We start from the raw sequence: 57,671 nt of genomic DNA, 5'->3' as shown, positions 1-57,671 counted from the left end.
TTGCTACAAGGGGTGAAGAGATGAAAAGTCACGTGAACAGGATCGTCGTGCTGGGATTCGCCGGATTGCTCGCAACCACGGTTCCGGCATTGGCTCATGTCGGCACCGGCGTCCATGACGGATTCGCGCACGGCTTCATGCATCCGTTCAATGGGCTGGATCATCTGCTTGCGATGGTCGGCGTGGGACTGTTTGCAGCACAGCTTGGTGGCCGGGCGCTGTGGTTGGTGCCATTGGCTTTCGTGTCAATGATGGTTGCCGGAGGTGTCTTGGGCTTCAACGGAATTGGGTTGCCATTCGTTGAACTGGGCATCGTTGCTTCGGTAATTGCTATCGGCGTGCTGCTGGCCTTTGACGTGCGGTTGCCAGTTGCGATCGCCATGGCATTGATCGGTGTCTTTGCCGTGTTTCATGGGTACGCCCACGGGGCTGAGCTTCCTCCGGGCAACGATGCCATGACCTATGTCGGCGGGTTCGTTCTCGCAACCGCGCTATTGCATGTATTCGGCGTCGGTATTGGACTGGCGTTTCACAAATTGCCATCCGCATCGCGCGTATTGGCAGGCCGGGCTATGGGTGGAGCCATGACCGTTGTTGGTTTAGTCCTCCTGTCATAGGGAGCAACAGATTGGCACAGAATGAAAACGGCCGGGTCCTGCATGTTGCAGCCCGGCCGTTTTGCTGTTCGTGAGTGCTAGCAAGCTAGAGAGCATTCTCAGGCTTGCGCAGATCGTCCGACAATCAAGTCATCCTCCGATGTCGTAGGCTCAGCCGTTTCCCGAGATCGCCGCGTATCTTGCGTTGTCAACAACGGAGCCTGACGGGTCTGGTTCAAGGAAACAGAAAAGACATCGAGCCTATTATAGTAGCCCGCCATGTCGTGATGTTGCTTGAGCTCCGTGAGATGCGACATGTCAAGGTCGGCGACGACGAGCCCCTCTTCGTCGTCGCGAGATTCAGCGAGCGATGTCCCGGCGGGGGTGACAATCATGGATGCTGGCCGAGACGACCGCCGAAGGAGATCGGCGGATTGCTCGTCCTCCCCGCAAATCGCCGTCACAGTGGCGTCATCGAGAACGCCCGCCGAGACGATGGTGTAGACCTTAGCCTCGAAACAGTGGGCAGCAGCACGGATGCGAATGGCTTCGCGCAAGTCATACGGTGGCGCGGCTGGATCGTCACGGAACGGCCAAACGGTTGGATAGTTGGCGCAATGGATCTGCTCACCTTGCGCCATCAGCACATACCGAGCGAGTGGATTGCCGTTCTCGCCGCAGATCAAGCCGCCAACCTTGCCGAACCCCAAATCGACGACCTTGAGACCAGCACCATCGCCGCGATTCCAGGTCAGCTTTTCATAGAACGTCGGCACGAGTTTACGGTGGTGGTTGACGATGTTGCCGTCGCGATTGATCAGGACCGTGCTGTTCCACAAACAACCGGCACTGTAGTTGGCTACCTCGGAGAAGCCGAGCGAGACGGCCACGCCGTGCTTGGCGGCAGAAGCTGCTATGGCGGCGATAGCAGGCCCATCGACTTCCAGCGAGGAGGCCGCAAACCGACGAAAAAGCGCGTGGCCATCAATAGGGCGAAGGAAAGCGTTCCAGATCGGAAAGCCGGGAATGAAGCTTTCCGGGAAGACGAGGAGCTCAACTCCGCGCGATCCTGCTTCCGCGATGAACTTACAGGCCTTCGCGACCCCTGCTTCAGGATCGAACATGACGGAAGCCACGTTCGCTGCGGCCACCTTGACCGAAGTAGCCGACCTGCCGTTGAGGACGTGGGAATTCATTGATGTCTCCATATTGAATGAGGCGCGCGATGCTACAGGTGTCAGCCTGTTTCGACGGCCGTGCGTTCGGAGCTGGCCAAGCGGCGGCGATAGGCAATCCAGAAGATGAGGACTGCGATGCATCCGAGCCCGATCGGCATTAGATGCGTGATGAGGTAAGCAAGGAAGAGCGCCGGTCCACAGATGACGAAAATCGCGCGTTCGATTCGGCTCAGCGAATATCCGAGATCCCCGTAGATCGCGCCGGCCAACATCGCCGTGGCAGCCAGATAAGAGAAAATTGCGACGACGGCTTCAGCTCGGATCTGTTCGGGATCGAGCATGGTCGGCAAGGACACAAAGAGGAAGGGCACGAGCACACATATGCCTCCGAGCTTGATCGACTCTTTGACCGTGCCAGCAAACGACCCGCCGGAAATTCTCACGGCCACGAGTATGCCAACGGCGACCGGTGGCGTGAGAGAGGAAAAGATCGCGAAGTAGAATCCATACATATTCGCAACCAGCGGCGACAGGCCGGCATCGATGAGACCTGGCACCACGACAATCGCGATGAGAGCGTAGGCGGCGGGTGTGGGCAGCCCCATACCGATGATCAAGCAAACCACCATCCCTATCATCAGGGATAGGAATAGAGAGCCATCTGAATAGAGCGTAACGAGGCGGCCCGCCGAAACGCCGAGCCCCGTGGTGCTCAACGATTGGACCGCGAGGCCGATGGCCGAAAGAACGACCGCGAGTTGAACGGCTGTTGCCAGTCCTGTAAGGCCACCGGAGAAAATCTCGGATAGGTTCGGGCGGAAACGCTTCGGCCGGAGTAGTGAAAAGCCAACAACGATGACACACGCCCAGAACCCGGCGAGCGCAGGCGAATAGCGCAAGACGAGCAGGACAATGAGCGTGAGAAATGAGAGTGCGAACGCAGGCAGGGTCCACCACACCATGTCCCAGTTCACGGCCATCCGATCCGTTTTGGGTCGTTCGCACTGACCCACCATGGCATAGACGCCGATGGCGACGGCAGCCATGTAAAGCAACCCGGGAATGAAGCCGGCGATGACGATATCAACGTAGGAAACGCCGAGGTTCACCGCCATGAGAAACGCACCCAGACCCATGATGGGGGGCAGCAACTGACTGCCGGTCGATGCAAGAACCTCAACGGACCCAGCTTCTTCCTTCGTGAAGCCGTTGCGCGCCATCGTCGGTATCGTCATGACGCCGGACAACGCGATGTTACTTACCGCCTGCCCCGTGACCATTCCGATCAACGCGCTCGCCACGATCGCTGAAAACGCCACCCCGCCCCGCAGTAGGTTGCCGAATGCGGTGCCGATTTCAGCGAACATGTCTATGACACGTGTGCCGTGAAGTAGCCCGCCATAGATCAGCAGAAGAAAGATCATGTCTGCGGATAATGGCATGTACGTCAGGACGCCGCGCGGCCCCCCGATACCGGACAGGAACGTAATGACGACGTTAAGCGGCTGGCGCTGAATTCCAAATGGACTAGGCAACAGGTGACCAGCCAGGAAATAGAGCGACGCCAACAAACAGACGAGCGCAATGATGGCACCCCACCATCTCCAAGCAGCGAGTAGAACGGCGACGATCAGCAGGCTTCCCATAACGAGCGGCACGGCGCCGACGAAGGGTTGCATGATTTCGAGCATCTCAGCGTTGAGATAGAGGTAGCTGCCGGCGCTGACGGCAAAAATCCCGCAGACGATCCCAGATAGAACATCGGCCCAGTTGATCTGTCCTGACTCAGAATGGAGGCCGCGCCGCGCAATCATAAAAGCAGCCAGAACCAGCACGCCGACGAGATGCGACATGTAGTGCTGCATAGCGCCGTGGACGCTCCACCATACGGTGATCATTTGGTAGAGGACGAAGACCGATCCGAACACGGCAATGGCGAAATCGATCGGCACTTTCCTTGCGGTATGGCTTTCTGATTGCGACATTGTGAAGGCCTCGTTCTGAAGGGCACGACTGTGAAAGAAAAAGCTCTTCAACGGCTCTGCGGAACGCGATGCGCCTGATAGGCGTAGACCCGAGCAAACAGGCGCATCGCATGACGAAGAACTTCTAAGAGAGATGATCCAAGTCCAGGGAGCTCGGTCTCACTTCTTGACCAAGCCGGCCTCGACGTATGCCCGCATGGCACCAGGATGGATGCGTTCCGGAGATGTCCGAGCCATGATTGAAATCGTCTCCGGGTCCCAGATTTTGGCGATGGCGCTATATTTGCCGAGGCTCGGACCGGAAGAAATCCAAAGCTTGGCCATTTCATATGCGAGATCGTCGGGAAACGATTTGTGCGCTGTCAGGAGTGTGTAGTTTCCAAAGCTGGTGAACTCGCCAGTCTGGCCCGATAACGTTTTCGCTGGAACTTTGCGAATGGCGAACGGAGCTCCCTTTGAAGAATTGTATTCCTCAATCTTTTCTGCGGGAATGTTGATGTAATGCCATGGCCGGCCAGCGCTCTCCAACGTCTTGAACGGAGCCGCTTCGAGGTTTGATCCGAAATTCAAGCTCGAGTGCACGACGAGCGTACCGATGTCGGAACGTCCATCGAGCATCGCATCTATATTCTGGCCCGGCCCCAAGGCATCGAACGAACGAAGCTTGGGTGTGATCCCCCAGGCGTCGAGCAGCATCCGCTGATGCATGCCCCACTCATTTTGCGTCAGGAGACCTACGGCGACACGTTTGCCAGCCATGTCATCGATCGTCTTGATCTTGTCGTCCAGTGTGACGAACACGTTTGTGCTTTGGCTCATGACGCCAATGACGCGGAAATCTTCAACAACCTTGAGCGGTTCTGGAAAAAATGGCTTTACGCGGTTGGCTGCTGCCCATTCGACCACTTCGCCGGAACCGATGAGCGTGTTCTTCCAAAGCTCGGGAGAGGACGCAAGAAAGCGGACGTTATAAGTGAATCCTGGCGTCTCGACCGCAATCGGTTGGATAGCTTTTGAATAGTCCGGTGCATAATTTTGCATGGTCGCCCAGGCCAAATACGGGCCCGAACCTGCTGGAGACACAAGTATATCAACCTTTGCGGGGTCAGCTTGAGCGGTAGCTACAGTCATAAAGGAAAAAGCAGCAGCGATTGCCGAGCATACCGAGATTCTATTCATAAGCTTTTCCTTAAGATGATTTCAGTTCAACTCGAAAAAAGCGGTAACGCCTAATTTATAAGTCAATTGCTCGCCAGTTGTGCACAGCAACAAGCAAGACAAGTCTTGAATTAGACTACCTGTTCGTGGTCAATTGGGTAAATATTGTTTTACGTTCTAGTGGATAGGAAAAAGCTATGGATGTCTCCATTCGCTTCCTTCGCTATTTCGTTGCGACGGCGGAATGCGGCAGCGTCACGAGCGCCGCCACCAAGCTGAACATCTCCCAGCCGAGTGTGTCAGCTGCCATAGCCCAGCTTGAAGCTGACCTGGACATGCAGCTCCTTGTCAGGCGGCCATCACGGGGCGTCATGCTGACGCCGCAAGGCTCGGAAGTTTTGCGCGCCGCACGGGAGCTCATAGAGCGCGTAGAACAATTCAGGGCGGCCACCGGCGCCGTAAACGTCGAGATGCGAGGCGAACTTTCGATCGCCTGTTTCATCAATTTGGGCGCCACCTATCTTGGCCAGCTCATACGATCCTTCGGAGAAAAGTATCCCAACGTCGACATCCTGTTTCAGGACATCGATCAGCAGGACATTTTCTCAGCTCTGACGAGTGGAAGGGTCGAGCTGGCATTGACATTCGATCTCGATCTGCCGTCAGGTCTCGACGCAACGATCGTTGCGCAGCGACCCGCCATGGCCATTCTGGCAGAGAACGACCCGCTGACGCGTCGCAAGACAGTGACCATGGAAGCTCTGTCGGAACGCCCGTTCGTTTTGATGGATCTGCCGCACACGCGTGACTATTTTCTCTCGCTCTTCACGGCCAAAGGTTTGAGCCCGAATATTCGACATAGGACGCGATCCTTCGAAACGGTCCGCAGTCTCGTCGGAAATGGTCTTGGGGTGTCGATCCTGAATTTGGAGCCGAAAACGCCTATCACCTACGACGGCTGCGCGATTGTCACGCGGCCAATCACGGGATCGCCGAAGCCGTTGCAGGTCGTCATTCTTACGCCTCAGCGCCTGCGTCAGAGACGACTAGCCCAGGCCTTCACCGAGCATATTAGCGATTATTTCTCCGCTCCGTCAGGTAGCCCCGTCCACTGATCATTCTCATCGACTTGCGGCGATGGAACGTCGGAACAGCAAGAGGCTGGTGCCCAGGAATGCTGAACCCAAGATGACGACGGCCAGAAACTGAGGCCAGACTGTTTCGAAGCCTGCCCCGCGAAATATGATGGCCTGCGCATAGGCCATGTAGTGCCGCGAAGGTAGAAGCAACGTCAAAGGCTGCAGCCACTCGGGCTGGCTCTCGATGGGCGTCACGCCACCTGACAGCATCATCATCGGCATGACGGTCATCAGCAGCAGGAGTGAGAATTGCGCCATGGTGCGCGCGACAGTGCCGAGGAATATGCCGATCGCCGCGGCGGAAAACAGATAGATCGTCGTCCCGAGCAAAAGCAGCGCGCGAGAGCCAGCGATCGGCACGCCAAGGATGTACTCGACAACAACGGCCATCGAAATGGCAAAGGCGATCAGGATCACCAAGCCGTTGGCGAGAACCTTTGCCATTGCGATTTCGAAAGCCGTAAGCGGCATGACGAGCAGGTGTTCAATGGTGCCATGTTCTCGTTCGCGTAACAGGGCAGCCCCCACGAGTGCGATCGTGAGAATCGAGAGTTGGTCGAGGAGCGCGACGACGGACTGAAACCAGATCTGCTCACCGTTGGGGTTGAATGCCCGCCGAGACACAAGGTCGATCATTGATATGCTCGCGGCATCGGAGCGTTGTGCGAAGTTCGCAATTTCCTGAAGAAGGATTGCATAGAGATACGACGCACCGGTCGCTGCCTGCATAACAGCGGTCGCGTCGATGTTGAGTTGGAGTTCAGGCTCCAATCCTTTCGCAATGTCGGCCTCAAATCTTGGTGGGATGACAATCACGAAGGTATAGAGGCTCTCGTCCATGCCTCTATCGATCTCGGCGGCGGAAATGATCTTCGGCGTCTGGAAATAGGGAGGCGTGATTGCGTTGCGCAACTTGCGGGAAAGTGCGGAGTGATCTTCGTCGACGATGGCCACACTCGCGTTGTTGACGGGCTCTTTAAAGCCGCGCGCCCGTTCGATGATGCTCGGGCCAAGCGCCCACACGATTAGTACGATCATGAGGACGTCACGCATAAGACTGCGTATCTCCTTCGTCCCAAGCCAGAAAATGTTGGAGAGCATCTGCACGCGGTCACTTCTCCTGCTTGCGGAGGCCGACGACCGCGATCGCAAGGAACACGGGAACGAACAAAGTGAGTGTCAGGATGTCCGGCAGAAGTTCATGCCACCCCAGGCCCTTCGTGAAGGCGCCGACACTCATGTGCATGTAGTACGTGGTAGGCCAAAGCGTGCCCATGATCCGCGCGCCACCTTCGAGAGAGGAGACCGGCTGCAGAAAACCTGAAAACTGCATCGTCGGCATCATGGTGAGGATTGCCGCAGCAAACACAGCCGCCACTTGGCTTGAGGTGAATGTTGCAATGAGCAAACCGTAGCCAGTCGCTGCAGCGGCATAGATGAGCGCGCCGGCGGCTAGAGCGAAAAAGCTGCCGTGGAGTGGCACATTGAAGATGAAGATCACAACAAACGTCATGATGAGAAAGTTCGCCATCGCAAGCCCGATATAGGGAAGTTGCTTGCCGAGCAGGAATTCCAGCCGCGATGTGGGTGTCACATAGAAATTTGTGATTGTGCCGATCTCTTTCTCTCGCACCACGCTAACGGCCATGAGAATTGCAGGAAACAGAATGAGCAGCATCGCCGGCACCGCGGGGGCTATCGCGTAAATGCTCTCGAACGTGGGATTGTACAAATAGCGCATCTCAATTTCCGCAGGTAAGGCGGCAGTGGCCATTCCCGTCTCATTGATCCTTTGCTTGATGAAAAGGTCATTCACGCTGCTGACGTAGCCGGACATTGTTGACGCGCGAATCGTATTGGCGCCATCGATCCATGCGGACACCTTTGGTCGGCTGCCTCGCTTCAGGTTGCGTCCGAACTGCGGGGGGATTTCGAGCGCAAGGGAGATGGCGTTGCCTGTGAGCCGGGCCTCTAGGTCCTGAATGTTTCGCAAAGGCTTAGCTTCGCGAAAGTAGCGCGATCCCCGAAATTCCTCGATGTAGGCGCGGCTTTCGGGGCTTCGGTCGTGGTCCAATACAGCAAACGTCACGCGATCGACGTCGGTCGTGATGCCATAGCTGAATATGAAAAGAAGAATGGTGCTGCCGATGAAAGCAAACGCCAGCCGCACGGGATCGCGCAAAACCTCCTTAGTTTCGCGCAGACTGTAAGCAAAGAGCCGGCCGAGGCTGAGTGAATGATGGGATGCTGATTGTTCCGTGCCTTGAGGCTCAATAACAGGAAGAGAAGTATCTTGCACCTTCTCGGAAGCCACGCTTTCCTCCGTTGCTCCTTCGCGAAGTGCGCCTTCCATGTAACTGATAAATGCATCTTCCAGGGAAGACGCGCCGCGCATATCGATGAGTTCTTGCGGCGTACCCACAGCAAGGACTTTGCCCGCATGCATGAGCGAGATGCGATCGCACCGCATCGCTTCGTTCATGAAGTGAGTGGAGATGAAAATCGTGACATTGTCCTTCCGGGACAGATCAATCAGGAATTTCCAGAATTCGTCGCGAGCGATCGGGTCAACGCCTGAGGTTGGCTCGTCGAGAATAAGAAGTTCGGGCTCGTGGAGCACAGCAACCGCAAGCGATAGCCGCTGACGAAGGCCGAGGGGAAGACCGCCCGCCAAGTCGTCGATATGCTCGGCCAGGCCGAAGCGGGAAACGAGGTCGCTGATCCGTGCGTTCGCCTTCTCCGTACCGAGATGAAAAAGCCGAGCATGGAGGTCGAGGTTCTGGCGCACGGTCAATTCGCCATAGAGCGAGAACGATTGCGACATGTACCCCACGCGTTTGCGCATGCTGAGACTGCTTGCGTCCATGGGTTCGCCGAACATGAAGGCCGTCCCCGAACTCGGAGGAAGCAACCCCGTCAGCATTTTCATGGTCGTGGTCTTTCCGCAGCCATTTGAGCCGAGAAAGCCAAAGATCTCACCACGGAAAATAGTGAAATCCACGTTGTCTACGGCGACGAAGTTGCCAAATTTTCGCGTAAGACCCTCAGCGCGAATTGCCGGTTCACCATCGTCCACAGTCCGCGGTGGAATGACGATCTTGCCCGTTTCCCGGTTAAGCGATTCCGGAAGAAGACCGACGTAAGCGCCTTCCAAATTATCGCTGCCGGTTCTCTCCATGAGCTGTTGGGGTGTGCCGGAGCCGATCTCGCGCCCATCGTTGATGGCAATAAGCCAGTCGAAAGCCTCTGCTTCGTCCATATAGGCCGTCGAAACCAGCAAACTCATGCTGGTTCGCTCCGCCTTGATGGAAGCAATGAGTTCCCAGAATTGACGGCGCGACAAGGGGTCGACGCCCGTCGTTGGCTCATCGAGGATCATAAAGTCGGGCTCATGGATCAGCGCGCAACACAGCCCGAGCTTCTGTTTCATCCCGCCCGAAAGCTTGCTAGCTGGACGGTCAAGAAAGGGATGCAGTCCGGTCGCACGCGTGACCCGGTCAATGCGTGCTTTGCGCTCTGCCGCCGACAAGTCAAAAAGCCTTCCAAAGAAATGAAGGTTCTCCGCAATGGAAAGATCGCCATAAAGGTTCTTTCCCAGGCCTTGGGGCATGTACGCAATACGGGGGCAAACGGCGTTGCGGTGGGCAGCCTCAGCCATGTTGCCGCTGAGCACGTCCAGATCACCTAGCTGTAATTTCCGCGCGCCGGCAATCAGTCCCATCAGCGTCGACTTGCCGACCCCGTCTGGACCGATAAGACCCACGGTAGCTCCTGCCGGCACGTCAATATCCATGTTATCGAGCGCCAACGTCTTTTTGTAACGGTGCGATAAAGCCCGCGCCCGGGCCACGAGCTCAGGCCCAGTGTCCATGATTACGATCCGCTGACCTTTGGTTCGGGGGGCACAAAGCGCTTTTCAAGCCAAGCGGGCCACGGCGGCGGATTAATCCCGGGCCGGACATATGCAACGCCACGAATGCCCGTTTTCACGACATTAATATGCTCTTCGATGAGCTCCGGCGGGATGCGCACCTTAACTCGAAACATGAGTTTTTCGCGCTCGCTGGACGTCTCAACCTGCTTCGGTGTGAATTGCGCTTCGGGCGATACGAAGGTGACCTTCGCAGGAACCGCGAAGTCGGTGCCATCAACGATGATACGGGCCTCCGAACCGATAGAGAGCCGATAGGCGTCCTCCGCCGGAATAAAGATCTCCATGTAAACGTCGGCGAGATTTACAAGTGTCAGCACCTTGCCGCCAGCCGCCATAACTTCCCCTGGTTCGGCAAGCCGATAGAGCACGCGGCCAAGCGTTGGCGCGACGAGGACGCAGTCATCAATCTGCGTTTTCACCTCTTTCTTGACGGCCACTGCAGCGTCAACTCCACGCTGTTTGGAGACGAGCGTTGCTTGGGCCGCTGTAAGATTGGCTTGCGCAACGTCGCGCGTATTTTTGCGCGTGTCGTAGGCCTCCTGGCTTGCATGCCCTTGCTCCAGCAGTCGGCTGGTGCGGCCGAGCTCCGTCTCTGCAAGTTGGAGCTGCGCCTTCGCTTGGGTGATTTGCGCTTCAGCCTGAGCGACTTGGCTTTGAGCGCTTGCAATATCAGCTTCCGATCGCGCGAGCTGAGCCTGAAGTTGTGAGTCGTCGATCTTTGCGAGGACATCCCCGGGCTTTACGAGGTCTCCCTCTTGCGCCTGAATGCTTTCCACGCGTCCTGGTATTTTCGTGGAAATATCGACCTGGACAGCTTCGATCCGTCCATTTCCGGAGACGATGCCGGACGGCAGTTGATTACTCCCGCCATGGAAGAACACAAGATATCCAAATAGCCCGGCGAGCCCGAGCACAGCAGCCAAAACTTTAATGTTGAAGCTCATCGGCTCCTCGTAGCTATCCAGCAATAAATAGCCTGACATCGCGGAAACGCAGCATAGTCTATATCGCAAGGGGAGACGCAATCGACCTGTCAAAAGGCGTATGCGGTGTCTTAGTCGGCTCACGCAGTAACGTAGACGGATATTCTCGGTCCGTTATAGCGTCAAAGCTATCTGGCTAAATAGGAGATCCCGATGTTTTAGGGATAAATTCTGGACATCGTAATGTCCAACAAGATATATCGAATGAGGTGGCGGAGCTTCTATGCATCTGCGGGAGAATGCCGGGAGTTGAGCTGACGATGAGCCCTCAAAGGCGAAAGTGCTCAGTTTGTAAAGGAAGAGGCTACCTGGACGGTCCATCGCTCATTGCTGGAATCGGGACCGATCCGGACTTCTGTCTCCAATGCAAAGACGTGGCTCCCTTTGAGGGAAGTCGTATTCTGAAACTGCCCGGTAATCACATCGGACGGCCTATTCTTCGGATCGCGGCAGGCGCCTATCTGGCTGCTGCGTTGCCACGCTCGCGGGGCTAGCGTGGAAGCAGTGATGGCCGCTCTTCCAGTCAGACAGGAACTGAACGCCTACGTTGACGGGGAACTTCCACCCGAGCGAGCGGCTGAGATTGCTAAAATCGCTGAACGTAACGCCGATATCGCACAAGCCATCGCCGTGATCGCAAGCCTGAAAGTAGCATTACACCAGATGTTTGAGCATGAGGTGCGCGCGACGAGCGCCAGCCCTCTGCTCATCGATCCGGAACGTTCATTCTGAAAGGAAAGGGCTTAGGGTGACTAAGCAATTTCAAATCTGGTGGAGCCGAGGGGAATCGAACCCCTGACCTCTACAATGCCATTGTAGCGCTCTCCCAACTGAGCTACGGCCCCGACCGGTATTGGGAATGTACTCTTACGAGTAAGCCAAACGGAGCTAGATGACCGAGTCTCCGTTTAGAGGGCGTTCAATAGGGCGAGCCGACGTAAACATCAAGCCAAAATTGAATGCCTTGCACTTTCCAGGGCAAGAGCGGTTTTTCCGCGCCTCGCCCTGGGTGGTTTCTGGCCCCGCCTAGCCACGTCGCAGGCTTAGGTTTCGTCCTCGTCCCCATCGTGGGCGCCGCCAATAATATTGGAGACATCACCGCCGTCGGTTTCCTCATCTTCAAGGAAAGTATCATCGTCGGCATCGGCGAGATCATCGTCGGCTTCGACATCGACGAGATCTTCCTCCTCGTCCTTCTCATCCGCTTCACCATCGGCGCTGGCGAACTCGGACTTCTTGGTCTTACGTGCAGACGCTTCGTCGACTTTGTCGATCACCGCGCCCGGAGGGGCATGCGCGATTTCGTAGATCGTGCCGCAAATCGGACAAACGATCGGATCGCGATTGAGATCATAAAATCGGGAACCGCATTCGCTGCTCTGGCAGGTGCGTTTTATCCCGCGCGCGTCCTTGGCCATGGGGTGTTGTGCCTTTGTCGTCTGGAAAAAGAGCGTGCCCTCTGCCATACCACCGTCGCTCTGTCAAAACTAACCTTCGGTGACAGCGAAAGTTCTCTAATATAGATGCGAACGCAAAAGGGCGATCCGTTCGCGTTCAGGGGTGAAAAAAGATCCCTGAGCAACGCCGATTGACATGAGCATGGCCGGCTTGCTCTAAGACGCCAAGATTTGCGCGCTTCCCGATTATAGAGCCCGGGCTGCTGCGTCCCCAATCCCGGCAATCCCAGCATAACCGGTGCCAAGCCGATGTCTTACGTTCCGAAGCCGCTTTCGTCTACTCGATCCGGACCATTGTCCGGCCAACTCACTGTTCCCGGCGACAAATCGATTTCCCATCGTGCGCTGCTCTTCGGTGCGCTCAGTCTGGGAACGACACGGATCACGGGATTGCTCGAGTCGGAAGATGTGCTCAACACGGCCAAGGTCGTCAGCGCATTGGGCGCGCCTGCAACTAAGACAAAGGACGTATGGCAGGTGCAGGGCCGCGGGCTCGGTGGGTTCCAGCAGCCTGATGTTCCGCTCGATTTCGGCAATTCGGGAACTGGAGCACGTTTGGCCATGGGCGTCGTCGCCGGCCAGGCGGTTAGCGTCGAAATGATTGGGGACGAGTCTCTTTCCCGTCGTCCCATGAGCCGCGTCCTGAACCCACTCAAGCAAATGGGGCTCCAGGTCGAGAACAAGGATCGCGAGACGCTGCCACTCAAATTGCGCGGTACCGTCGATCTCGTACCGATTGAATACGAACTCCCCGTTCCCTCCGCGCAAGTCAAATCTGCGGTTCTGATCGCGGGCTTGCAGGCGACAGGCACGACGACGGTCATAGAGACCGAACCGACCCGCGACCATACGGAGCGCATGCTCCGCTTCTTCGGAGCCGAAATTACAACAGCGGCCGGGGGCGATGGGAAAACGCGGATCTCAGTAACGGGCGGTCAGCAGATGCAGGGCCGCGAGGTTGCGGTGCCAGCTGATCCCTCTTCAGCAGCCTTTCTCGCCGCCGCTGCGGTTTTGGTGCCGGGATCAGACGTCACGATCGAAGGCGTCCTTATCAACGATACACGCATTGGCTTCTACAAGACCCTCCAGGAAATGGGGGCCGACCTCACGTACGCGAATAAGCGTGAGGAGGGTGGCGAACAGATTGCCGACATCCGTGTGCGCCATTCCGCGCTGATGGGCGTTCGGGTGCCGCCGGAACGTGCTCCGTCTATGATTGACGAATATCCGATCCTGGCCGTGGTGGCAGCTTTCGCTGAGGGCGAGACCGTCATGGAAGGCTTGGCCGAGTTGAAGGTCAAGGAAAGCGACCGGTTGGCGGCAACTGCGGCGGGCCTTGAAGTCAACGGCGTTAACGCGCGCGTTGAAGGAGATGCTTTGATCGTGGTTGGGTCGGACCGCGTTTCAGGGGGCGGGGTGGTCGCCACGCATCTCGATCACCGTATCGCAATGGCGTTCCTGGTCATGGGCTTCGCGTCCGAAAAGCCGGTCAAGGTGGACGATACATCCATGATCGCCACCAGTTTCCCGGAGTTCATTGGTCTTTTAGAGAAGCTGGGAGCGCGGTTCGACGCGGTTGCGGAGTGACCGTTATGATCATCGCGATAGACGGGCCAGCGGCATCGGGAAAAGGAACTCTTGCCCGGCGTCTCGCCGCCTATTTCGGTTACCACTATCTTGATACGGGCCTTCTTTATCGCGCTGTCGCCCGCGATTGTCTGGAGCTCGGCCACGATCTTAACGATACGCGCGCAGTTACCACGCTAGCCTGTTCGTTGGACCCGGTGCGGCTGGACGATGCAGGGCTGCGCGCCCCCGGTATCGGCGAGGCAGCTTCAATTGTCGCGAAAATCCCCGAAGTTCGGGCGGCGCTGCTGGAATATCAACGCAGTTTTGCGAACCGGCTGCCGGGGGCCATACTTGATGGACGGGACATAGGCACCGTGGTTTGCCCGGATGCGGACGCCAAGATCTTCGTCACCGCGTCTGTCGAAGAACGTGCCAAGCGCCGGTTCCGCGAGTATGAGGCGGCGGGCGAGAGCCCGGATATGGAGAAAATGCTGGAGTTAATCCGCGCGCGCGATGCGCGCGATGCTGGGCGCGGAGCGGCCCCGATGCGCCGCGCCGAAGACGCGGACTTGCTCGATACCACCGAAATGGATATAGAAACGGCATTCGACGCCGCCGTCGGATTGATCAAGAGGAAGATCGGCCAATAGGGTGTATGCAAGACGTACGCCCCAAATCTTATTGGCAGGGTGCGATACTCATCGCGGCGGCAACAAAATTCACCAATCGTATGATCGAGCCGGACGTGCTTGTTGCGGCGGCGGGAACGCTCCCGCTGGGCCAGCATTAATCCGTTGGGATCATTGACTAAAGCAACCGATGCCACGACCCGGATTTTATCTGCGGGGCGGCATCAAACCCCTATTACTCAGGAGCGCAACTGCGTATGTCGCAAACCGAATTTTCAAAAGATCTTAACCCCACTCAGGACGAGTTTGCCGCCCTTCTGGCCGAAAGCCTAGCCAAGGACGACATTTATGAAGGTGCCGTCGTCACGGGTAAGGTGGTCGGCATCGAGAAGGATCTAGCTGTAATTGACGTTGGTCTGAAGATGGAAGGCCGCGTTCCTCTGCGCGAGTTCTCCACCAGCGGCAGTTCCGAAATCAAGATCGGCGATGAGGTCGAAGTCTACCTTGAGCGCATCGAAAATGCGCTCGGTGAAGCAGTTCTGTCCCGCGAGAAGGCCCGCCGCGAGGAAAGCTGGAACCGTCTTGAAAAACAGTTCGAGGCTGGCGAAAAGGTGACGGGCGTCATCTTCAACAAGGTCAAGGGCGGCTTCACGGTCGACCTCGATGGTGCCGTGGCCTTCCTGCCGGGCAGCCAGGTCGACATTCGCCCCGTCCGCGACATTGGCCCGCTGATGCACCAGCAACAGCCTTTCCAAATTCTTAAAATGGACCGTCGCCGTGGCAACATCGTCGTGTCGCGCCGCTCCGTTCTCGAAGAAACGCGTGCCGAACAGCGCGCCGACATCGTCGCCCGCCTGGAAGAAGGTCAGGTTATCGACGGTCTGGTCAAGAACATCACCGACTACGGTGCGTTCATCGACCTCGGTGGTATTGATGGTCTCCTTCACGTCACCGACATGGCTTGGCGCCGCGTCAACCATCCTTCCGAGATCCTCAACGTCGGCGATACCGTGAAGGTGCAGATCATCCGCATCAACCCGGAAACGCAGCGCATCAGCCTCGGCATGAAGCAGTTGCTGTCCGATCCGTGGGAAGGCATCGAAGCCAAGTACCCCGTCGGCGGTCGCTTCACCGGAACCGTAACGAACATTGCCGATTACGGTGCCTTTGTTGAGCTGGAGCCAGGTGTTGAGGGCTTGATCCACGTCTCCGAAATGAGCTGGACCAAGAAGAACATCCATCCAGGCAAGATCGTTTCCACGAGCCAGGAAGTGGAAGTTCAGATCCTTGAGGTCGATTCCAACAAGCGTCGTATCTCGCTGGGTCTCAAGCAGACGCAAGATAATCCTTGGGAAGTCTTCCTGGCTCAGCACCCGCGCGGTACGGAAGTCGAAGGCCCGATCCGCAACATCACAGAATTCGGTCTGTTCATCGGTCTCGAAGGTGGTGTCGACGGTATGGTCCACCTCTCCGACCTCGACTGGAACCGCGCTGGCGACGAAGCCATCAAGGACTTCAAGAAGGGCGACAATGTCAGGGCTGTGGTTCTCGATGTTGACAGCCAGAAAGAACGCATTTCGCTCGGTATCAAGCAGTTGGGCGGCGATCCGGCCGAAACCATTGGCGGATTCAAGAAGAGCGAGATCGTAACCTGCGAAGTGATCGGCGTTCAGGAGAACGGCATCGAAGTCAAGCTGGCCGATACCGACCTGACCACGTTCATCAAGCGTTCGGACTTGTCGCGTGACCGCTCCGAACAGCGCCCTGAGCGTTTCAGCGTAGGCGACAAGCTTGATGCTGCCGTTATCAGCCTCGACAAGGCGGCGCGCCGGATCAACGTTTCCATCAAAGCGCTGGAGATCGCCGAAGAGAAGAAGGCTGTTGCTCAGTACGGTTCGTCCGATTCAGGCGCATCACTCGGCGACATCTTGGGCGCTGCGATCAAGAAGAGCCAGAGCGACGACGACTCCGACGAGGAAGAGCAGGACTGAACGCACAATGCATGAACGTCGGGGTGTCTTAAACCGCCGTTCTGTGATGTGAATAAAGTTCGCAAGACAACTTTGGAAGGCGCACGATAGGGCTAGCCTATCGTGCGCCTTAATTGTAAGATTCCGGTTTCAGTGACCCGAATAACGATTATTGAAGACGGCCCGATACTTGCCTAACGTGAAAGGCAATCAGAAACAGCGCGTAAGTCCACCTAGCGGGCGACACGTGCGCACCGGAGTCTATCAATGAGCGTTGAGACCGAAGTCGTCCTTGATCGCCGCCGTTTGCGCCGCAAGATGGCTTCCTGGCGTATTCTGGCCGTACTCGCCCTATTGCTGGCAGTCGGCGCGCTACTTATGAGCGACAAGAGCCTATCGGGCTTCTTGAATAAGCCCCAAATTGCACGGGTTTCCATAGTTGGCACAATCCTCGAGGATCGCCGCCAGCTTCAATTGCTACGCGAAATCGCTAAAGCCGACCATGTCGCCGGCGTCTTGCTGTTCGTGAACAGCCCTGGTGGGACGACTACTGGCGGAGAAGCGCTTTACACGGCCTTGCGCGACGTGGCCGAAAAAAAGCCAGTGGTGGCCCAATTCGGTACAGTTGCCGCGTCTGCAGGCTACATCGTTGGGTTGGCAACCGATCACATCGTTTCCCGCGGCAATACGATCACGGGGTCCGTCGGCGTCCTGATGCAGTGGCCTGAGGTGACCGAACTCCTGGGCAAGATCGGCGTGAAGATGAACGAGGTCAAGAGCGGTGCGCTGAAGGCTGAGCCCTCTCCCTTTAAGGTAGCGGATCAGGAAGCTCTCAACGTCACGGCCGAGATGATCGATGACGGCTTTAAGTGGTTCTTGTCTCTTGTCGAAGCCAGGCGCGGTATTACCGCTGCAGAGGTGCCAGGATTGAAGGAAGGCCGCATCTTTTCGGGGCGTCAGGCTCAAGATTACAAACTCGTTGATGAGATCGGCGGAGAAGACGAGGCGGTTCGCTGGCTGAAAGAGAAACGCGGCGTTCCGGCGAATGTTGAAGTCGTCGACTGGAAAGTGAAAGACGACTCGGGTTGGGGGCTGTCCGCTTCTCTCTCTAATTTGGCGGCCGGATTGGTCGGTGCGGGCGTGGCGGGACTGACCCAATTCGCCAGCCGTGACGGAAACCTTTCTTCACTAAGTCTTGACGGTCTTGTTTCTGTTTGGCAACCTGCCAAAAATTGAATAATTACAACAACTTTCCTCATGGGAGGCAGCCGGTGATAAAGTCCGAACTGATCCAGCGGATTTCCGCTGCAAACCCTCATCTCTATCATCGCGATGTCGAGCGCATCGTGAACGTGATTTTCGATGAAATCGTTGATGCTCTGGCACGCGGGGACCGGGTCGAACTGCGTGGCTTTGGCGCGTTCACCGTCAAGCACCGTCCGGCACGTGAAGGCCGGAACCCACGTACTGGAGAGCCTGTACCAGTCGAGGAAAAATTCGTTCCGTTCTTCAAGACTGGCAAAGAGCTGCGTGACCGCCTTAATGTGCCAAAGAAAAAGGGTCACTAACCTTCTCTCACGCGGGCTGCCGTCGCCGGAAAAAAAGTCGTATAGATTACCGCAAAGGAAGGTTCACTTGCTGTGTCGGTTCGCAGGATGTGGGCCGTTATGGGAATCTACAACGGCCAGGGCACTCCGAATTATGATCCGGGGGCGCTGGTAGTTATCCGGGGCGCTGACCGTGCTGCAACGAATATTTACGATCGTAATCGCCTTCCCAATGGCGCTGGTCTTGATTGCACTAGCCGTGGCTAACCGCCATGATGTGCGTCTCGTGCTCGATCCATTTCGACCAGACACTCCGGCACTATCTCTGGTGCTTCCCTTTTATGCCTATCTCTTCGGTGTCCTGGCGTTGGGTATCATCGCGGGGGGGCTGGCTGTATGGTTCGGACAAGGCCACTGGCGTCACGCAGCGCGCGTGCGAACCCAAGAAGCGCGACGCTGGCAGGCTGAAGCCGACCGGCTGACCCGTGAACGCGATGCCAACGCAACCGGTGGCAGCCGACAGCTTATTGCCAAATCGCGATAAGTGTTCCTCGGCGTCCGTTATCTCAACGGATGGCATGGACCTAAGCCAATGCAACCAAAAGTAAAAATCTGCGGCTTGACCACGCAGGAAGCCCTCGAAGCTGCGATTGCCGCTGCTGCCGACTTCGTTGGTTTCGTGATTTTTCCGAAAAGTCCACGCCACGTAGATATCGCCGGTGCGAAGGCGCTCGCGAATACGGCGCGGAATCGTGCGCGCTCGGTTGTTTTGCTTGTTGACCCGGATGATGAGCTGTTTGATTGGGTGTGTGCAGAAGTGGCCCCCGACCTTATACAGCTGCACGGGCATGAAAGCCCTGAACGCGTCGCCAAGTTACGGGCGCGTGGCGATACAGCCATTATAAAAGCGATCGGCATCAAAGCTCCAGGCGATGCGGAAAAGGCAGAGCCCTATCGGCGGCCTGGTCGCGCCGACTTGATATTGTTCGATGCTGCTCCGCCCCCGGATGCAGGCGATGCCCTGCCAGGTGGCAACGGCCTCAGTTTCGACTGGAAAATTCTAGACGGCGTTGCGCGCCGATTTGACTTCGCGTTAGCCGGCGGGTTGAACGCTGAAAACGTCCGCGAAGCAATCCGCCTGACCGGAGCCGCGATCGTTGATGTGTCCTCCGGCGTCGAAAAGGCGCCAGGCATCAAAGACCCGCAACGTATTGTGCGGTTCCTTGAAACGGCAAAATCGACTAGCGTCGCGGCAAGATAGCGAGGCCATCGGGAAGATCTGTCGGCCGGCATGATGAAAAAGCGAACGGAGAGGTTCGCTTGGAGCGTCGCCGGGAATAGGCTACCCATCGCCGGCACCGGCAGTGTGAACCGCGACGGCAGGCACGACCAACAAGGAGCGTATACCAACGATATGGCGACCACCAACCAGCCTAACAAACTCAATAGCTACGTGACCGGTCCAGACGAGCGCGGACACTTTGGTCTCTTCGGCGGTCGCTTTGTAGCCGAAACCTTGATGCCGCTAATCCTGGAGCTGGAGAACGCGTATAACGCTGCCAAAGCAGACCCGGCATTCGCGGAAGAGCTTACCTACTTGATGACCTATTACGGCGGCCGTCCGAGCCCGCTGTACTTTGCCGAACGATTGACCGAGCATTTGCGCGGTGTAGCAGGCGGCGACAAGGGCGCGAAAATTTACTTCAAGCGCGATGAGCTGAACCACACAGGGTCCCATAAAATCAATAATTGCCTTGGCCAGATCCTTTTGGCCAAACGCATGGGCAAAACCCGCATCATCGCTGAGACAGGCGCTGGCCAGCACGGCGTCGCAGTCGCAACCGTCTGTGCGCGTTTCGGCCTGCCTTGTGAAGTCTACATGGGCAAGACCGACGTCGAACGGCAAAAGCCTAACGTCGTGCGTATGCACATGCTGGGGGCGAAGGTGAACCCCGTGACCAGCGGTGCCGGCACTCTGAAGGACGCGATGAACGAGGCGTTGCGCGATTGGGTCACCAACGTCCATGATACCTACTACATCATTGGTACCGCAGCAGGACCGCATCCCTACCCGGCAATGGTTCGCGACTTTCAATCCATCATCGGCCGCGAGGTGCGCGAGCAGATGATGGCAGCAGAAGGTCGTCTGCCGGATACGCTTGTCGCTTGTATTGGCGGCGGCTCCAATGCCATTGGCCTGTTCCATCCATTCCTGGATGATGAAGGCGTCAAGATTTATGGCGTCGAAGCCGGAGGATACGGTCTTGAGGTGTCAAATGGCCATGCTGCTTCGATGAATGGAGGGCGCCCTGGCGTACTTCATGGCAACCGCACGTATCTCTTGCAGGACGGCGACGGCCAGATTCTCGAAGGGCACTCGATCTCTGCCGGACTCGATTATCCCGGAGTAGGGCCAGAGCATTCCTGGTTGAAGGATACAGGGCGGGTCAAATACGTCTCGGTAACGGACAAGGAGGCGTTGGACGCATTCCAGCTTTGCACGCGTCTGGAAGGCATCATTCCGGCTTTGGAGCCATCGCATGCCCTTGCACACGTGGCCAAGCTTGCGCCGACGCTTCCTCAAAATGATCTATTGGTCATGAATATGTGCGGACGCGGCGATAAGGATGTTTTCACTGTCGCTGGCCATCTCGGCATGGACATCTGAACCTTGCCTCAGAAAGGCATTCGCTAAAAAGATTCGAAGACACGATCCTTGATGCAAAAAATTGAGCTCGGGTTGCTGAAAATGCAACTCGAGCTTAATATTTTTTGAGTATCTGATTGTTTATTCCCCGCAATAGGGAGGAAGATTGGCGGATTTGATTTTTGGTTTCCGAATAGCAGTCGGTAAAAATTTATAAAAATGAATTTCTAAATATTGTATTTTAAGTTTTGGCGTTGAGTGGTGCCCATGAAACGACGAACGTTCTTAGCCGGTTCCGCCGTCGGATTGGCGACAGCCTCCGTAGCCGGGTTTGTTGGCGGATCGAGTTCTCGCGGAGCCAAGCAAGATAGGGTTGCCAACATCAAGGCCCCCGCGGTGGTTTCAGGTAGAGAAGTTGGCACCACGTGGCGGGTCCAGACGTCATGGCCGGCCGGCATCGGTCTTCAGATCTTCGAGGACTGGTGTAACGGCATCGTCGAAAAGACGGGCGGTGAGCTTGCATTCCATCCCTTTGCGGCGGAAGAACTCGTCGGCGGCTTCCAGCTCTTCGACGCACTCAGGGACGGCACTTTGGATGCGATGAACTCGTTCACGCTCTATTGGGCTGGGCGCATGCCGACGGCTGTCTTTCTCTGTTCGTACCCGTTGGCCATGCGACACGCTAACGAGTGGGATGTCTTCTTCTATGGGCTTGGAGGGCTGGAACTGGCCCGCGAAGCCTTCGCCGAGCACGGGATGTTTTATGTCGGGCCCATCCAACATGGCCCCAACATCATCCACTCCCGGGTCCCCATCAGATCGATTGATGATTTCCGCGGTCGCAAGATACGCATGCCCGGTGGCATTGTAGCCGAGGTATTTCAGGCGGCGGGAGCTGCAACGACAATGATACCGGGTAGCGAGATCGTTGAAGCGCTGCGTTCCGGCGTCATCGACGCAGCGGACTACGTCGGACCTTCCGTCAACTACGCGCTGGGCCTGCAGGATGTGACGAAATACATATCCATGGGGCCACCCGGTTACCCATCAATCTACCAGTCGGTGGACCTTATGGATCTCACTGTGAGCATGAAGCGCTGGAATGAGCTGCCTGACCATTTGAAGAAATTCATCGAGTCAGAGCTGCGCTGCTATTCGGACTTCCATCACGCAACGATCCAGGCGGCTGATGTCGCGGCGTGGAAAAAATTTGCAGAAGCGGGGTCGACAATCAATCGGCTTGGCCAGGAGGATGTCGAGAGGTTTACGAGACTCGCGATACCTCGATGGTTTGCCTGGGCCAATAAGGGGCCGAAAGCGGCGCACATATTCAAAATTCAATTGGATTATATGATGTCTAATAGCCTCGGATATGTAACCCCAGACATGATCAAAGGCCTGCGCCTGAATTACAGCTAATGTGAAATTTAATCGAATTTCAATAAAAGTGGCTCATTGAAAGTTTCCTTTGAGATGTTCATGCATCGGTACAAGTGTATTGGATTTTGGGATCAAGGAAATAAATAATAATTTGACCGTAGGCTGCACGCCATGAGGTTGAGCCAAGACGCCAAACTACTCCTGTCTACGTTGATTGTGATTGTCGCGGCAGTCGCAGCAAGCTGGGTTGCGCTGGGCAAAGCCCGTCATTTCATCCTCAAGAAGGAGGGGCGGTATACGGCTGTACACTGGGCGCAATACCTGGAGAATAATCTTCGAGGGCTGGATGGCCTCCTATCGGCGGGCCTCATCACCAACGAAGACCGGATGACGTTTGATTTTGCGACGGCAACCGGCAATGTCCTCAATTATCAAATCCTCGATGAACGCGGTGCGGTTGCATTCTCCTCATGGTCAGGAGATTTCCGCCTGAGCATTCCAACGGATCACGTGCAAGCCGCCATCCGTAATGACAAGAGCTACACCGAACTCATTGAATACGAGGGTGGCGAATCCAGGCCCCGCCTTGTCGCTGAGGCCTACGTTCCCATCGAAAGCACCGCGGGTTACAAAGGGGCCGTCAACGTCAAAATTGACCTAACCGAACGTGCTGTGGAACTCGAACGGCGCAGCATGTTCGCCTTCCTCGGGCTCTTGGGTTTCGTAACGTTGATTAGTACGTTTTGCGGCGCGCTCGTGTGGCGCAACATCCGAAATAGGCAATGGGCTGAAGATCTCCAAAATAGCCGGAGCGTCGTACTTGAGCAGCTTGCGACAGGAATGCCGCTCAAGCAGGTGCTTCTGACACTCGTCCAATCTGTTGAGCGATTGAAGCCGGATACCGTCTGCTCCATCTTGCTACTGGATGAATCCGGCACCCGCTTTAAGGACGGTGTCTCCCCCAGCCTTCCCGAGTTTTTTAGGAACTCAATTAACGGAGTTCAGATCGGGCACGGCGTGGGGTCATGCGGAACCGCTGCTTACACGCGAGAACTTGTGATCGTATCGGATGTGTTAACTCATCCGTATTGGGCCGGTATCCGTGACCTCGTGGCGCGAACCGGCCTTCGCGCATGTTGGTCGCTGCCGGTAATCTCTTCCGACGATGAGGTTCTGGGCACAATTGCCCTTTACTACCGCGAGCCGCGTGAACCGACCGATGCCGAACTCGAATTCTTTCGGACGATATCGCATCTCGTTGGGATCGCCGTGGAGCAACGCCGTTTTCAGGCGCGTATCGCGCATCTAGCACATTACGATACCCTCACGGGGCTCCCCAACCGCCGAAAACTTCAGGCGCGTCTCCAGCAGTATGTGAGTGAAGCGCGAATCGCCAATGGAACCATGGCGCTCGCGATCCTCGACATCGATAAGTTCAAGACGATCAACGACACCTATGGGCATCCTGTCGGGGACTCCGTAATTCGCGAGGCGGCGCGGAGAATTGCTGCATGCGTGCGCGAGGATGACATCGTCGGCCGGTTGGGCGGCGACGAATTAGCGATCGTATTCCGGAAGGTCTCGGATGTGCGTGAAATCGCTGAGGTCTCCGATCGTATCGCGGAGGCCGTTCGGCTCCCGATGTATATCGATGGCAAGAGCATCGCCACCTCTTCGAGTATTGGCGTGAGCTGCTTCCCTCAGCACGCATCCGACTCGGATGAGCTTTTCATCAAGGCAGATCATGCGCTGTATCAAGCGAAGCAATCCGGTCGCGCGACGTGTGAAATATATGACGAAGAATTGCACGAGTTGATCCGCGAAAAACAAATTCTGGAACGAGACGCGGCTCTCGGTATCCAGAAGGACGAATTCTCGTTGGTCTATCAGCCACAGATCGACCTCAAGAGCGGCGCACTGATTGGCCTTGAAGCACTGGCGCGTTGGGAGCATCCGGTTTTAGGCCAGGTGCCGCCGAATAAATTCATTCCGATCGCCGAAACTTCGCCGATTATCATTGAGCTTGGAGAACGTTTGCTGCGCCAGGCCTGCACGCAAGCTGCGCGTTGGCGGCAGGGCGGGCTGACCAACGTCAAAATCGCCGTAAACGTCGCTGCGAGGCAATTTAAGGACCCGCTGTTTGTCGAAAAAATAAAAAACATACTTGAGCAAACAGACTTGAAGCCTTGCGCGCTGGAACTTGAGATTACTGAGACAATGCTCATTGACGACTTCGATGTTGTCGAGAAGACGTTGGGCGAGCTCAATGCGTTAGGCACCTCGGTTTCGATCGATGATTTTGGTACGGGCTATTCTTCGTTGTTGTATCTATCGAAGCTGCCGTTCCAAAATCTCAAGATTGACCGTTCTTTCGTGCATAACTTGCCCTCTGACTCCAACAGCGTGGCGATTGTGACATCCATCATTGCGATGGCGCGGCAGCTAAATCTCTCCGTTATTGCTGAAGGAATTGAGACCTGCGAGCAGGCGGAATTTCTGCGTATGAACGAGTGCGTCGGAGGCCAAGGATATCTCTTTGCGCAGCCGATGGACGCGCTGCAGCTCGAAACGTGGCTGCGCGATGATTTCGTGAATACGTTTCACGGTCGGCTAGGTGCGATGAACGGACAAATGGAAGCTGCGCGCGTCGCGTCTCTGAAGCACAGTGAGCTACGTTCGGCCTGAGATTTGTGGCCGGAGGTACGGTCCGCGCACTTCTTTCTACCACTAACCTTCCGGGAGTGCTAAGGGAGGGAAACGACGGTCGCGAATTGGCCGCATGCCCCCGAATTTCGGGTTGCTTTTCCCGCAAATCGACGCCGCGCCGCTGCAATCCCGCAGTATCGTCCCGCCATAATTGATATACACGAAACATGACCGAAACACGCATCGACAAACGCTTTGCAGCGCTGAATCAGGAAGGCCGAGCAGCACTCGTAACCTTCGTAAGCGCAGGCGATCCCGACCTGGAAACCGCACGTCGCATCCTGTCAGGTCTTCCTGAAGCAGGTGCTGACATCATCGAGTTGGGTATGCCATTTTCTGACCCAATGGCCGATGGCCCTGCAATTCAGGCCTCTTCACTACGTGCGCTGAAATCTGGCCAGACCATGAAGAAGACGCTTGAATTGGTCGCAGACTTCCGCAAGCAGGATGCCGATACGCCAATCGTTTTGATGGGATACTACAACCCTATTTACGTCTATCCTGCGGAAAGCTTCCTCGATGACGCGAAGGCCGCTGGCGTGGATGGACTGATTGTCGTCGATGTTCCACCCGAAGCTGACGAAGAGCTTTGTCTGCCGGCCATCCAGCGGGGACTGAACTTCATCCGTCTGGCGACCCCCACAACAGATGAACACCGTTTGCCCGCGGTCCTCGCCAATACATCAGGTTTCGTCTATTATGTGTCCATTACCGGCATTACCGGCGCCGCCGCGCCAGTTGTTGACGAAGTGCACGCACAGGTAGCGCGCATTAAAGCTTCAACGAAATTGCCGGTCGCGGTGGGCTTCGGAGTTCGCACGGGCGAACAAGCCAAAGCCTTGGCGAAGGGGGCCGATGCCGTCGTGGTCGGTTCAGCACTTGTCACGGCCATCGCGCAGAGCCTTGACGATAAGGGTGGAGCAACTGACGGGACGGTACCAGCCGTCTTGAATCTTGTGAGGGATCTAAGCGCTGCTCTGCGTAACTGAGTTTGGTCGCGACAATCTGGCAATATATTGCAGCTTGTGACCTAGAGGCCGTAAACCGGCCAGGCGACGATGTCGCACTTGCGTTACCTTATCTAGAGGGATCGGCTAAGAGTCAGGATAAAGCCGTGCTAGGATTTGAAAGACCGTCAACCCATATGCTCCAATAAGCGAGGAGCCGTTTAGCGTGAACTGGATTAACAACGTCGTCCGCCCCAAAATCCGCAGCTTCTTAACCACGAAGCGCGAGGTGCCGGACAACCTGTGGCGCACATGCCCGGTAACGGGGAACATGGTGTTCCATAAGGATCTGGAAGCCAATCAGTTCGTCTTTCCTGGGTCGGACTATCATGAGCGTGTGAGCGCCGTCGATCGCATGAAAATGCTATTCGACGCGGGCGTTTATGAAAAAGTGCCGGTTCCCGGTGCGGCGACTGATCCGCTCAAATTCCGTGATGGCCGACGCTACCCGGACCGTTTGCGGGATGCCAAGTCCGCGACGGAGTTGGATGATGCTGTTGTCGTCGGCGAAGGCCTGCTCGACGGCCAGAATGTTGTGGCCGCTGCACAAGATTTCCGATTCATGGCAGGCTCTCTCGGCATGGCAGCTGGTGAGGCCATCATCGCCGGTATGTTGCGTGCCGTAGAGCGAAAAACGCCCTTCATTCTGTTCGCAGCATCGGGTGGCGCGCGCATGCAGGAAGGCATCATGTCGTTGATGCAAATGCCGCGCACGACCATTGCCGTTCAGGCGCTGCGAGACGCCAAACTGCCTTACATAGTCGTCCTGACCGACCCCACGACAGGGGGTGTAACCGCGTCCTATGCGATGCTGGGCGACGTTCATATTGCTGAGCCGGGCGCATTGATTTGCTTCGCTGGGCCGCGCGTGATCCAGCAAACGATCCGCGAACAGCTTCCGGAAGGCTTCCAACGCTCCGAATATCTACTTGAGCATGGCATGATCGACATGGTCGTGCATCGTCACAAATTGCGAGCAACCATCGCCCGCGTTTGCAGGCTCCTGATGAAGCCCGCCTTGGACAAGGCAGAGCGAGAGAAAGCCCCAGCTGCCCCTAAGCGTATGAATGGGAAAGCATATGCCAAGGCTGACGCTGTAGCGCCTAATGAGCGCATTGAGGATCCTGCCGCTTCCCAAAATGAAGCCGAGAGTGTGGTCGAAGCCGAACCGGTGACGGAGGCTGAGCGTTTCGAGCCGAAACGTACGGGCACCAAGGCGCAAAAGTCAGAGAAAGCAGCCGAGCAAACACAGGCTCAGCCTCCGAAATCGGACGCTTGATAGAGGGAATGCTCATCGTCGCATCGCGGAGACAAGCCTAGCCTTCTCACAAATAGATTTTTTCGATTGGCACTATTTCACTATGCGAGCGCATATAGATGTGGCAGGTGAAAGTGCGATCTCACCTTGAGAAGGCCACAGGACGAAAGTCATAACAAGGCGGTTCAGCCGCAGCTCGGAAACTCCAGCGCGCAAGAAAACCGGCGTGGGCACCAGATGAGCGAGAACTCCAGAAGCACGCAACTCCTTGCCGAGTTGAAGTCTCTGCACCCAAAACTGATCGATCTGTCCTTGGGGCGGATTGAACGCCTTTTGGCCAAGCTCGGAGATCCCCACAAGCGATTGCCTCCCGTCGTCCATGTTGCCGGCACCAACGGCAAGGGATCTACGACGGCGTTCCTGAGGTCCATCTTCGAGGCAGCGGGCCTGCGCGCTCACGTCTACACGTCACCGCACCTTGTTCGGTTCCATGAGCGCATCACGTTGGCTGGGCGTTCTGGTGAACCGGCGCAGGCGATCTCTGAAGCCGATCTCGTGGACGTTCTGAGCCGGACACAGGCCGTTAACAATGGCGATGACATCACGCAATTTGAGATCACGACCGCTGCTGCGTTCCTCGCATATGCTGAGAATCCAGCGGACGTTCTCCTTTTGGAAGTAGGCCTTGGCGGTCGGCTCGACGCCACCAATGTGATCGCCAAACCCGAAATCTCTGTCATCACGCCGATTTCGCTGGATCACGCTGACAAGCTGGGCGACACGCTGGCTCAGATCGCGACCGAAAAGGCAGGTATTATCAAACCAGGTGTTCCGGTTGTCGTCTCCATGCAGCCCGACGAGGCTCTGTCCGCAATTGGGGAAACGGCCGAGCGTGTAGGCAGCCGGATGATCGCGTGGGGACGTGATTTCGATGCCTACGAACAGCGTGGCCGGCTGGTGGTGCAGCGTCATGAACAGCTTTTGGACCTGCAGATGCCGAGCCTGATCGGCCCGCACCAGATCGTCAATGCCGCGACGGCCGTGACAGCCGCGCTGGAAATGCCGCGCTTCGCGCTGTCAGAGGAAGCCATCGAGCAGGGGGTGATGAACGCCGTTTGGCCGGCCCGCATGCAACGGCTCCATGATGGTCCGCTCCCGGATATGCTGCACAGAGGATCGGAACTCTGGCTGGATGGCGGCCATAATCCAGCTGCTGGGGCAATGATCGCTCAGGCTCTGGCCGATCTGGAGGAGCGCAGTCCACGCCCACTCTATCTCGTATTGGGAATGATGGGTTTGAAGGACGTGACCGGCTTCGTCGCGAATTTCCGCGGCCTTGCGCGCCAGATTTACTCGGTTCCTATTCCCGGCGCCCATGAGGCACCGCATACGCCTCAGGCCGTTGCCGAATCAGCACGTTCTGCGGGGATCTCGGCGGAAGAGCAAAGCTCTGTCCCTGCCGCGCTCGCAACCATCGAGCGCCTGCATCCCGGTCCCAAACGCGTGTTGATTTGTGGATCCTTGTATCTTGCGGGCCAAGTTCTGGCCTTGCAGGAGGGCGTCGAAGCCCAATCAAACTAATCCTCGAATGAAAAAGCCGCGCACTTATCGTACGCGGCCTTTTCAAGGTAACGCCGGATGTAACTTACGCGGCGATTGACGCGTTCAGCCACTTCTCGAGAGAAGCGCGCTGCGTAAGCGCCCCAACGTGCTGCGCCGCAACTTCTCCACCCCGGAACAACATCAGTGTCGGCATGGCGCGAATGCCGTACTTCTGCGTGATGCCGGGGCTTTGGTCGACGTCAACCTTCACCACGGTAACGCTGTCCTTCAGGGCTTCGGCGACCTGCTCGAGCGCGGGTGCCATTGCCTTGCAAGGGCCGCACCATTCGGCGAAGAAGTCGACGAGTACCGGCTTATCGGACTTCAGAACAACCTCGTCGAACGTGGTGTCGGAAACGGTCACGGCCATGTATCGATTCTCCAGTTGGATTAATTGCGCGGGCGTAGGACACGCCCCCACGGCGCCAGAAAAGACGCAAGACTTCAGTTCGTCGATAAGTAGGTGTCTGGCCCTGAGGCGTCAAGATGAGGTCGCAGACAGTTCCCAAAGTCGTAATTCAGCCTGTGCAACCTGAGCGTCCGGAATCTCGAGGATGCGCGGGCCGAATGTCCACAGGAGGGCCACCCTAAGCTTTTTTCCAGGATAAATAGATGTGAGCGCCAGACGGTAGGCAGCAAGCTGCAAAAGATAGGTTTCAGCCACGTCCGTGACATCGTCGGGAGCCGTCCGGTTGGACTTGTAGTCGACGATCATAAGATCGTCGCCAACCTCCGCGAGCCTATCGATCTTGCCCGTCAGTCGCAACGTTGGGCCCTTGCCATCGGGGCGCGGAATATCTGCCGCAATCGCGACTTCTGCCCGGCTGCGGGGGCCGAACAACGGTGCAAAGCGTGCATCATTCAAAATGGCCAGCGTCTCTGAAATGATGCTGTTTTGCACGCCAGGCGGCAAATCTGCCCCACGCAAAGTGAGATAGCGCTCCGCCATTTCCGGTCGTCTGTATTCCGGCACCAGGGGGAGATGCTCTAAGAGCGCATGCGTCAGCGTACCTCGCAAGAACCGGTAATCCGGCTGCGCAATGAGTGGCGTTGGCGTTGGAGGATCATCGGGCACCTCGTCCAGAGATACGGCTGGCTTTCCCGGCTCTGGATCGCCAGCCTCGTCGACATCATAGGGGGTGAGTTTTGAGGGTGCCAGGGGCAGGCTGACGACAGTATCGCGAGCGGGGGCACGGTGCGCCCATTCGGGCATCGGGACATTTGCTACGGCCCCGGAGCTTTCTGTCTTCGCTTTCTCAACCGGAGCTGCCTGAGATGACGACACGCGCCGAATAAGACGCCCTTCGGCATCGTTGAACTCCTCACTTAGCTCCGCGAGCCCATCACAGATGATATCGTACCAGCAGTTATCGTGACGCCCGTTCTTGCCCTCAAAACCCGCGATGTAGAGACGGTCTCGCGCCCGCGTCATTGCGACGTAAAGAAGCCTATTCTGCTCTTCCAAATCGGCTCTTGCCTTGGCTGTCCTCGCAGATTGGACGGCCTCGATTTGACTGGCGCCCTTAATGCGCCACGCGCGTAACGGTGGCGCCTTCTGGGAGGGAGATATTGTGATCAGAGGTTCCTTGTCAGGCCCGGAAGCAGCGCCACGACACGTGTCCGCGAGGAACACGATCGGAGCTTCGAGCCCTTTTGAGGCGTGCACCGTCATCACACGCACCTCGTTGCTCCCCTGCTCCATGTCTCGTTTGACCTGGCGTTGCCCGCTCCGCAGCCAGGTCAGAAAGCCGGTAAGGGAAGGAGCGGCGTCATCGTCATAACTGATCGCGAGATTGAGAAACTCGTCGAGAGGGTCGGCCGCTTCGGTGCCCAACCGTGCGAGCAATCGCCGGCGCATGCCATCTCGATCAAGCACCTGCGCAAAAAACTCGAACGGCGGTTGGAAGTCAGCGCGTTGCCGCCAACCCTTGAGAAGGCTGGCCGCTTCCAGATAGCGCGCATCGCGTCCCTGCGCTTCGATCAAAGATCTCCACAACGAGCCGGACCGCTTATATGCGAGATCGAAGAGATCATCGTCATCAAGACCGAACATTGGACTTTTGAGGACGTTGGCGAGCGCGAGATCATTGTCCGGCAAGGTGACAAAATCGCCGAGCGCTACGAGATCCTGAACGGCAAGCTGATCATTAAGCTCCATGCGGTCGGCACCCGCCACAGGGATGCCGAGAGCCTTGAGCGCGGCCACCATGGGCGCGGCAAAGGGCCGTCTCTTAGAGACGAGAATAAGGATATCGCCAGGAGTAATGGGCCGATCCTGCGAGACTAAGCGTTCCCCCGACTCAAGCCAGCTCTTGATCGTTCGTGCGATGCGGCTCGCGAGTTTGTCGGCAGGCGCGACCGCAGCCTTCTCACCCAGCGGTATCCACGCGTCGGTCGTGTCAGCATCTTCTGGTGTCTCGGTCGGCCAGATTTCGACGAGGCCGCCGTGGCCAACGCGCGCCGCGGCATGACGGATCTCCGCGCCTATTGATCCCAGGCCCGGCGTCCGGCCCGGATTGGCGAACACCCGATCCACCGCGTTGAGAATAGGTTCTACGGTACGAAACGACAGATCAAGTTCGACGCTGTGCCAAGTCTGACCAGCGGTCTTGGACATGTCGGAAAATTGTTTGCCCTTCTGCGCGAACATTTCCGGCGCCGCGCCTTGGAAGCTGTAGATGGATTGCTTTTCATCACCCACCGCGAAAAGCGTCCGCACGTCCTCCCGCGCCCCTTCTCCTGAGTAAAACTCCCGCGCGAGCGTCTCGACCACGTTCCACTGCGCCGGGCTGGTGTCCTGCGATTCATCCACCAGGATGTGATCGATACCGCCATCGAGTTTGTAAAGAACCCAGTCGGCTGCACCACCGCTCCCTGCGCCAAGAAGACGGGCGGTCTTTTCGATGAGATCGTCGAAGTCAAGCGCCGCGCGCCGTGCTTTGGCATCGCTGTAACGCTGTAGGACGTCGCTCGCTAGAACCATGAGGGCGACCGTTGCTTCAACACACGCGAGCCCCTTGCGCTCCGTATCGAGCTTCGCAAACTTATCGCGAGCGTCTGTGAGCTGATCGCATAAACCGGGCTCGGTATCCTGGATGGCCTTCGTCGCAATGCGCGCACGGGGGCCCCCCGTCGACGTCAAAAACGCACGTTGAAAGCCGCCCAACGTCCCACGGATATCTTTCGCCCCCTTAGCCTGAGCCAAGGCTTCCGCAATCTTTACGTCGGTCGATTTGCCTTGTGACCAGACCTCGACGATGCGGCCTAGTGTGCCCGAACTCAGGACCTCAGCCATATCCTTCTCGATATCGCTGACACGTCCCTTTCGCCTGACGCCTATAGCAGTCCGTAGGTCGAGATCTGCCGCTGCGAATGCGGCTTCCGCGTCTTCAGCGTCCATTCGGCTTGTACGATCGATAGCAGCCAGCAGCCAGTCACGTGCGGCAATCGCTTCGCTTAGGACTTTGTCGAACCGGTCTTCGGCAGCATATGCGATTGCGGTCTTAAGCGCTTGCCCGATGCGACGATCGTTATGCTTCACGGCTTCCCGCAAGGTGCCGTCGATGGCTTCGCGTTTCAGCAAGCGGCCAAGGTCATCATCCAGTGTCGAGAAGCCCGGCGGGACGCCAGCCTCCAACGGAAAGCGTTGCAACAGGCGCTCGCAGAACGCGTGGATCGTCTGGACCTTGAGCCCGCCGGGTGTCTCGATAGCCCGCGTGAACAGGGTGCGTGCACGCGCTCTTTCCTCGTCGGTCGGCGTACGTCCCAGAAGCTTTTTAAGACTGGCATCAAGATCACTGCCCGTCGCCGTCACCCACTCCGACAGTCTGTCGAAGACACGTGTCGACATCTCTGCCGCGGCCGCCTTCGTGTAAGTGAGGCAGAGGATGCGTTCAGGGGCCGTGCCTGCAAGCAGCAATCGCAACGTCCGCATGGTCAAGACGTGCGTCTTGCCCGTGCCGGCATTAGCGCTGACCCACGCGGATACGCTGGGATCGGACGCCTGACTTTGACGCCGAGACGTGCTTTCGAGTTCGGCGACGACGTTTGACAACATTACGCAGCCTCCCCGTCCGCTTCACCGAACTGCGCCCACTCAGCCACGCGGGCGAGATGCGCATAATCGTCATAGTCATAAGAGAAGGCCCCGCGCCGAACAGCAGCATAAGCCATCGTTGGATTGTCATAAGCAGCCACCAGCCGCTTGAGACCCTCAAGAGCACCTTCCGCGAGCTTCGGCAGGTCGTCGGTTTTGATGATGCGCTCTTCCCCCGGCGGCTCACCGCCTGACGCACGAATATAGCGAAGCAGAGAGACGTTCTGTTCGGACACGCCGACAAATCCCCCTTCCAGTGCGATAGCCGCCTCGAGCGGGAGCTGCGGTCGCGTGTTGTCTAACACCGCTCTGTCGTTAGGCGGTGCGCCGGTCTTGTAGTCGGTAATGGCGACGCCGGCGTTGGTGATATCGAGACGGTCGGCGCGGGCGGTCAGCTTGAATGACCCACCGGCGCTTTCAAATGAGAGTTCACCGCCGATCTCAGCGAGCGTCTTTTGCAGGCCGTCGCGTCGCTGCGGCTCCGTTTCGGCAAACCACGTCGCAAACCGTTCGAAACGTGGCAACCAGAAAGCCGCGATCCTCGGATGGCTTGCGTGTTCTCGCATCACGTCGTTTGCGATGCGGAAGAGTTCGCGCGCTGTGTCATCTGGCAGACGAACCGGATAAGTCTTGGCGAAACGGGACATCGCTTCGTGGATAATGGCGCCACGCAATGCCGCATCCGGTTCGGCGCCGAGGAGCTGCAGCGGCTCCAAGCGCAGAACATGCCGTGCGTAGATCGCATAGGGATTGGCGATCCAGCGCTCGACGCCTGACACGCTGATCTTCCGTGGGCGAGCCTCAACGGGCGGCGTTGGGCGCGGCGGTTGCGCGGGAGCACGCGGAGGCGCGAAATCACGCAGGCGCGCCCAGGCAAGCCAAGGCTCGTTCGGCTCCAGCGCATCGTTCAGTCCCAACCCAGCGACAAGAGCCTTGAGTCGCAGGAGCCAGCGCGAGGGCACACTTGGCACGCCGTCCACCTTGCGCGCACGCGTCATGATGACCTTTGGGGCCGCAAGGAAAGACGTAAAGTCGTGCGCCGCCCGGCCAATGGCTTCCTCAGGCTGAGGCAGGCCGAGAGCCGCGCGCATGGGCCGGTTAAGCCAAGGTCCCGGATCGGCGGCATCCGGCCACGTCCCGTCATTGAGCGAAGCAAGGATCGTCACGTGGACTCTGAGAAGGCGCGCCTCCAGAGGCCCCCAGATTGAAAGCCGCGGATGCGGAGGTACCTTGGCGACGACATTGAGCCCAAGAATGAGACTGCGGTAGAGGTCTGGATAGTCGGTCGCTTTAACGTCCGGCGCGTCGTCACCGCTCGCCAGAAGTTTTTCGAAGAATAGCGCAGCCGTCTGTCCGGCTTCGCCGGCAAAGAGAGGTTCGCCAGGAGCTTCCAAACGTTCTTCTTCCGGCAGGCGCGTTAGGGCGAGGGCACACTTTAGGTGCGCTTCTGCTAGATCGGTAAGCGGGAGCTCCCCTTCCATGGCGGCCGTAGCCGTGAGCGGAGCGAACGCTTCGGTCAGGCGTGCCACAAGGTCTCTTGCACGCTCCCAGTCCTCATCCCAAAGTCGCTGTGCGGTCCGGGGCGCTTCGCCGCTTGCTGCTTCAATGCGCGCCTTTGTGAGCGCGGCTTCAATCCCGGGGATGCCATCGCCAAGATAGAGCTTTCGAAATACCGCATGCTCCAGCGCGTGTGCCGCAAAGCGGACTTCTCGAGCACTCAAACCAAGGCGTGCCAGCGGGTGCTTGAGCAGCGCCATGGTTTCCGGAGGTGCGAAATTGCGGGCAAGGCAATTGATAACCAATTCGAGAAATGCACCGGCCGCAGTCTTCGCGAAGGGGCGGCCCGCACTGTCGTCGACCCGGATACCCCACGCTTCAAGTCGAATAGCAACGCGTCGTGCCAGCAACCGATCAGGAGTGATAAGTGCCGCCGTTTGGTTCGGCGTTTCGAGAGCATGGCGCATGATCAGCGCGATGGCTTCGGCCTCGTCCTGCGCGGCGGGTGCTTCAACGAGGCTGACACCCGATAGGGCCTCAGCGACGTCCGTCCGATCAGCCGTCGCAACCCAATGATGCCAGGCACCTGTGGTTGCTGTCGGTCGCATGGACTCGCTGATAAGCGTTTCACGCATCGCGAGGCCGGGCGTTAGTTCGGAACCCGGCAGTTGACGCACGTCCGAGCGATTGAGACCCAAGCCATCCAGAAGCTTTCGCAGTGCGAACTGCGGGTGCTCAGGGTGCTCGGGGATGACATTCCAGCTTGCATCATCCAATCCAAGATCAAGCGCAGGCAGGACGATAGCACCCTGCGGCAATTGCAGGACCGCGCGCATGAGCTCAATCGTTGCCGGAATGGAACCGGTCACACCCGCAACGATGACGGGATCGGCTGGTGGCAAGTCGGTAAGGCGGCGTGCTTGCGCCAAAATCAGTTGGTTCTCGCGATCCTTTGGAGAAAGACGGCCACGTGCAGCCAGGATCGCCGGCCAGTATTCCGTGATGATCTTGAGGAAATCGAGAGATTTCTGCCAGTGCTCGGAGAAGGTGTCAGGCACCAAGTCCGCAATGCCATCGAGGGAGCACCCTTCGCGCTCCACAAGGTCCATGAGATTTGCGAGGTCGCGCGCCATGTTGGCGGCCTGCGCCGGTGTTCGGGCCCCGGCTGATGGCACCATCCCGAATGCGAGTTCGCCGGTGGGATCGCTGCCGGGCTGGCGCATCGCAGCCGACCATTTCTGCACGAGCTGCGTCAGCAGCAGAACCCGTTCCATCTCGGCGATGGCGGGGGGGATTTCCAGTTCGTCCGGGTTCGCTCCGACGGCCAAATCCGAGAACAGCGCTCCGTCGTCATCACCCTGAGAAACAGGCTGAATTCGAGGTAGCAAAAGCGCGCGCGCCTGTCCTGCCCGCATAAAGGCTTCGCCGATGGCGCGTTCGGCTCTACGGGTTGGAACCAGAATGGTAAGAGCCGTAAGATCTAGGGGATCGGGTTTCGGTCCGTGAACGTGTGGCAGGTCGCCATTCAGAACCGCTTGCGCGAGAACATCAAGAAAACTAGCCGCCGCGGGGACCGTATAAACTGCTCCCGGCTTGACCACCCCATCGGACATCCCCACCCCTCATTTTTTAAACCCGCTTCGCCGCATCCTCGATCCACGCTTCGGCGTCGTTCAGTGCGTCGGGTGTCCCAACATGCATCCACCAACCGTCGAGGCGAAGGCCGTAAAGGCGACCCCGCGCAATTGACGCGTCCCAAAGCTTATTTAGGGAAAACGACCCTTCTGGTGCGCCTTCAAATAAACGCGGGTGAGCGATGGATACGCCTGTGAATACAAAGGGTGAGACATCACGTTCAGGACGGCGCTCCAACAGCCCGTCCGGTGACATCGAGAAGTCCCCAAATCCATGATAGCCTAGAGAATGCGAAGCCAGCGCCACAAGCAATAAGCTATCCATGCGCTCAGGGTCCCAGGCTTTGATGAGCCTGTCTAGGTTCCGGCCGACACCTTCGATCCAGGTAGAATCTGAATTGTGGATAAGAAAGGGCTCGTTCCCAATCAGCGGCAGAGCCCTGACGATGCCCCCACCGGTATCAAGGAGACCATGGCGCTCATTGGAAATGATAATTTTAGGCGTTGTGCGGTGGCTAAGATGGTTTTCGAGGGCATCGGCGCAATAATGCACATTGACGATCGCACGCTCGACTCCCGCCTCGTGGAGCCGATCCAAAACATGATCGATCAACGGTCGCCCTGCCAACTTCACCATCGGTTTCGGAATTGAATCCGTAAGGGGGCGCATGCGTTGGCCAAGGCCAGCGGCCAAGACCATTGCAGTCGAAACTTTTGACGTCATGTCAGAACTCGGGTCATGAATGCTGAGAAATGGTGCGAACGAGGGTGTCTAACCTAAGTTTCAAAAGGCTGGAATTTTCTCACGGATATTAGGTGGGAAGGCCGCATCATACCATTGCGCCAGCGCCGCAAGTTCGGGATGGGCCAAGTCTCGGGTTAAATATCGCCAGACGCGGGGAATGTGAGCCAGATAACGGAGTTTGCCGTCGCGCTTCGCGAGCCGCGCGAATATTCCCAGGATCTTGGTGTTTCGCTGCGCGCCGAGCGCGGCATAGGTGAACCGAAAAGCGTCGGGATCAAAACCGGGCTCCGACTGCTGAACTTTCGCGAGGTAGTGTGTCAGCAAACGCGCTTCGATAGCCTCATCGACGTCGATACGTGCATCTTGCAGAAGAGAGACCAGATCATAGGCCGCTGGCCCCGCCAGCGCGTCCTGAAAGTCAATGAGCCCGACACGCTGCACGCCGGGGCGATCTGCCAGCCAGATTAGATTAGGTGAATGGAAGTCACGCAACACCCACCGGTGGGGCTCACGCGAGAGCGTATCGAAAATCTCAGACCATGCAGCCTGATAGGATTTGCGTATGTCAGGTGGGGCCTCTGTCCCGCGAATAGCGGGCCAATACCAGTCGAGAAGCAATTCCGTTTCGATGTCCAGAACACCCGTGTCGAACGGGGGCAGGACATGGGCCTTATCGGCGGTAGCGGAAAGCTTGCTTGGGATGGGGACGCCACGTAAAGCAATCAGCACGTCTGTCGCGGCACGCCACAACTCCTCCTGACTGCTCCCCTCCATCATGGCATGTTTGAACTCATGCTCCCCAAGGTCTTCCAGCACGAGAAATCCGTTGTCGAGATCGCGCGCAAAGATCTGCGGTGCGCTGAAATTGGCTGCGCGTAGCGCCTCCGCGATGGCAACGAACGACATCGTGCCTTCGGCCAAATGTGCAATCTGACTATAAGCCAGCTGGTCACGGATTGGCGGCCCGTCCGGCTGGCGCGGCCAATCCATAACCAACGCCCGCTTATCACCCGTGATGGACGTAAGCCTTGCATAGTGGCGCGCGGAAGCATCGCCGGTGATCGGGGTGAGGCGAACATCGTCGTCGACGAAACCAGCTTCCCGCACGACCCTGTGGAGGGCGACGAGGCGTAAAACGCGCGTCTCCCAACTCCCGTGGCCTTCCAAGCGGAGAGAACGCGTTTCGCAGTCACTGACGACGGCACCGTCGTTGAGGAAAATGTCGAGCCGGTCTGCAGGTAAAGCATCCTCGGCACGCTCTGGCCACTCGATCAGGGCCGCGCCATGTGTGAGCGCGTGCTCAAGTCCCAGCTCATCGATCTCCTCAGGCGCACCGAGCCGGTAGAGGTCGAAATGTGCAATGCCGAGCCGTGCGGTTTCGTAGTTTTGCACGAGGGTGAAAGTGGGGCTCGGAATGTCGAGATCATCGTCATTGGCCACTGAGCGGATCAGGGCCCGTGTGAACGTGGTTTTTCCGGCTCCGAGATCGCCATGGAGGCAAATCGTGTCTCCCGGGCGCAGCAAAAAGCCCAGTTCCTGCGCCAAACGCAGCAGTTGCGGTTCGCTGAGGTCAGGCAAGGATTGAGTTTCAGACAAGCAAGTTTCCATGAGGCACAGCAAAGGTCGTTGAGCAAAAAAGCCCGAAGGTTGGCCAATGTGACCCAAAGACCGGCGCAAAAATCAGGCGGGACCGCGGTAGTATTAATTCGGCCTGATGGAAAATCCGATTAAAGCGTCCTTAGCGTTGCCTTTTTCTCGCTTCAACAGCCGCGCGTGCCTCCGCCAGCGGGTCGATTTCGAGATCCTGCTGCAGGCTGCCAACACCATGTTCCGGCAGCCGTACGGTCACGCGAGTTCCCTCTCCAGGCGCCGACTCGAGGGAAATCTCGCCGCCATGAAGCTCAACGAGGTTCTTGACGACTGCCAGCCCCAAGCCAGCGCCACGATGCTTGGAACCCCAGCTGTTGCTCTCAAACGGCTCGAACACCCGCTCTAGAGCGTCCTCGGGGATGCCGACACCGTTGTCCTCGACCTGAAACACCATTGTTCCGTTTTCTCGCCAGCAACCGATCAGAACGGTCCCGCCGTCGGGAGAGAAGCCGACGGCATTGGACAGAAGATTGTAGAGCACCTGGCGCACGCGTGCCTTGTCGGCCACGAACGTCTTGGCGTCGTCTGCGATTGCAATATCGAGGATCAGGTTGGAACGCACTGCGCGCTCGTGCACGCCCAACGCCGCAGCGTCGATCAGCTCGCGCACGTCGACTTCTTCAAGCTTCAGTTCCAAGGATCCCGCATCGATCGTTGCGAGGTCTAAAATACCGTCGATGATGTTCAGCAGAGTTTTCGACGACATGGAGATATCGCCAACGTACTCGCGCTGCTTGGGCGTCAAGTCGCCAAAGAGCGTGGTGCCGAGCAACTCCGTAAAGCCGATGATGTTGGTCAAAGGTGTGCGCAACTCGTACGAGACGCGGCCGATGAACTGGCTCTTGAGACGATCGGCAGCGACAAGCGCTTCGTTCCGCTCAACGAGCGCCCGTTCGTAGCGCTTGGAATAGGTCACATCGGTAAACGTGATCAGCGTCGCGCCGTCCGGTAGCGGCATCGTCGCATAATCAATCACGGAATTATCGACGCGCACCATCTGGCCATCGATGGGAAGCCGTTCATCGCTCAGTGCAGTAATCGCAAGCTTGAGCTGCTGCCAAACGTGCGTGTCCTGATAGAGCGCGCGTGCATCGGCAATAATGTCATCGATATGCGGACTGCTATCGAGCTTCTCGCGCGACAACTGCCAAACGCTGGCGAAAGCTGAGTTGAACAGTTTGAGACGGCCATCAGTCGCAAACACCGCGACACCCTCTTTTAGGCTGTCGATCGTTTCGCTCTGTACGCCGATGAGCTCGTTGAAGCGGCTTTCCAAGGCAAGCCGTTCGGTTTCGTCGACGAGCAGCTGGGTCATACCGCCGTCCTGACGCTGCTCGCTGACGACGTGAAGCACCCGCCCGTCCGGTAGATGCCACCAATCCTCGCGTTCACCGCCTGTACTGTGCATGGCGAGCACGCTGGCCCGCCATTCAGGATAATTCACGACTTCCGGAAGACGTCCCAGCTCACGAAGCCGGTCCAGTATATCAGTGTCCTTCGGTGCCGTTTTCAGCCACGTCTCATCGAATTCCCAAAGGTTGCGATAAGCGAGGTTGAAGAACACCAGCCTGCTTTCGGAATCAAACACCGCAATTGCCGAAGAAACGCGATCAAGAATACGGTCGAACGTTGCACTTTGCGATCCGGGTGCGCTGTCCGAGGTTGCCAATGCCGTCAAATCGATGGCTGCGGCGGCAGAGGCATCGTCGAGCTTGTGAACGATCACCTCGTGGATGCGCCGATCACCTCGCGTGATGAGGTTAAGCTGGCGGCGGAAGGTCGGCGTGGCGCGCACCGCGCGGGCGACGGTATCGCGTTGACGCAATTCAAGCAGCTCGATCTGCCGGTCGATAACTTCGTCGTTGCTCGTTGCTTCCACGGCCTCAACATAGGCAGCGTTGACCCAAATGATCCGACCTGCAGCATCCATGAGCCAAACCGGAAACGGGAGCGCGTTGATCAGCGCGCGACTTGAGCGGATATCGCGGGCTAGGCCTTCGTGGCCGTCAATGATGCGTGAGATATCGCGCTTGTATCCGGCGATATCCCGCAGCCGTAGCACAGCGCGGCCCGAGGATGCGCGTCCGTCGGCTTCCAAATGGCCGCCCACGGACGTCCTGATGATCATGTTGAAGGGACGGCCAAGACGCAGCAGCTTATCGACGGAGAGCCGCAACTTTTCGGCTGATCCGCGCTCCAGCCAAGACCCAAAGCCGAGAAGCTGCACATTGTCGTGCGGAAGACCGCGAATACCACGCAGCGTGTTGCTAACGACCGTAGGTTGCAGCCCTTCGTCCCATAGAACGAGAATCTGAGGCTCGCCGCCAATCACGGCTTCTGCGACGCCCAGTTGCTTTTTAAGCCTTTCTGATTCTTCACGAGCGCGACCAAGGGCGTGCCGGGTCGTCGTGAGAATCCGCCAAAGAGCCAGAATCGATCCGCCCGCAGCGCCTAAGAACACGGCAGCCGTCAGGAACATCGAAAGGCTCGATTCGGCAAACAGCATACTGCCGCCGTAAACGACGCCGGCAGTAATCATCACTGCGCTGGCTAGGCTAGCTACCAGCAGCACGACAAGTTCCGCTCGCGCGTTGGTCTCCCTGACATTTACCGGTGAAGACATCGCGTTCCAAATCAGCCGAATTCGTTGGCCTAGTTTGAGACTAGGTCGAAGGCAGCCTCCCACCCCGCGTGGACTGCGCCGAATCGGACAAAATTATGGAGTGTCGAGAAGGACCTGACTATAGGTTAACGAGACGTATACATGGCAAATTATGCACGAAAAAGCGCCGCAAGGTCGTTGCGGCGCTTTTTAAAGTTTGACCTGTGGCTAAGCTGCAGGATTCCCCTGTACAACGCTTAGTAGCGGTAGTGCTCAGGCTTGAACGGCCCTTCCGATTTCACACCGATATAGGAGGCCTGCTCATCCGAGAGCTTTGAGAGCTTCACGCCGATCTTTTCGAGATGCAACTTGGCGACCTTCTCATCAAGAAGCTTCGGCAGAGTGTAGACCTGCTTTTCATATCGGCCACCATCACGATGAGCCCACAGTTCCATCTGAGCCAGCGTCTGGTTGGTGAAGGATGCTGACATGACGAACGAGGGGTGACCCATGGCGTTGCCCAGGTTCACGAGGCGGCCCTCGGAAAGAAGGATGATCCGCTTGCCGTCAGGGAACTCGATTTCGTCGACCTGCGGCTTGATGTTGTCCCACTTGAAGTTCTTTAGGCCTGCGACTTGGATCTCGTTGTCGAAGTGACCGATGTTGCAGACAATTGCGCGATCCTTCATCGCCCGCATGTGGTCAATGGTGATGACGTCCTTGTTGCCGGTCGCGGTGCAGAAGATGTCGGCCTGTGGTGCGGCTTCTTCCATCGTGACGACTTCGTAGCCTTCCATGGCGGCCTGAAGCGCGCAGATGGGGTCGATCTCAGAGACCATAACCCGGCAGCCGGCGTTACGCAGGGAAGCCGCAGAACCTTTGCCGACGTCGCCGAAGCCTGCGACCATGGCAATCTTGCCAGCCATCATGACGTCGGTGCCGCGACGGATACCGTCGACGAGCGATTCACGGCAGCCATACAGGTTGTCGAACTTGGACTTCGTGACGCTGTCGTTGACGTTGATAGCAGGGAACAGCAACTTGCCCTGTTTAGCGAGCTGATAAAGCCGGTTGACGCCCGTCGTCGTTTCTTCCGACACACCCTTGATATTCTTGGCGAGTTCAGCGAACCAGCCTGGCTTTTCGCCGAGCGTGCGCTTGATGAGCGCAAAGAGAATTTCTTCTTCTTCCGAACCTGGCTTCTCGAGGAAGGCCGTGTCGCCCTGCTCAGCGCGCAGACCGAGGTGAACGAGCATCGTGGCATCGCCGCCATCGTCCAGGATGAGGTTGGGCGTGCCACCGTCAGACCATTCGAGGATCTTGCGGGTGTACTCCCAGTAGTCGGTAAGGCTTTCACCCTTGATGGCGAATACGGGAATGCCGGCAGCAGCAATCGCTGCAGCTGCGTGATCTTGTGTCGAATAGATGTTGCAGGAGGCCCAGCGAACGTCGGCTCCGAGCGCTGTGAGCGTCTCGATCAGCACAGCTGTCTGGATGGTCATATGCAAGGAACCGGCGATGCGCGCGCCAGCGAGCGGCTTGGAAGCGCCAAACTCCTCACGGGTCGCCATCAAACCCGGCATTTCGGACTCTGCGATGCGGATCTCTTTACGTCCGAAATCTGCAAGCGAGATATCCTTGATGGCATAGTCGATGGCATTGGTCATACACAAATTCCTTTTTCAGCGGTGATTGGCCGGCCGGCACAAAAAGGCGGCCAGCCTTAGAAGGGCGCGCTCCATAAACCGAGCACACCGAGGCGTCGCGCCGGCAGAAATCCATCTGACTGCGTGCGACGCGCCACTCCCCGCCCTTATATCGAGGCCTCGCAAAAATCGCAATAACATATAAACAAGTCTTTATGTCTCTCTTTTCAAGCGTCAAACGCGGAGAGCACGCTTGGGGCGCGTATGGGAGCGCCTAACGAACTAAAATCGTTGGGGAAGCTAGCAAATGAAGGCGGCTCAGCTCGGCCTAGTCTTAAATCTCTTCGCACATATCTTCGCCGAAACCGGCCTCAACGAGTGCGACCAAGGCCTCGATGGCCTCTGGGCCTTCCACCCCTTGCGCGCTCATATGGAGCGTTACGCCGGGTCCGGCGGCGAGCATCATCAAGCCCATGATTGACGTGCCGCCAACACTCACACCGTCGCGGGTTACCGTGACGTTTGCCTTGAAGCGCTCAGCGCATTTCACGAATTGGGCGGAAGCGCGTGCGTGGAGCCCCTTGCGGTTGCGGATTGTGACGACGGCTTCAGGATGTTTGCTATCGATAATTTCAGGCATGGTCAGATCAGATCGTCCCGCAATTCAGAAAAAGTGAGGGCGGGACTATGCACGAATTTAGGACTCACCAGACAATTCCTGGCTTGCGATCTTGATGTATTTGCGGCCGGCATCCCGCGCAACGATCACAGCTTCTTTAAGCTCCATTTCCGAGCGCACTGTCGCGAGCCTGATCAGAATGGGCAGATTGATACCCGCAATGACCTCGGTATCGACTTCATCCATCACTGAAATAGCCAAGTTAGACGGCGTTCCCCCGAACATATCAGTAAGAATGACGACGCCATTGCCGCTGTTGGTCGCCTTGACTGCGTCGATGATTTCCCGGCGTCGCTGCGCCATATCATCGTCGGGACCAATAGAGACCGTCTCAAGTTGTTGCTGAGGACCAACGACGTGCTCAAGCGCAGAGCGAAATTCCGCAGCGAGGCGACCGTGGGTCACGATAACAAGTCCAATCATCGCACTTGTACCGATATCCTGTCCGTTTCCAATCGCCGACCTTTCGTCAGGCCGGTGTTGTAATCGCGGGCTGTCGTGAAGAGAAACTGCACGAATCAGTCCCATGGCCCGGTGCGGGGCCGCCAAAGTGGCAAGGGTTTGCAGCAAGCGCAAGAGTCAAAGTACGAGATCATCCTTTTTGCCGTTCGCGCAGCCAAATTGTGCTAATTCTAGCAGTACCTTGCATGCCGCCGAAGCTTCAAATCCGGAGATCTGCAGCAGCGGGAGCGATATTCCGGCGATTTCGCGCCGCGGCCTTGGATCCGGCAGGCGTTCGACCTGATCCGCCGACACAAGTTCAACGATGAGCACAAGCTCGGCATTATCAAGAGCTGGGACCGTCACAATGCCGTGCCCGCGCACCTCAAGTTGGTCGCGTATTGTCTCAGGCGCGCTCAAGATTACCGTGTCGTTAACGACCTGGACTACGGCATAGTCGTCCGCCACGAGACGGACGTCACCCTTTACCAGCGAGTTCGGTCCCTGCATGAGGCAACGTAGTGCCAGATCTGATTTACCTGAGCCTGATGGCCCGCAAATCAGTGCGGCTAGACCGTCAAGAGCGATAGCGGTCCCGTGAATGACATTAAGCCCGCCGGCCACTGGTCTTGCCTCCGCGCGCGGGTGGCTCCTGAGTAGGTAGCCGCACGGTGAATCGGGAGCCGAGCGGTCCGGCATTGGGATCGGCAGAGGGGCGGTTCTCGGCTGAGATCGTTCCGCTGTGCGCCATGATGATTTCGCGCGAGATGCTCAATCCGAGGCCGGAATTGCTGCCACGGCTCGAATGCTCTGTCGGCCGGTAAGTGTAAAACCTTGAGAAGATTGTTTCCAGCTTGTCTTCTTCTATGCCGCAACCGTCGTCTTCAACCCGGATTTCTATCTGGCCTCCCATCGCAATGGCCTTAACGACCACGCTGCCACCAGAAGGTGAAAAGGAGATCGCATTGTCGACTAGGTTGGTAAAGACCTGTGCGAGCCGACCGGCGTTGCCATTGACGATAAGACCCCGCGCTTCTGGATCATCCAGGATAAATTTCAGCTTGCAGTCGTATTTCTCGGCTTTGTCTTGGAAGATGGAGAGAACCTGACTCAGGATCTCCGACAGATCGACCGGCTCCTGCGACTGCAAAGCGAGTTCCGCATCAAGCCGAGACGCACGCGAAACGTCGGTTATGAGTCGGCTGAGGCGCGTGAGTTCACCTTGGATCTGCTCAACCAACATATCGCGCTGTTCATCGGTTTTGGCGTACGTGAGCGCCTGCGCTGTCGAACTTGCGGCGGTTAGAGGGTTTTTGAGCTCGTGTGCGACATCTGCCGCAAACTTTTCGCTGGATTCAATGCGCCGATAAAGAGACTCGGTCATTGCCCCGAATGCTGAGGCCATTTGCCCGACTTCGTCTTTACGCCCTGTGAAGGCTGGCAAGGACTGTCGTGCTTTAATATCGCGGCTGACGTGCTCGGCGGATTCCGACAACCGTTTCATCGGACCTGCAACGGTGCGGGCGAGCATGAAGCCGGTCAAGATGCTGGCAACCAGGGCAATACCCGCCAGGGGCCAGAGCCCATCACGCCAATCGCTGAGGATCTTATCGACCTCGCCTGGCGGCGAAGACAACAGCAAGACCCCCAATACCGTGTTCATGCGCTGGATCGGCACGGCGATGGAGACAATCTGTTGTCCCTTCGCATTCAGCAGGAGCATCGCGGCGTCATCGCCCTGCAATGCCTGACGCACCTCCGGATAGTACTTGCCGTTGGCTGAGCCGATTTCTTTGTAAACCTGTACTTCTTTATCGATCAGCCAATGCTGCAGCCGCGTCCAGAAGTCTTTAGTCGTCGGGCGCTCAGCCTCGGTTTCGGTTGTCTCCTGGACGGCGAGGCGTTTGATCTGGCCCGGCTTTAGAAGGTCATCTGTATCGACGACGAGATTGCCGCTGCGATCATAAATGCGCGCGCGTGTGCTGGTGGGCTGCGTCAGGCGACGAAATATGGGAGCGACTTTTTCCGGACTGATGGATAATTCGAGAGCAGCGAAACCGTCGTCGCGGAAGGGTATCCGTGCATTCTTGTCCGTTGGCAAACGATCGGGGTCGACGACGATCATGCCCCGTTCGATCTTGGCTTCCCCCGCTATAGCCGCAGCGATGATCTGCCCTTGAATGCGCAAAGCCTCTCGCTTGGCATTGATAAGCCAGCCGCTGTTGAAGCTAAGGTACACCATGCCGCCGAACAGGATGACGAAGCCAAGCAGGTTCGACACCATGATCCGTCGCAAGAGCGACGCCGAGATGAAGCGGACGAGCGGCTGGCGATTGAACCAGTCGACAAGCGCTCGGCGAACCGGGCCACCTTTCCGGAATGCAGCAAAGAAGCTTTTAACTCGTCCTGGAACCGGGATCGTGTTTAAGCCGGAACGTTCTGGTAGGTTTTCGAGCGCGGGACGAGCAAGATCGGGCAGCGACATAACGTGGCGCTGGACGCTATCACGAACGCCCATGAGCCAGTTACCTGAATCCTCGCGGTCGCCCCCGAACGCCATTTCGTCTCCAAATTAATGGAGGAACCGATGAAGCGAACATACTTACCACCGCGGTCCCTCATACCCCCTTTATGGCGGTTCGGTCTCAGGCTTCTTTGAAGCGATACCCCACGCCGTAAAGCGTCTCAATCACATCGAACTCTTCGTCCACCTGCTTGAACTTCTTGCGCAAGCGCTTGATGTGGCTGTCGATGGTCCGATCGTCGACGTAGACTTGATCATCATATGCCGCATCCATCAAGGCGTCTCGTGTTTTCACGACGCCGGGTCGTGCGGCAAGCGCCTGAAGGATAAGGAATTCCGTAACGGTCAGCGTGACAGACCGGTTATCCCAATGACAAGTATGACGTTCCGGATCGAGCTTCAGCTTGCCCCGTTCCAGGACTTTCGCGGCTTCCGTCGGCGTCTGTTGACCGTCTTTGACACCAAAGCGGCGCAGAACCGCTTTAACGCGCTCGACAACGAGGCGTTGTGAGAAGGGTTTGGCGATGTAGTCGTCGGCACCCATCTTGAGGCCGAACAATTCATCGATTTCTTCATCCTTTGAGGTCAGGAAGATAACGGGCATGTCCGACTGCTGGCGCACGCGGCGCAGCAATTCCATCCCATCCATGCGCGGCATCTTGATGTCGAAGATGCCAAGATCGGCTGGATCTTCACTGAGGGCCTCCAGCGCCGAGACCCCGTCGTTATAGGTTCGGACCTTATAGCCTTCGGCTTCAAGCGCCATCCGAAGCGAACTCAGGATGTTGCGCTCATCGTCAACCAACGCAATCGTGCTCTTTTCTTTCATCTTTGTTTCTCGCCTGTAACCGAGTGAGTCGGCGATCCCTGCCTGAGGCGCTGTATGGCGCTATGTTGTGTGAATTGTGGCAAGCGGAAAAGTGCGCGCTGGCGTCTGAACATAATCTGAATGGCTATTTCACCGAGTGAGGCGAGGTGCCGTACCGAAATTCGCTCGACGAAGTCATGGGAGCGTCCGGAGCTGTCCCGCTTGATCAATCCTGAACACAAGGCTCCTGAAGGTAACAGTCAAGGTGCTTTGCATGGGCGTGGGTGTTTGATCAACAGTTTTGTTGCGATGTGCCGAGATATACTGGCATCGGTGTTTGTTGCGCGCCTCGGCCTAGCCTGCCTAGGCCTGCCCCGTCCGTTGAAAGACTAAAGTATGCCTTCCCTTGGCAGCTATGAAAGTGCCTCAATCTTGCACCCACGGCTGCCGGAGCGTACCTTTTGGCAACACGCAATTTTTTGCGTGCTTTTGCATCGGTAGCCGGTTTCTCCGCCAGGGAGCAATCGAAGATGCGAGAATGTCCATGAAAACTTTGAAGTTCGCCCTGAGTTCAGAAGGTAAGGGACGCACCAACAATTCGGCGGCAGAGCTTGTCGAACACGCTGTGCGCCGGAACGAGGGCGCGCTTGCGGCCACGGGCGCCTTTGCGGTCCAGACAGGGCAGCACACAGGCCGATCGGCCAATGACAAGTACATCGTTTCTGATGACGAAACCCAATCTCAGATCTGGTGGGAGAATTCCAAAGCGATTACGCCTGAGCAATTCGATCGTCTTCTGGCGGACTTCCAAGCTTACGCCAGCGGGAAAGAGCTGTTCGTTCAGGACCTTTTCGCTGGGGCTGATCCAACCTATCAATTGCCAACCCGCATCGTTACGGAATTGGCCTGGCACGCACTCTTTATCCGACACCTTTTGCGCCGCCCTCTGAAGGCGCAGCTGGAAGGATTTGATCCGCAGTTCACCGTTGTTAATTTCCCGGGCTTCCGTGCTGATCCGCAAATCCACGGCACGCGGTCGGAGACGGTGATTGCATGCGATTTCACCCGTCGAATGGTTCTCGTGGGCGGTACGGGGTATGCAGGTGAAACCAAGAAGAGCGTATTCTCCTTCCTGAACTATCTGCTGCCGTCCAAAGGCGTTATGCCGATGCACTGCTCGGCGAACGTCGGAAACGACGGCGGTTCTGCCGTGTTCTTTGGGCTATCTGGAACCGGGAAGACGACGCTATCGGCAGATCCCAGCCGGACGCTGTTGGGCGATGACGAGCATGCCTGGTCTCCGGACGGCATCTTCAACTTTGAGGGCGGCTGCTACGCTAAGACGTTGCATCTTTCGGCCGAAGCAGAACCGGAAATCTTCGCGGCGTCCAACCGCTTTGCGACGGTTCTCGAGAACGTTGTTCTCGACGAAGATCGGATGCCGGACTTCGAGGACGGCAGCCTTACCCAGAACGCGCGCTCTGCTTATCCGCTGGAAGCCATTTCCAACGCGAGCGAGACTGGCCGCGCCGGCCATCCTAAGTCCGTCGTTATGCTGACGGCCGATGCATTTGGCGTTATGCCGCCAATCGCCAAGCTAAATCCCGCCCAGGCGATGTACCATTTCTTATCTGGTTACACCGCGAAGGTTGCCGGGACGGAGCGTGGCATGGGCAGCGAACCCCAAGCAACGTTCTCGACGTGCTTTGGTGCGCCCTTTATGCCCCGTCACCCCTCGGTCTACGGCAACTTGCTGCGCAAGCTTATTGCTGAGCACGGTGTCGCGTGTTGGCTCGTTAACACCGGTTGGACCGGTGGCAAGTTCGGTGATGGCAAGCGTATGCCGATTAAAGCAACGCGCACGCTGCTGAATGCCGCGTTGTCAGGTGCGTTGGCGAATAGTCCGATGCGGGCAGATCCCGTATTTGGCTTTATGGTTCCGACCGAATTGGAGGGCGTGGATCCGAGTATTCTCAACCCACGCCAGACTTGGTCAGATCCGTCGCTTTACGATGCTACGGCTGCGCAGCTTGTTGAGATGTTCAACAAGAACTTTGCGGCCTTCACTGACTACGTCGACCAAGATGTCTTGGCTGCCGGGCCTGTGCTGTCCGCCGTCCGGGCCGCGGAATGAGCCTATAACGAAAGAGATTTTAAGCACTTTCGCCACCTGCGTTCCAAGTCCACTTCAGAATTGAACCAATTGCGCGTTTGCGCGTTGTTCGAGTCTTCGAAGGGACTTCGGAATGCAGGTGGCGTGCGCGTTTTTATGATGCGTTGCGCCACAAATTTTGCGGGCCTGCCCATAACGTGCTACGTTCTCGAACCTAGCTAACAACTTAACAAATGAGGTCAGACGCACACGATGTGCGGAATCTGCGGCGAAATTCATTACTCAGGCGGATCCGCAGATCCGTCTGCGCTCGCGCGCATGACAGACGTCATGCGTCCCCGTGGTCCCGATGCCAGCGGACAATTTGTGCGCGGCTCTGTTGGTTTAGGCCATCGACGGCTCAAGATTATTGATCTGTCGGAAAGGTCTGCGCAGCCGATGATCGATTCCGAACTCGGACTCGAAATCGCATTCAATGGCTGCATCTATAATTATCCCGCGCTCCGCGAGGAGTTATCCGGTCTCGGTTACCGCTTTTTTTCTCACGGCGACACCGAGGTTATCCTCAAGGCCTTCCACGCGTGGGGCCCGGCTTGCGTCGAGCGCTTCAATGGCATGTTCGCCTTTGCGATTCACAATCGCGAAACAGGCCAAGTCATTCTCGCGCGCGACCGTTTCGGCATTAAGCCGCTCTATCTCTCGGAGACTAACGGTAGATTACGGTTCGCATCGACGCTCCCGGCGTTGGTCGCAGCGGGCGACGTTGACACCTCGATAGATCGCGTCGCGCTCGCTCACTACATGTCGTTTCACGCCGTGGTTCCGCCACCGCGTACGATCATTAATGGGGTCAAGAAACTGCCGCCAGCGACGGTCCGTGTCATCGAAGCGGACGGCAGGTCGACAGAGCATCGATATTGGCAGCCATTCCTTGCTCGGCACACTGAAGACGCCGGTTTGACGGCGGAAGACTGGACCGACCGTGTGCTGGACCAGCTTCGCAAGGCGGTCAGCCGTCGTATGGTCGCTGATGTCCCCGTCGGCGTGCTGCTGTCTGGTGGTGTCGATTCCAGCGTCATCGTGGCGCTTCTAGCCGAGGCTGGTCAGCACGGCCTGATGACGTTTTCGGTTGGCTTCGAAGAAGCGCACGGAGAAAAGGGCGACGAGTTCATCTACTCGGACTTGATCGCAAAACGTTTCGAAACCGATCACCATAAAATCATGGTGCCGTCCGAACGTTTGATGGAAGCGCTGCCGGGCACCATCGCTGCGATGTCCGAACCAATGGTTTCCTACGATAACGTTGGCTTCTACCTCCTATCGCAGGAGGTCTCAAAGCACATCAAGGTCGTGCAATCGGGACAGGGCGCTGACGAAGTCTTCGCCGGTTACCATTGGTATCCGCCCCTCGCCAACTCCAATGACGTGGCAGGCGATTACGCCCGTGTCTTCTTCGATCGCGACTATGCGCGCCTGAAAACCCACTTGAATGAAGATTGGCATGCGCCCCGGGATGAGGCCTTGGAGTACGTCGCCACTCACCTCGCCCAACCAGGTGCGGATACTCCGGTAGATCGCGCACTACGGCTTGATACGAACGTGATGCTGGTCGACGATCCGGTGAAGCGCGTGGACAACATGACGATGGCTTGGGGCTTGGAAGCTCGCGTTCCCTTCCTCGATCACGAGCTTGTCGAACTCGCCGCGCGCATTCCCCCTGAACATAAGCTCGCGGATGGTGGCAAAGGAGTTTTGAAAGCGGCCGCGCGGCGTGTCGTGCCGTCAGAAGTAATTGATCGCAAGAAGGGGTATTTCCCCGTTCCTGCGCTCAAGTACATCGATGGCCCTTATCTCGACATGGTTCGCGATGCGTTGACATCTGACGCAGCAAAGCAACGCAACCTGTTTCAGCAGAATTACTTGGACCAGCTATTTGCAGATCCAAAGGCGCACATTACGCCGCTCAGAGGTTCCGAACTCTGGCAGGTTGCGCTACTGGAGATGTGGCTGCAGGCCCACCACCTTTAGACCCAAGATGTTCTAGGTAAAGGAATGAGTCGTGGCGCAGAGTATACAACTTTCGAACCGCCCCCGCGAGGATGCGCAGGCTCCTAGCGGGGTGGAAGCCTCCGGTGCCATCTCTGAACAGAGCGAGACAGGTTTAGCCCCAGAAGCGAAACCCATTAAAAATGCACTGATTGATTGTGGCTGGGGGCGTTTGCTGTTTGGCCAGACTTTTGAGGATCCAAGTGCCCTGGCCGAGGCGATGCGTGCAGAGCGCCCTGATCGGAGAGATATCGCAGCCTACGTAGCCGACCCGCATGTCGTGCTTTCGACCGCACCACAAGAGCTGTTCCTCGACCCCTCCCATACCTATCGGCTGGACCTGACAAATTACGAGTCTCCACCGACCAAATATGCCGGCTTTTTCGTGCGCCGGCTTACATCCCTGCACGACGCGCAGCAGGTTAATGCGATCTACTCAGCGCGCCACATGGTTCCTGTTCCGCCCGAATTTTTCTGGTCATTGCGGGACAGCCGAAGCCTCACAGTCTTCGTTGCCGAAGATGAAGTGACCGGAGATGTCCTGGGATCGATCACTGGGGTAGACCACTCCCGCGCCTTCAATGACCCCGAGCGTGGGTCGTCGCTCTGGTGCTTGGCGGTTGATCCCCAAGCGCGCCACCCGCGCATCGGAGAGGCTTTAGTACGTCGTCTCGCTGATCAGTTCCAAGCGCAACGAGCGCACTATCTCGACCTGTCCGTACTTCATGACAACGAGCAGGCTATTGCACTGTACGAAAAGCTCGGTTTTGTACGCGTCCCCTACTTCACGATAAAACGTAAGAACCAGATCAACGAAAAGCTGTTCATTGGATCCGAGCATATCGAAGGGCTCAATCCCTATTCAGAAATCATCGTCAACGAGGCTATGCGGCGCGGCATCAACGTGGAAGTGACGGATGCCGAGGGCGGTTTCTTCCGCTTGACGTTGGGAGGCCGCAGTATTCGTTGCCGCGAAAGTTTGTCGGATCTCACGAGCGGTGTCGCGGTTCAAATCTGCGACGACAAATCCGTGACGCGTCGTGTTGTGGAAGCGGCGGGAATTTCTACACCCGCACAGATGTATCAACGCAGTAGCGACTCTCTGAAAGACGGCCGATTGGACGGGTTCTTGAAGGACCACAAATCCGTTGTCGTGAAACCGGCCCGCGGTGAACAGGGACGGGGCGTGGCCGTCGGCCTGACCAGCCGGGAGGAAGTTGAGGACGCCATTACCGCCGCACGCAAGATCTCGGACGGGATCGTTATTGAAGAAATGGTCGAAGGCGTTGATCTGCGCATAATCGTGATCGGCTTCGAAGTCGTCGCTGCGGCAATACGCCGACCGGCACGTATTGTCGGGAACGGTGAATGCACAATCGAAGAGCTGATCGAAAAGCAAAGCCGCCGCCGCGCCGCCGCGACACACGGCGAGTCAAGCATTCCTCTCGATGCAGAAACATTTCGCACGGTTCGTCGGGCAGGCTTCAATATGGATGACGTCCCAACTCAGGGGCAGGAGCTTGAGGTTCGTCGGACCGCTAATCTGCATACGGGTGGCACAATTCACGATGTTACCGACGAATTGCATCCTAGGCTGATAGAGGCGGCCGTTGGCGTGGCCCGTGCAATTGACATCCCCGTTGTTGGCGTCGACTTTATCGTGAAGTCGCCGAACCGGCCCGACTATGCTTTTATCGAAGCGAACGAAAGGCCGGGGCTCGCTAACCACGAACCGCAGCCGACAGCTGAACGCTTCGTTGATCTGCTTTTCCCCCACTCAATCCCAGCCGCCGCTCGCGCGGTTTTGGCCAGAGGGACAGATGCCAAGACTTAACATCGACACGGAATACCTAGGCGACACACTCGCGAGACTACTGCAAATACCTAGCCCGACGGGCTACACGGACATGATTGTCAGGATGGTCTGTCGTGAGCTCAAAGAGATTGGCGTGCCCTTTGAGTTGACGCGCCGGGGTGCAATTCGCGCCACCTTGAAAGGCAAAAGTCCTCATGGCGCGCGCGCCATTATTTCTCACGTCGATACGCTCGGAGCACAAGTCAAGCAACTTAAGGACAATGGGCGACTGGAGGTCGTGCCAATCGGCTGTTGGTCGGCGCGCTTCGCGGAAGGTGCGCGCGTTACGATATTCTCAGACGCGGGAAGCTACCGCGGCACCGTCCTGCCATTGAAAGCATCGGGCCATACCTACGCTGACGAAGTCGATACTGCGCCAGTCGGCTGGCAGCACGTTGAGGTCAGGGTCGACGCTTTATCCCGAAATGACACAGAGCTCGAAAAGCTTGGGATTGAGGTCGGAGATATCATCGCGATTGATCCTCAACCTGAGTTTTTGGAAAACGGCTACATCGTTTCGCGTCACCTCGACAATAAGGCTGGCGTCGCTCTGATGTTGGCGGCACTGCGCGCAATGCGCGAAGAAAAGATAGAGCTCGAGCTTGATGCGCATTGGGTATTTACGATCGCCGAGGAGGTCGGCATCGGGGCCGCATCTGTGCTGACGAGCGATATCGCATCGATGGTGGCCGTGGATAACGGCACCTCAGCGCCAGGCCAGAACTCGTCCGAATTCGGCGTGACAATCGCTATGGCCGATCAAAGTGGACCTTTCGACTATCATCTCACCAAGAAGATGGTGCGGCTTTGCCAGGAAAACGACATCCGCTATCAGAAGGACATTTTCCGCCACTATCGCTCTGATAGCGCATCGGCTCTTGAAGCAGGCCACGATGTTCGAACGGCTCTGATAACTTTCGGCATCGACGCCTCCCACGGCTATGAACGCATCCATATGAATGCGCTACGATCCGTGGCGGAACTGGTGACCGCGTACCTGTCCAGCCCAGTCGAAATCAGGCGTGATGCCCACGAAACCGGCAGCTTGGCAGGATTCACGACGCAGCCGATGACAGAGGCTGAAGCGGACATCGAACTGCCTGAGAAGGCGGAAGAGGAAGCCTGAACGAGAGCTCGGCCGTTTTTATAGCGAATACGCAGTAAAAATGGGCTTGTGTTGCCACTATTGCTCGTGCCAAGCCTGAGCGAGAATCCGGTCTCGCATCCCTTGGTGATCGGCACGACAGCACTCAGGCGAGGACACTGCCTCTATGTTCGATCCCGAATCCCCACCAAAACTTGATGTCGCGGGCTGGCTGAATGTCGACGACGAACCGACGCTCGAAAAACTGAAAGGGCGCGTGGCTGTCCTTTACGTGTTTCAGACTCACTGTCCTGGGAGTCTGAGCCATGCTTTGCCGCAAGCTCAACGACTCGCAGAAGGCCTTGATCCTTCGCAGGCTGTTGTTCTCGGCCTCAATGCCCCGTTTGAGAACAAGGAGGGGCAAACGCGCGAAAAGCTTGAGGAGTTCGTCCAGAACCAGGGGCTGATCTTCCCGATTGCGCTTGATCGTGACGTACCAGGCTCGGAACGCACCGCAACGATGGCGGCCTACGAGCTGCAGGGAACGCCCTCAATTTTGATTTTTGACCGCCAGGGACGCCTCCGCAGAGCGTACCTCGGCGAAGCAACCGATATCCGGATCGCTGCCGAAGTCATGGGGCTGGCAATTGAACATCCCAACGCACCGCGCGAGACGTCGATCGCGATCGAACGGATGCTGCGTGCCACTCTGGTGGAACCGCATCAACACCATGATCATGACGGCAATTGCTGCGGCCACGACCATGACCACCATCATCATCACGACCATGCGCACCACCATCACCATGATGGGGAGTGCTGCAATGATCCCGATTGTAAGGGCTGAAGCCAGCTCAGGTGGATAAAGGACGTCTTCATTCCGCCCTCCGAATCGGATGAGCTTCGGGAGGCGGTTCACTGAAGATACCGGATGCGGGGGCGAGCAATGACAGAACGCGCGAAGGACGACATAGATTCGCACGTGGCTGGCGAAGCCCCCGAGCGGCCTCGCCGCGGCAAGCCGAGCGCTTCATCCAAATCGGCATCCAAGGCAACCTTTTCCAAAAAGATCATCGCTCTCGTCTACGACTTCGATGGTACGCTCTCCCCGCGCCCCATGCAGGAATACGCGTTTCTCCCTAAGATCGGAATTGATGCGGCGGAGTTCTGGGCCGAGACGAACCGGCTAGCGCGGGAGCATGGCGCGGATCCGTTGATCACCTACATGCACCTGCTCTACAAAAAGGCGAAGGCAGCTGGCGTCAGGATTGATCGCGAAGATCTCGTGGCGCAGGGCAAGGATGTCGAACTTTTCGAGGGCGTCGCGGAATGGTTCGCCGCCATCTCCGACTACGTTTCCTTGCGCGCCGAGAGCAATGGCGTCACGCTTCGTCATTACCTGATTTCTTCAGGCTTGACCGAGATCGTAGAAGGCACGCCGATCTATTCGAACTTCCACAATGTATTTGCGTCCGAATATTGGTTCGAAGCTTACGATCTGCCCTATCCGAAACGCGTCATCACGGACACCGGCAAAACGCAGTATCTGTTCCGGATCAACAAGGGCGTCGAGGATCTTGGCGAAAACATCAATCAGCACATGGACGAGGACAGCCGTCCCATCCCGTTTTCCAATATGATTTACTTCGGCGACGGTGACACCGACGTGCCATCGATGGCCGTGATGCGGAAGAATGGTGGTCACGCCGTCGCGGTCTATCCGCCGGGGAAATCGCGCAAGAAATGCGTTGACCTCTTCAAGGCCGGGCGGATCGACTTCTTCGCCTCGGCCGATTATCGGCGAGGTTCAGACCTGTTCAAGAGAACATGCCTGTTGATTGATCGGATGCTCGCCGACATCCGCGTGCAGGAAGAAACGTGGCGCTTGAGCCGTCTCATTGAACGGTCCTGACGGCACTCACAGCCTCCCTCTCCAGTCCCGGCCAAGCTTAGGCCGCTGCCGGCTGCGTCTGTAGGTCCTCGGTCGTCGGCGGCTGAGGTGTAACCTCTTTTAGCCAGCGCAGCGTCGCCGCATATTCCGGATCGTTGCGGAGGACTTCGTTGGGTTGGAAGCCATCGAGCTGGCTAACGGTGACCGAGACAAACTTACGGAATTCCGGAACGTCGAAATACGATGTGTGAATAAGTTCACGCCAGGTCAGGAAGTCGAGCGCCTTGGCAATTTGCCCTTCGTTACCTTCTGCAAAAGCCAACTCGCTGATGGCGTTACGGAACTTGCCGAGCGAAGTCATCATTTCACGGTTGCTGCGTTCCGTTATCTTTCGGGCCAGCTCAGGGGGAAGCGTCCGCGGCATACGGTCGATCCAGGACGGGTGCGCATTGGCCCCAACGGCGATCTCGGCTTCGGCATCATTGCCAAGCGCTGAGCGCTGCACTTCGAACCACGTTAGGTCATCGAGCCGCCGGCTGGCGAATGAGCTGAACAACCCCGCCAGCAACTGCACCAGCAGCACCATCAAGACCGCGACGATACCGAACACGACCGGGACCAACACGATAGGCATAGCAAAGCGTATAAGGTTGCCGAACGCGCCTTCCCGAACCTCTTCGTCGACCAGCCAACTCGAAGCTTCGTCAGTGACGAGGTGATACATCAGCCTGCTGTTAAGCAGTATGTCATGGCCGCCACCGCAAAGCGTCCCGCCCTCGCAGGGTTTTCCGTCACGTTCAAGGAAGCGTCGATGAAAACGTCGGGTGCGTTGCACTTGTACGAGGTTGGGATAGTCCTGGTGCAGTTCCTGCCGGATACCCCGAAGCTGCTCCCGCAACTGCTTGATTTCAGTCCGGGCATTGAGAACGGCCCTAAGGTCCGTATCAGCGTTATCCAACTTGTCCTGTGCCTGCCGGATCTGGCGTCTTAGATCTCGTATTTTTCTTCGGGAATCCATCATCGCGGCTTCGGTGCGCTCGAAGTTTTCGGTCGCGTAGACATTGTCCCGCAGAAAGTTGGTAATCCCCACCATGTGGGTCGGGGAGGCGATCAGATAAAAGTACGCGATCGGAAGAATGAACACCGAGGCCAGCGAGAAAAATGGCACCGCAAACGTATTGTGAAAGATGTTGAACTTCACCGTGCGCAGAGAACTAAGCCCATGCACCGCTTCATCGTCCGGGTGCAGAAGTGGCAGCCAGCGTTCGCTGAACTTTTCCCGCGCCCTCTTGATGACCCCCGGGCGATAAAAGAAAAGTTGCCGCCTGTCCAAATACTTTGTGATCCCGACAAACACGACAAACGGCAGAGCCATCAAGCCCATGGAAATACCGTATCGCTGTAATTGACTCTCGAGCGTGTCTTCCCACCCGCCGTCGAAAACCTCGGCCACGCTCGAAATGGAGAACATGAGCAGCAGCATCAGGGAGGCGATGAAGATCGCCTTCAACAAGATGGGAAGCCGGAGGAACAGCAGCCGCTCTTTGCGCAATTCCACGAACGGCGTTCCAACAGTGATCCATTTCTTGAGGTGTTCCAGAGGCACGCGTTGCGC

Annotated in this window: 43 protein-coding genes and 1 tRNA gene (1 of these 44 only partly in view); 23 read left to right on the top strand and 21 right to left on the bottom strand. The window is 57.3% G+C overall.

Annotation, left to right across the window (positions count from 1 at the left end):
* Window positions 1-20: 20 nt before the first annotated feature.
* Window positions 21-617: a HupE/UreJ family protein gene (locus K5845_RS00475; protein WP_046477889.1), complete on the top strand. Its 597-nt coding sequence runs from the start codon at window positions 21-23 to the stop codon at window positions 615-617.
* Between the two features lie 98 nt (window positions 618-715).
* On the opposite strand, the gene K5845_RS00470 is transcribed toward K5845_RS00475, so the two are convergent.
* From K5845_RS00470 to K5845_RS00460, 3 genes are all read right to left on the bottom strand, one after another.
* Window positions 716-1,792, bottom strand: a complete 1,077-nt coding sequence (locus K5845_RS00470; protein WP_287957979.1) for a carbon-nitrogen hydrolase family protein — start codon at window positions 1,790-1,792, stop codon at window positions 716-718.
* Between the two features lie 41 nt (window positions 1,793-1,833).
* Window positions 1,834-3,759: a TRAP transporter permease gene (locus K5845_RS00465; protein WP_046477890.1), complete on the bottom strand. Its 1,926-nt coding sequence runs from the start codon at window positions 3,757-3,759 to the stop codon at window positions 1,834-1,836.
* Between the two features lie 159 nt (window positions 3,760-3,918).
* Window positions 3,919-4,938, bottom strand: a complete 1,020-nt coding sequence (locus tag K5845_RS00460; protein WP_287957978.1) for a TAXI family TRAP transporter solute-binding subunit — start codon at window positions 4,936-4,938, stop codon at window positions 3,919-3,921.
* Between the two features lie 176 nt (window positions 4,939-5,114).
* On the opposite strand from K5845_RS00460, the gene K5845_RS00455 reads away from it, so the two are divergent.
* The gene (locus K5845_RS00455; RefSeq protein WP_046477892.1) at window positions 5,115-6,032 is read left to right on the top strand and encodes a LysR family transcriptional regulator; all 918 of its coding nucleotides are present in this window, start codon (window positions 5,115-5,117) and stop codon (window positions 6,030-6,032) included.
* A gap of 6 nt (window positions 6,033-6,038) precedes the next feature.
* Here the strand turns inward: K5845_RS00455 and K5845_RS00450 are convergent, their stop codons facing one another.
* The 3 genes from K5845_RS00450 to K5845_RS00440 are packed head-to-tail and all read right to left on the bottom strand — an operon-like array spanning window position 6,039 to window position 10,934.
* Window positions 6,039-7,157 (bottom strand): ABC transporter permease, encoded by a 1,119-nt coding sequence (locus K5845_RS00450; RefSeq protein WP_244465062.1) that lies wholly within the window; start codon window positions 7,155-7,157, stop codon window positions 6,039-6,041.
* A 10-nt stretch (window positions 7,158-7,167) separates the two neighbouring features.
* Complete coding sequence (gene rbbA, locus K5845_RS00445; RefSeq protein WP_287957976.1) at window positions 7,168-9,927, bottom strand: ribosome-associated ATPase/putative transporter RbbA; 2,760 nt, start codon at window positions 9,925-9,927, stop codon at window positions 7,168-7,170.
* Window positions 9,928-9,929: 2 nt separating this feature from the next.
* Window positions 9,930-10,934: an HlyD family secretion protein gene (locus K5845_RS00440; protein ID WP_046480136.1), complete on the bottom strand. Its 1,005-nt coding sequence runs from the start codon at window positions 10,932-10,934 to the stop codon at window positions 9,930-9,932.
* Window positions 10,935-11,480: 546 nt separating this feature from the next.
* Here K5845_RS00440 and K5845_RS00435 point away from each other — a divergent pair.
* Entirely contained in the window at window positions 11,481-11,705 is a 225-nt protein-coding gene (locus K5845_RS00435) for an anti-sigma factor (RefSeq protein WP_046477895.1), read from the top strand.
* Between the two features lie 37 nt (window positions 11,706-11,742).
* Here K5845_RS00435 and K5845_RS00430 read toward each other — a convergent pair.
* Together K5845_RS00430 and K5845_RS00425 are read right to left on the bottom strand one after the other, a co-directional pair.
* Window positions 11,743-11,818: transfer RNA gene (locus tag K5845_RS00430), tRNA-Ala, on the bottom strand.
* Window positions 11,819-12,016: 198 nt separating this feature from the next.
* A complete protein-coding gene (locus tag K5845_RS00425) occupies window positions 12,017-12,439 on the bottom strand; it encodes a TIGR02300 family protein (RefSeq protein ID WP_244465041.1) in 423 nt (140 codons plus the stop codon).
* A 240-nt stretch (window positions 12,440-12,679) separates the two neighbouring features.
* On the opposite strand from K5845_RS00425, the gene aroA reads away from it, so the two are divergent.
* The 14 genes from aroA to K5845_RS00355 all read left to right on the top strand — a co-directional run bounded on the left by aroA (window position 12,680) and on the right by K5845_RS00355 (window position 28,724).
* Entirely contained in the window at window positions 12,680-14,017 is a 1,338-nt protein-coding gene (gene aroA, locus K5845_RS00420; protein WP_287957973.1) for a 3-phosphoshikimate 1-carboxyvinyltransferase, read from the top strand.
* Window positions 14,018-14,022: 5 nt separating this feature from the next.
* Window positions 14,023-14,649: a (d)CMP kinase gene (cmk, locus tag K5845_RS00415; RefSeq protein ID WP_046477897.1), complete on the top strand. Its 627-nt coding sequence runs from the start codon at window positions 14,023-14,025 to the stop codon at window positions 14,647-14,649.
* Between the two features lie 5 nt (window positions 14,650-14,654).
* Window positions 14,655-14,789, top strand: coding sequence for a hypothetical protein (locus K5845_RS00410; protein ID WP_280136745.1), 135 nt, complete (start codon window positions 14,655-14,657; stop codon window positions 14,787-14,789).
* A gap of 96 nt (window positions 14,790-14,885) precedes the next feature.
* The gene (gene rpsA, locus K5845_RS00405) at window positions 14,886-16,619 is read left to right on the top strand and encodes a 30S ribosomal protein S1 (RefSeq protein WP_046477898.1); all 1,734 of its coding nucleotides are present in this window, start codon (window positions 14,886-14,888) and stop codon (window positions 16,617-16,619) included.
* A 246-nt stretch (window positions 16,620-16,865) separates the two neighbouring features.
* A complete protein-coding gene (gene sppA / locus K5845_RS00400; protein WP_046477899.1) occupies window positions 16,866-17,834 on the top strand; it encodes a signal peptide peptidase SppA in 969 nt (322 codons plus the stop codon).
* Window positions 17,835-17,869: 35 nt separating this feature from the next.
* On the top strand, window positions 17,870-18,166 hold the full coding sequence (ihfB, locus tag K5845_RS00395) for an integration host factor subunit beta (RefSeq protein ID WP_046477900.1): 297 nt from the start codon (window positions 17,870-17,872) through the stop codon (window positions 18,164-18,166).
* 172 nt (window positions 18,167-18,338) lie between these two features.
* Window positions 18,339-18,689, top strand: coding sequence for a hypothetical protein (locus tag K5845_RS00390; protein ID WP_287957970.1), 351 nt, complete (start codon window positions 18,339-18,341; stop codon window positions 18,687-18,689).
* 48 nt (window positions 18,690-18,737) lie between these two features.
* Complete coding sequence (locus K5845_RS00385) at window positions 18,738-19,406, top strand: phosphoribosylanthranilate isomerase (protein ID WP_287957968.1); 669 nt, start codon at window positions 18,738-18,740, stop codon at window positions 19,404-19,406.
* 153 nt (window positions 19,407-19,559) lie between these two features.
* A complete protein-coding gene (gene trpB / locus K5845_RS00380; protein ID WP_046477902.1) occupies window positions 19,560-20,813 on the top strand; it encodes a tryptophan synthase subunit beta in 1,254 nt (417 codons plus the stop codon).
* A 246-nt stretch (window positions 20,814-21,059) separates the two neighbouring features.
* Complete coding sequence (gene dctP / locus K5845_RS00375) at window positions 21,060-22,211, top strand: TRAP transporter substrate-binding protein DctP (RefSeq protein ID WP_082101067.1); 1,152 nt, start codon at window positions 21,060-21,062, stop codon at window positions 22,209-22,211.
* 132 nt (window positions 22,212-22,343) lie between these two features.
* Window positions 22,344-24,857 (top strand): putative bifunctional diguanylate cyclase/phosphodiesterase, encoded by a 2,514-nt coding sequence (locus tag K5845_RS00370; RefSeq protein WP_052743785.1) that lies wholly within the window; start codon window positions 22,344-22,346, stop codon window positions 24,855-24,857.
* 188 nt (window positions 24,858-25,045) lie between these two features.
* The gene (trpA, locus tag K5845_RS00365; protein WP_046477903.1) at window positions 25,046-25,867 is read left to right on the top strand and encodes a tryptophan synthase subunit alpha; all 822 of its coding nucleotides are present in this window, start codon (window positions 25,046-25,048) and stop codon (window positions 25,865-25,867) included.
* Window positions 25,868-26,051: 184 nt separating this feature from the next.
* Window positions 26,052-27,164 carry an acetyl-CoA carboxylase, carboxyltransferase subunit beta gene (gene accD / locus K5845_RS00360; protein ID WP_046477904.1) on the top strand — a complete coding sequence of 371 codons (1,113 nt, stop codon included), beginning with the start codon at window positions 26,052-26,054 and terminating at the stop codon, window positions 27,162-27,164.
* A 216-nt stretch (window positions 27,165-27,380) separates the two neighbouring features.
* Window positions 27,381-28,724: a bifunctional folylpolyglutamate synthase/dihydrofolate synthase gene (locus K5845_RS00355; RefSeq protein ID WP_046477905.1), complete on the top strand. Its 1,344-nt coding sequence runs from the start codon at window positions 27,381-27,383 to the stop codon at window positions 28,722-28,724.
* A 64-nt stretch (window positions 28,725-28,788) separates the two neighbouring features.
* Here K5845_RS00355 and trxA read toward each other — a convergent pair whose 3' ends face one another.
* The 12 genes from trxA to K5845_RS00295 form a co-directional block, all read right to left on the bottom strand.
* On the bottom strand, window positions 28,789-29,115 hold the full coding sequence (trxA, locus tag K5845_RS00350) for a thioredoxin (RefSeq protein ID WP_046477906.1): 327 nt from the start codon (window positions 29,113-29,115) through the stop codon (window positions 28,789-28,791).
* A gap of 111 nt (window positions 29,116-29,226) precedes the next feature.
* The gene (addA, locus tag K5845_RS00345) at window positions 29,227-32,802 is read right to left on the bottom strand and encodes a double-strand break repair helicase AddA (protein ID WP_287957964.1); all 3,576 of its coding nucleotides are present in this window, start codon (window positions 32,800-32,802) and stop codon (window positions 29,227-29,229) included.
* On the bottom strand, window positions 32,802-35,951 hold the full coding sequence (addB, locus tag K5845_RS00340; RefSeq protein WP_287957963.1) for a double-strand break repair protein AddB: 3,150 nt from the start codon (window positions 35,949-35,951) through the stop codon (window positions 32,802-32,804). Before addB ends, addA begins: the two co-directional genes overlap by 1 nt.
* A gap of 16 nt (window positions 35,952-35,967) precedes the next feature.
* On the bottom strand, window positions 35,968-36,696 hold the full coding sequence (locus K5845_RS00335; protein WP_090226337.1) for a nucleotidyltransferase family protein: 729 nt from the start codon (window positions 36,694-36,696) through the stop codon (window positions 35,968-35,970).
* 60 nt (window positions 36,697-36,756) lie between these two features.
* Window positions 36,757-38,313, bottom strand: a complete 1,557-nt coding sequence (gene tsaE / locus K5845_RS00330) for a tRNA (adenosine(37)-N6)-threonylcarbamoyltransferase complex ATPase subunit type 1 TsaE (protein ID WP_287957960.1) — start codon at window positions 38,311-38,313, stop codon at window positions 36,757-36,759.
* A gap of 142 nt (window positions 38,314-38,455) precedes the next feature.
* Window positions 38,456-40,990: a sensor histidine kinase gene (locus K5845_RS00325; RefSeq protein ID WP_046477911.1), complete on the bottom strand. Its 2,535-nt coding sequence runs from the start codon at window positions 40,988-40,990 to the stop codon at window positions 38,456-38,458.
* A 236-nt stretch (window positions 40,991-41,226) separates the two neighbouring features.
* Complete coding sequence (gene ahcY, locus K5845_RS00320) at window positions 41,227-42,636, bottom strand: adenosylhomocysteinase (protein WP_046477912.1); 1,410 nt, start codon at window positions 42,634-42,636, stop codon at window positions 41,227-41,229.
* 313 nt (window positions 42,637-42,949) lie between these two features.
* Window positions 42,950-43,255, bottom strand: a complete 306-nt coding sequence (locus K5845_RS00315) for an HPr family phosphocarrier protein (RefSeq protein WP_287957957.1) — start codon at window positions 43,253-43,255, stop codon at window positions 42,950-42,952.
* Between the two features lie 57 nt (window positions 43,256-43,312).
* A complete protein-coding gene (locus tag K5845_RS00310) occupies window positions 43,313-43,717 on the bottom strand; it encodes a PTS sugar transporter subunit IIA (protein WP_046477914.1) in 405 nt (134 codons plus the stop codon).
* Window positions 43,718-43,873: 156 nt separating this feature from the next.
* On the bottom strand, window positions 43,874-44,359 hold the full coding sequence (locus tag K5845_RS00305; RefSeq protein WP_287957955.1) for an HPr kinase/phosphorylase: 486 nt from the start codon (window positions 44,357-44,359) through the stop codon (window positions 43,874-43,876).
* Window positions 44,343-46,295, bottom strand: a complete 1,953-nt coding sequence (locus K5845_RS00300; RefSeq protein WP_287957954.1) for a stimulus-sensing domain-containing protein — start codon at window positions 46,293-46,295, stop codon at window positions 44,343-44,345. Before K5845_RS00300 ends, K5845_RS00305 begins: the two co-directional genes overlap by 17 nt.
* A gap of 85 nt (window positions 46,296-46,380) precedes the next feature.
* Window positions 46,381-47,088 (bottom strand): response regulator transcription factor, encoded by a 708-nt coding sequence (locus tag K5845_RS00295; protein ID WP_046477916.1) that lies wholly within the window; start codon window positions 47,086-47,088, stop codon window positions 46,381-46,383.
* Between the two features lie 523 nt (window positions 47,089-47,611).
* Here K5845_RS00295 and K5845_RS00290 point away from each other — a divergent pair.
* The 6 genes from K5845_RS00290 to K5845_RS00265 all read left to right on the top strand — a co-directional run bounded on the left by K5845_RS00290 (window position 47,612) and on the right by K5845_RS00265 (window position 56,077).
* Window positions 47,612-49,201 carry a phosphoenolpyruvate carboxykinase gene (locus tag K5845_RS00290; protein ID WP_046480142.1) on the top strand — a complete coding sequence of 530 codons (1,590 nt, stop codon included), beginning with the start codon at window positions 47,612-47,614 and terminating at the stop codon, window positions 49,199-49,201.
* Window positions 49,202-49,432: 231 nt separating this feature from the next.
* Window positions 49,433-51,208, top strand: a complete 1,776-nt coding sequence (locus tag K5845_RS00285; protein WP_046477917.1) for an N-acetylglutaminylglutamine amidotransferase — start codon at window positions 49,433-49,435, stop codon at window positions 51,206-51,208.
* A gap of 109 nt (window positions 51,209-51,317) precedes the next feature.
* The gene (gene ngg, locus K5845_RS00280; protein ID WP_287958409.1) at window positions 51,318-53,060 is read left to right on the top strand and encodes an N-acetylglutaminylglutamine synthetase; all 1,743 of its coding nucleotides are present in this window, start codon (window positions 51,318-51,320) and stop codon (window positions 53,058-53,060) included.
* Window positions 53,047-54,207 carry an osmoprotectant NAGGN system M42 family peptidase gene (locus tag K5845_RS00275; RefSeq protein WP_287957952.1) on the top strand — a complete coding sequence of 387 codons (1,161 nt, stop codon included), beginning with the start codon at window positions 53,047-53,049 and terminating at the stop codon, window positions 54,205-54,207. The genes ngg and K5845_RS00275 overlap by 14 nt, the downstream gene beginning before the upstream one ends.
* Before the next feature lie 145 nt (window positions 54,208-54,352).
* Window positions 54,353-55,012 (top strand): peroxiredoxin family protein, encoded by a 660-nt coding sequence (locus K5845_RS00270; protein ID WP_046477919.1) that lies wholly within the window; start codon window positions 54,353-54,355, stop codon window positions 55,010-55,012.
* A 99-nt stretch (window positions 55,013-55,111) separates the two neighbouring features.
* Entirely contained in the window at window positions 55,112-56,077 is a 966-nt protein-coding gene (locus K5845_RS00265) for an HAD family hydrolase (protein ID WP_082101069.1), read from the top strand.
* A gap of 37 nt (window positions 56,078-56,114) precedes the next feature.
* On the opposite strand, the gene K5845_RS00260 is transcribed toward K5845_RS00265, so the two are convergent.
* Window positions 56,115-57,671, bottom strand: partial view of a hypothetical protein gene (locus K5845_RS00260; protein WP_046477920.1) — the 3' portion only. 330 nt of this gene lie beyond the right edge of the window; 1,557 of the gene's 1,887 nt are visible here — the last part of the coding sequence; its start codon lies beyond the right edge, outside the window — the gene reads right to left on this strand; the stop codon is at window positions 56,115-56,117.

It is taken from the genome of Filomicrobium sp. (assembly GCF_025698805.1).
Lineage (GTDB): Bacteria > Pseudomonadota > Alphaproteobacteria > Rhizobiales > Hyphomicrobiaceae > Filomicrobium > Filomicrobium insigne.
This window is presented reverse-complemented; position numbering and strand designations above follow the sequence as displayed.

What these genes read in the sequence shown, in the direction of transcription:
- K5845_RS00475 (WP_046477889.1), top strand. Translation starts at nt 21, where the DNA reads ATGAAAAGTCACGTGAACAGGATCGTCGTGCTGGGATTCGCCGGATTG.
- K5845_RS00470 (WP_287957979.1), bottom strand. Translation starts at nt 1,792, where the DNA reads ATGAATTCCCACGTCCTCAACGGCAGGTCGGCTACTTCGGTCAAGGTG.
- K5845_RS00465 (WP_046477890.1), bottom strand. Translation starts at nt 3,759, where the DNA reads ATGTCGCAATCAGAAAGCCATACCGCAAGGAAAGTGCCGATCGATTTC.
- K5845_RS00460 (WP_287957978.1), bottom strand. Translation starts at nt 4,938, where the DNA reads ATGAATAGAATCTCGGTATGCTCGGCAATCGCTGCTGCTTTTTCCTTT.
- K5845_RS00455 (WP_046477892.1), top strand. Translation starts at nt 5,115, where the DNA reads ATGGATGTCTCCATTCGCTTCCTTCGCTATTTCGTTGCGACGGCGGAA.
- K5845_RS00450 (WP_244465062.1), bottom strand. Translation starts at nt 7,157, where the DNA reads ATGCTCTCCAACATTTTCTGGCTTGGGACGAAGGAGATACGCAGTCTT.
- rbbA (WP_287957976.1), bottom strand. Translation starts at nt 9,927, where the DNA reads ATGGACACTGGGCCTGAGCTCGTGGCCCGGGCGCGGGCTTTATCGCAC.
- K5845_RS00440 (WP_046480136.1), bottom strand. Translation starts at nt 10,934, where the DNA reads ATGAGCTTCAACATTAAAGTTTTGGCTGCTGTGCTCGGGCTCGCCGGG.
- K5845_RS00435 (WP_046477895.1), top strand. Translation starts at nt 11,481, where the DNA reads ATGGCCGCTCTTCCAGTCAGACAGGAACTGAACGCCTACGTTGACGGG.
- K5845_RS00425 (WP_244465041.1), bottom strand. Translation starts at nt 12,439, where the DNA reads ATGGCAGAGGGCACGCTCTTTTTCCAGACGACAAAGGCACAACACCCC.
- aroA (WP_287957973.1), top strand. Translation starts at nt 12,680, where the DNA reads ATGTCTTACGTTCCGAAGCCGCTTTCGTCTACTCGATCCGGACCATTG.
- cmk (WP_046477897.1), top strand. Translation starts at nt 14,023, where the DNA reads ATGATCATCGCGATAGACGGGCCAGCGGCATCGGGAAAAGGAACTCTT.
- K5845_RS00410 (WP_280136745.1), top strand. Translation starts at nt 14,655, where the DNA reads ATGCAAGACGTACGCCCCAAATCTTATTGGCAGGGTGCGATACTCATC.
- rpsA (WP_046477898.1), top strand. Translation starts at nt 14,886, where the DNA reads ATGTCGCAAACCGAATTTTCAAAAGATCTTAACCCCACTCAGGACGAG.
- sppA (WP_046477899.1), top strand. Translation starts at nt 16,866, where the DNA reads ATGAGCGTTGAGACCGAAGTCGTCCTTGATCGCCGCCGTTTGCGCCGC.
- K5845_RS00385 (WP_287957968.1), top strand. Translation starts at nt 18,738, where the DNA reads ATGCAACCAAAAGTAAAAATCTGCGGCTTGACCACGCAGGAAGCCCTC.
- trpB (WP_046477902.1), top strand. Translation starts at nt 19,560, where the DNA reads ATGGCGACCACCAACCAGCCTAACAAACTCAATAGCTACGTGACCGGT.
- dctP (WP_082101067.1), top strand. Translation starts at nt 21,060, where the DNA reads ATGAAACGACGAACGTTCTTAGCCGGTTCCGCCGTCGGATTGGCGACA.
- K5845_RS00370 (WP_052743785.1), top strand. Translation starts at nt 22,344, where the DNA reads ATGAGGTTGAGCCAAGACGCCAAACTACTCCTGTCTACGTTGATTGTG.
- trpA (WP_046477903.1), top strand. Translation starts at nt 25,046, where the DNA reads ATGACCGAAACACGCATCGACAAACGCTTTGCAGCGCTGAATCAGGAA.
- K5845_RS00355 (WP_046477905.1), top strand. Translation starts at nt 27,381, where the DNA reads ATGAGCGAGAACTCCAGAAGCACGCAACTCCTTGCCGAGTTGAAGTCT.
- trxA (WP_046477906.1), bottom strand. Translation starts at nt 29,115, where the DNA reads ATGGCCGTGACCGTTTCCGACACCACGTTCGACGAGGTTGTTCTGAAG.
- addA (WP_287957964.1), bottom strand. Translation starts at nt 32,802, where the DNA reads ATGTTGTCAAACGTCGTCGCCGAACTCGAAAGCACGTCTCGGCGTCAA.
- addB (WP_287957963.1), bottom strand. Translation starts at nt 35,951, where the DNA reads ATGTCCGATGGGGTGGTCAAGCCGGGAGCAGTTTATACGGTCCCCGCG.
- K5845_RS00335 (WP_090226337.1), bottom strand. Translation starts at nt 36,696, where the DNA reads ATGACGTCAAAAGTTTCGACTGCAATGGTCTTGGCCGCTGGCCTTGGC.
- K5845_RS00325 (WP_046477911.1), bottom strand. Translation starts at nt 40,990, where the DNA reads ATGTCTTCACCGGTAAATGTCAGGGAGACCAACGCGCGAGCGGAACTT.
- ahcY (WP_046477912.1), bottom strand. Translation starts at nt 42,636, where the DNA reads ATGACCAATGCCATCGACTATGCCATCAAGGATATCTCGCTTGCAGAT.
- K5845_RS00315 (WP_287957957.1), bottom strand. Translation starts at nt 43,255, where the DNA reads ATGCCTGAAATTATCGATAGCAAACATCCTGAAGCCGTCGTCACAATC.
- K5845_RS00310 (WP_046477914.1), bottom strand. Translation starts at nt 43,717, where the DNA reads ATGATTGGACTTGTTATCGTGACCCACGGTCGCCTCGCTGCGGAATTT.
- K5845_RS00300 (WP_287957954.1), bottom strand. Translation starts at nt 46,295, where the DNA reads ATGGCGTTCGGGGGCGACCGCGAGGATTCAGGTAACTGGCTCATGGGC.
- K5845_RS00295 (WP_046477916.1), bottom strand. Translation starts at nt 47,088, where the DNA reads ATGAAAGAAAAGAGCACGATTGCGTTGGTTGACGATGAGCGCAACATC.
- K5845_RS00290 (WP_046480142.1), top strand. Translation starts at nt 47,612, where the DNA reads ATGAAAACTTTGAAGTTCGCCCTGAGTTCAGAAGGTAAGGGACGCACC.
- K5845_RS00285 (WP_046477917.1), top strand. Translation starts at nt 49,433, where the DNA reads ATGTGCGGAATCTGCGGCGAAATTCATTACTCAGGCGGATCCGCAGAT.
- K5845_RS00275 (WP_287957952.1), top strand. Translation starts at nt 53,047, where the DNA reads ATGCCAAGACTTAACATCGACACGGAATACCTAGGCGACACACTCGCG.
- K5845_RS00270 (WP_046477919.1), top strand. Translation starts at nt 54,353, where the DNA reads ATGTTCGATCCCGAATCCCCACCAAAACTTGATGTCGCGGGCTGGCTG.
- K5845_RS00265 (WP_082101069.1), top strand. Translation starts at nt 55,112, where the DNA reads ATGACAGAACGCGCGAAGGACGACATAGATTCGCACGTGGCTGGCGAA.